This is a genomic window from Micromonospora sp. LOL_025 (assembly GCF_048060285.1).
GTDB lineage: Bacteria > Actinomycetota > Actinomycetes > Mycobacteriales > Micromonosporaceae > Micromonospora.
Genome location: NZ_JBHMIR010000024.1, coordinates 1 through 56,774 on the forward strand (window position 1 = coordinate 1; position 56,774 = coordinate 56,774).

Sequence of the window (56,774 nt, forward strand, 5' to 3'; positions counted from 1 at the left end):
GAAGCTAAGCCCTCCAGCGCCGATGGTACTGCACTCGGGAGGGTGTGGGAGAGTAGGACACCGCCGGACAATCATTCGGTTCAGGGTCACCCTTCGGGGTGGCCCTGAACTGCGTTACGGACCTTTCGTCGCCTCGGTCGGCGGCGCCGGACGTCTCACGTCCGGCTGCCGGCCCGCCCGCAGCGGAAACGGCGCGGGCGGGCCCGGCGGAAGCGTCAGCCGCGGGTCTGGATCTCCTCGCGCATGGTGCGGAACAGCCCGCCGGCGTCGTCGACGGAGCGGCCGGGGAACATCGCCATCACCACGCTGCCGTGGTCCGCCCACCCGCAGACCGCGAAGTCGCCGCCGTCGCCGCTGGTGGTGCCGCACTTCATCACGCCGCCGAAGCGCCCGGCGGGCACCTCGCGCAGGCCCGTCACCCTGCCGGTCTCGTCGGTCAGCAGGCGGAAGAGGCTGTCCAGGTCCCGCTCCGGCTGCCAGAGCAGGGTCGTGCCGCCGAAGACGAGCACCGAGCGCTTGTCGTCCGCGGGATCCCGGTAGACGGTGCCGAAGCTGCTGTCCAGGTCGATGTCGGCGGCGAACCCGCTGCGCAGGTAGTCGGAGGTGCTGCGGGCCCGGTCGCTGTCGTCGCGTACGAGGCCCGCCACCCGGTCCGGGGTGGCCAGGTCGGCGTCCTTCTGCTGGGCGACCCGCCAGCCGGCCGTGCCCAGCACCGCGGCCCCCGCGAGCCCGACCACCGCCGCCACGGCCCACGCCACCCGCCGGCGCCCCGACCGCGCGGCCCGCTGCTCCGGGGCGTTCTCCGGGTCCCGGTTGCTGAGCTGGATGGGCTCGTCGGTCAGGTCGATCGGTTCGGGCCCGTCGGCGACCGGGCGACCGGTGAGATGTGCGTCGGACATAGCCGACACCGTACGCGAACGGCAGGTGGCGCACGTCGGGTCCCGGGAAGCGCTCCGTAGACTTTCAGGGTGACCGAGAGACTGGATGCCCGACGCCCCGACGCCCCGACCCTTGCCGGCCAGTACCAGCCCGGCGAGGTGGAGCAGCGACGGTACGAGCAGTGGGTAGCCGCCGGCCACTTCCGGGCGTCGGCGGACAGCGACAAGCCCCCCTTCACCATCGTCATCCCGCCGCCCAACGTCACCGGCTCCCTGCACATGGGCCACGCGTTGGACCACACCGTCCAGGACGCGCTGGTGCGGCGCAAGAGGATGCAGGGCCACGAGGCGCTGTGGCTGCCGGGCATGGACCACGCCGGGATCGCCACCCAGAACGTGGTCGAGCGGCAGCTCGCCGGCCAGGGCCTGTCCCGGCACGACCTGGGCCGGGAGAAGTTCGTCGAGCGGGTGTGGCAGTGGAAGGCCGAATCCGGCGGGGCGATCCTCGGGCAGATGCGCCGCCTCGGCGACTCCGTCGACTGGGACCGCGAGCGCTTCACCATGGACGAGGGCCTGTCCCGGGCCGTCCAGACCATGTTCAAGAAGCTCTACGACGACGGGCTGATCTACCGGGCCAACCGGATCATCAACTGGTGTCCGCGCTGCCTGACCGCGCTGTCGGACATCGAGGTGGAGCACACCGACGACGACGGCGAGCTGATCTCGATCCGCTACAGCGACGACGTCGTGGTCGCCACCACCCGGGCCGAGACGATGCTCGGTGACACGGCGGTCGCCGTCCACCCGGACGACGAGCGCTACCGGCACCTGATCGGCACCGAGGTGGCCGTGCCGTTGACCGACCGGCGGATCCCGATCGTGGCCGACGAGCACGTCGACCCGAGCTTCGGCACCGGCATGGTCAAGGTGACCCCCGCGCACGACCCGAACGACTTCGAGATCGGCCAGCGGCACGACCTGCCGTCGCTGACGATCATGGACGAGCGGGGCGTCATCACCGCGCACGGCCCGTTCCAGGGCCTGGACCGGTACGAGGCGCGTCCCGCGATCGTCGCCGCGCTGCGCGAGCAGGGCCGGATCGTCGCCGAGAAGCGGCCGTACGTGCACGCGGTGGGGCACTGCTCCCGGTGCAGGACGACCGTCGAGCCGCGGCTGTCGCTCCAGTGGTTCGTCAACACCACCCCGCTGGCCGAGGCGGCCGGCGACGCGGTGCGTGACGGCCGGGTGAAGATCGAGCCCGCGGAGCTGGCCAAGCGGTACTTCGCCTGGGTCGACAACATGCACGACTGGTGTATCTCCCGGCAGCTCTGGTGGGGCCACCGCATCCCCGTCTGGTACGGCCCGGAGGGCGAGATCGTCTGCGTCGGCCCGGACGAGGAGCCGCCGACCGGCGAGGGCTGGCACCAGGACGAGGACGTGCTGGACACCTGGTTCTCCAGCGGCCTGTGGCCGTTCTCCACGCTCGGCTGGCCGGAGCAGACCCCCGACCTGGCGAAGTTCTACCCGACGAGCGTGCTGGTCACCGGCTACGACATCCTCTTCTTCTGGGTCGCCCGGATGATGATGTTCGGCCTGTACGCGATGGACGGCCGGCCGCCGTTCGAGACGGTGGCCCTGCACGGCATGGTCCGCGACCAGCACGGCAAGAAGATGTCGAAGTCGTTCGGCAACGTGGTCGACCCGCTGGACTGGATCGACCGGTACGGCGCCGACGCCACCCGGTTCACCCTCGCCCGGGGCGCCAACCCGGGCGGGGACGTGCCGGTCAGCGAGGACTGGTGCCAGGGCTCCCGCAACTTCTGCAACAAGCTGTGGAACGCCACCCGCTTCGCGTTGCTCAACGGCGCGCACACCGAGGGGCCGCTGCCGGCGGCCGACACGCTGTCGACGGTCGACCGGTGGATCCTGTCCCGGCTGGCGCACGTCACCGCCGCGGTGGACGAGCAGTTCGAGGCGTACGAGTTCGCGAAGGTCTGCGACCTGCTCTACCACTTCGCCTGGGACGACGTCTGCGACTGGTACGTGGAGCTGACCAAGCCGGTGCTCGCCGAGGACGGCCCGGCCGCCGAGGCCAGCCGCCGGGTGCTCGGGCACGTGCTGGACCAACTGCTGCGGCTGCTGCACCCGGTGATCCCGTTCGTCACCGAGGAGCTGTGGACCGCGCTCACCGGGGGCGAGACGGTGATGACGGCCGCCTGGCCGGTGGCCGACCGTACCGGAGTCGACGACGCCGCGGAGGTCGAGGTCGGCACCCTCCAGCGGGTGGTGACCGAGATCCGGCGGTTCCGTTCGGACCAGGGGCTGCGCCCGACGCAGCGGGTCGCCGCGCGACTCGACGGCCTCGCCGCCGCCGGCATCGCCGCGCACGAGCCGCTCATCCGTTCGCTGGTGCGGCTGGACCCGGCCGGCGACGGTTTCCAGGCCAGCGCGAGGCTCGCCATGCCCGGCGAGGTGAGCGTGGCCCTGGACACCCGCGGGTCGATCGACGTGGCCGCCGAGCGGGCCCGGCTGACCAAGGACCGGGCCGCCGCCGAGAAGGAGGCCGCGCAGGCCCGGGCGAAGCTCGGCAACCCGGCGTTCGTCGGCAAGGCGCCGGAGCCGGTGGTCGCCAAGATCCGCGACCGGCTCGCCGTCGCCGAGGCCGACCTCGTCCGCATCGACGCTGCTCTGGAGGCGCTGCCCTCGTGACCGACCGCACCGATTTCGCCGCCGTCGAGGCCGAACTGGCCGGCCGTGGGTTCACCCGCATGGCCTTCGAGCTGGACAAGATCGAGTCGCTGCTGGACCTGCTCGGCAGCCCGCAGCGGGCGTACCCGTCGATCCACCTGACCGGCACCAACGGCAAGACCTCGACGGCCCGGATGATCGACTCGCTGCTGCGGGCGTTCGGGCTGCACACCGGCCGATACACCAGCCCGCACCTGGAGAGCGTCCGCGAGCGGATCAGCCTGGACGGCGAGCCGGTGGACGAGGGGCGGTTCGTCGCCACGTACCGGGAGATCGAGCCGCTGGCCCGGCTGGTCGACGAGCGCTCGGCGGAGCCGCTGACGTACTTCGACATGACCACCGCCCTGGCCTTCGCCACCTTCGCCGACGCCCCGGTTGACGTGGCGGTGGTCGAGGTGGGCCTGGGTGGCGCCGAGGACGCCACCAACGTGATCCAGGCCGGGGTGTGCGTGCTCACCCCGGTCGGGCTGGACCACACCGAGTGGCTCGGCGACACCATCCAGGACATCGCGCTGGCCAAGGCGGGCATCATCCACAAGGGCTCGACGGTGATCTCCGCGGCGCAGGAGGAGGAGGCCGCCGGGCCGATCCTGGAGCGCTGCGCCGAGGTCGGCGCGACCATCGCCCGGGAGGGCGCCGAGTTCGGGGTGCTGCGGCGGGCGGTCGCCGTCGGCGGGCAGGTGCTCACCCTCCAGGGCCTCGGCGGCGTCTACGAGGAGGTGTTCATCCCGCTGCACGGCGCCCACCAGGCGCAGAACGCGGCGATGGCGCTGGCGGCGGTCGAGGCGTTCCTCGGCGCCGGGGCGAAGCGGCAGCTCGACGTCGAGGCGGTCCGGGAGGGCTTCGCCACCGCCAGTTCGCCCGGCCGGCTGGAGCGCGTACGCAGCGCGCCGACCATCCTGCTGGACGGGGCGCACAACCCGCACGGGATGGCCGCCACGGTCGCGGCCCTCCAGGAGGAGTTCGCCTTCAGCAAGCTCGTCGCCGTGGTCGGCGTCCTCGCGGACAAGGACGCGGCCAGCCTGCTGGAGCTGCTGGAGCCGGTGGTCGACCAGGTGGTGGTGACCCGCAACAGCTCGCCCCGGGCGCTGCCGGCCCGGGAGCTGGCCGCGCTGGCGGCCGAGGTCTTCGGACCCGACCGGGTGGAGGTGGCCGAGGAGATGCCGGACGCGATCGAGGCGGCGGTGGCGATGGCCGAGGAGGACGTACCGGGGGAGCTGAGCGGGGTCGGGGTGCTGGTCACCGGGTCGGTGGTGACGGTGGCCGACGCCCGTCGGCTGCTGAAGCGATGACCGGGCCGGAGCGGGTCACCGCGGGCGACGACCGCCCTGCCGGCGCGGCCGACGGCACCCCCGACGGGCGACCGCCGCGCCGTTCCGGGCTGCGCAACCCGGAGCGGGCGGTCCGTGGCCTCGGTGCCGGCACGCTCAGCCTGGAGGCGCTGGTGCTGGTGCTGGCCATCCAACCCATCCGGGTGGTCGGCGGCGACCTCGGCGGCGCGGCGATCGGAGCGGTGGTGGCGCTGGCCGTGGCGGCGGTGCTGCTGGCCGGCATGATGCGCCGGCCGTGGGCCTGGCACGCCGGCACCGCCCTGCAGGGGCTGCTGATGCTGGCCGGCCTGCTGCACTGGTCGCTGCTGGTGCTGGGCGTCGTCTTCGCCCTGGTGTGGGCCTACGCCCTGCACGTGCGCCGGGTCATCCTGGGCTGACGGGTCAGGCCTCGGCGCGTTCCCGCCACTGGGTGAGGGCGATGCCGTGGCCGTCCGGGTCGCGGAACGCCGCCGCCCACACCTCCAGCTTCGTGCCCCGGTTGACCACCCGGGGGGCGTACGTGAACCGGACGCCCGTCCCGCGCAGCCGCTCGTACGCGGAGCCGATGTCGTCGACCTCGAGGTTGACGTGCACCAGCCGGCGGCTGATCGGCGCCGCCTCGGTCACCTCGCGCAGTACCAGGCGGGTCGTGCCGGAGGCGAGGACCGCGTTGCCGGAGCCCCGGTCGACCTCGGTGAAGCCCAGGTCGCGGTAGAAGTTGAGCGAGCGGGGCAGGTCGGTGACCAGCAGGGTCAGCCCCACCCCGGCGATCGGCGCCCCGAACTCGTCGCCGGCCGCCGCGGTCTCCCCGGCCTCCTCGTCGACGTCGGTCGCCGGGCCCGGACCGAAGATCGCCTCGTCCAGTTCCTCCGGGCTGATCCGCTCGTCGCGGATCCGCTCGCGCGGCGGGGCGGGATCGTCCAGGGGCAGGTCGAGCGGATCCGCCGGCGCGGGCGGGTCGAGGCGCTCGCCGGGCGCGTCGAACCGCTCCTCGGCGGGCGGCCGGGGCGTCGGGGTGGCCCGGCGCGGCAGGGTGCCGGTGGCGGGCTGCTCGACGAGCGTGCCCTCCAGCACGACCGGCCCACCCGGGCGCTGGTGCATCACGACGGGCTCGCGCTCCTCGGGCCGCCCGACCCGGTCCCCACCGAGCGGATCGCCCAGCGGATCCCCGACGGGGTCGCCCAGCGGATCGCCCACCGGCGCCCGGAAGTCGTCCCGGAAGTCGTCCCGGAAGTCGTCCCGGTAGTCGTCGCGGAAGTCCTCCCGGAAGTCGTCGTCCGGCGCCCGGTCCGCCCACGGCGGGGCCTCCTGCTGGATCAGCACGTCGTCCAGGGGCTCGGCGCCCGCGTACTCGGGCGGCAGGTCGGTCGCGACGGCGGCGGCGGTCTCCGCGTGGGTGGGCACGTCGTCCCAGAGCACCCGCACGTGGCGCTGGTCGTCCAGGGCCACCCGGATCGGCAGCGTCTGACCCAGCGACGGCCACTTCGCCACCGGCACCCTCGGCTCGATGATCTTCTTGGACCGGGGTGGCAGGCCCGGGGCGTCGATCACCAACTGGAGCTCGCAGCGGCCGAAGGCGTACTGGGTGGGCGGCTCGGAGGCGCTGTGCACGTGCCCGACGCCGACGACCCAGGTGCGACCGCCCCCGCGCACCGTGGCCAGCGCGATGGCCAGCACCAGCAGGGCGACCCCGAGCGCCACGATCGCCCAGCTGGTCATGCCGAGGCCGAAGAGGACGACGAAGGTGGCCACGGTGCCCAGCACCGCGGCGATCAGCTTGCGTACCGGTGCGATGGGCCGGTTCCCGCCATTCGCCACAGTGGACCTCCCGAGGGTCAAGGGCCAGGCTAGGCCGGATCGGCCGCCGGAGGAAGGACCGGCCGCCGCGCCGGTGCCGGGACCGGGTCGCTAGGCTGACCGTACCCAGCCCGGCCGTCTTCCGCGCACAGGAGGAACCCAGCGTGTCCAGCAGCAGCCCCGATGAGCGCACCCTCGTACTGATCAAGCCCGACGCGGTCCGCCGCGGGCTGGTCGGCGAGGTGATCTCCCGCTTCGAGCGCAAGGGGCTGCGGATCGACGCGATGGTGTCCCGGACGATGGACGCCGCGCTGGCCGACGAGCACTACGCCGAGCACGTCGACAAGCCGTTCTACCCGCCGCTGAAGGACTTCATGACCGGCGGCCCGCTGGTGGCGCTGGTGCTCTCCGGCGACCAGGTCATCGACGTGGTGCGCGGGCTCGTCGGCGCGACCGACGGGCGGCGGGCGGCCGCCGGCACGATCCGCGGCGACCTCTCCCTGTCCAACCGCGAGAACCTGGTGCACGCCTCCGACTCCCCGGACAGCGCGAAGCGCGAGATCGCGCTCTGGTTCCCTGAGCTGGTCTGACCCACCCGCCGCCGCGGGCCGGTGCGCGTCGAGCGCACCGGCCGCCTGCGTCGCGTCGCGGACCGTCACACGTCCGTGGGGAGATCGGTGCGGCAGGTCACGGCGATCCGGTTCCACACGTTGATGGTGGCGATCGCCACCAGCAGGTCGGCGAGTTCCTTCTCGGACCACACCTTCGCCGCCGCGTCCCAGACGTCGTCGGGCACGCCGTGCTCGCCGAGCCGGGTGACCGCGTCGGTGAGCGCCAGCGCGGTCCGCTCCCGCTCGTCGAAGAACGGCGCCTCCCGCCAGGCGGCGACGGCGAAGAGCCGCCGGTCCGACTCGCCCGCCGCCAGCGCGTCGCGGCTGTGCATGTCGACGCAGAACGCGCAGCCGTTCAGCATCGACGCCCGCAGCTTCACCAGCGCCAGCACGGTGTGCCCGACGTTCGCCCGGACGTACTTCTCCAGCCCCAGCACGGCCTGGTACGCCTGCGGTGCCACCTCGGCCACGTTGATCCGTTGCATGACGGCCCTCCTCGGTCCGGTCGGTGTTGACATCCACACGACGGTGCGCGGAGGCGCGGCGTGACACCGGCGGACGTGAGCCCGGTCACGCCGCCAAGGCGGCCCGGCGGGGCGGGTGCGGAGTGTCCGGCGTCGGTCGTCGCGGTTACTCGGCGGCGGTCCCCGTGGGTGGTCGGGTAGCCTTGACGGTCGTAAGGCGATGACCCGGCCATCACCGGTGAGCCTCCGGAAGAACAGCCGGTTCGCCCGGCCCAGTAGAACCGGACGGGTCCGGCCCGTCACAGCCGGCCAACGAGCGGGCGGTCGATCCTGGCCGCCAAGCGGGGTGGTACCGCGGGCCTGCCCGGGGGCGCCGTCGAGGCGTACCCGAGAAGGCTCGTCCTCGCAGACCCACACGAACAGTGAGCTGCGCGAGGAGAGCGACCCCCGATGGTCTATCCGTTGCACGACCCGACCGCCGCCGGCGTCCCGGCAAGCCCGGACCTGCCCGCGGTCGAGCGCCGGGTCCTGGAGCACTGGACGGCCGACAAGACCTTCGAGACCTCCGTCGAGGCCAGGCCGGCCGGCGACCAGGGCAAGAACGAGTACGTCTTCTACGACGGCCCGCCGTTCGCCAACGGCCTGCCGCACTACGGCCACCTCTTCACCGGCTACGTCAAGGACGTGGTGCCGCGCTACCAGACGATGCGCGGTCGCCGGGTGGAGCGGCGCTTCGGCTGGGACTGCCACGGCCTGCCCGCCGAGGTGGTCGCCGAGAAGCAGCTCGGCATCACCAGCAAGGCGGAGATCCTCGACCTCGGCGTGGCCCGGTTCAACGAGGCGTGCCGCTCCTCGGTGCTGGAGTTCACCCACGACTGGGAGCGCTACGTCACCCGGCAGGCCCGGTGGGTCGACTTCGCCGACGACTACAAGACCCTCGACCTGGACTACATGGAAAGCGTCATGTGGGCCTTCAAGACCCTGCACGACAAGGGCCTGGTCTACGAGGGCTTCCGGGTGCTGGCGTACTGCTGGCGCTGCGAGACGCCGCTGTCGAACACCGAGACCCGGATGGACGACGTCTACCGGGACCGGCACGACCCGACGCTGTCGGTCTGGTTCGCGCTGACCCCCGACGAGAGCGCACCGGAGCTGGTGCGCGGGCCGGTGCGGCTCGGCGTCTGGACCACCACGCCGTGGACCCTGCCGTCCAACCTGGCGCTCGCCGTCGGCCCCGACATCGAGTACGCGGTGCTGGAGCGCGACGGCCAGCGGTACGTCGTCGGGGCGGCGCGGCTGGCCGCGTACGCCAAGGAGCTGGAGGGGTACGAGCAAATCGGCACCGTCTCCGGCCGCGACCTGGCCGGGCGCCGCTACACCCCGCTGTTCGACTTCCTCGTCGAGCAGGCCGGCCCGAACGCCTACCAGGTGCTCGGCGCGGACTTCGTCACCACCGAGGACGGCACCGGGATCGTCCACCTGGCCCCGGCCTTCGGCGAGGACGACCAGAACGTCTGCAACGCGGCCGGCATCCCCACGATCGTCACGGTGGACGACCACACCCGGTTCACCGGGCTGGTGCCGCCGTACCAGGGCGAGCAGGTCTTCGACGTCAACAAGCCGGTGATCCGGGAGCTCAAGGAGCGGGGGGTCGTTCTCCGGCAGGACACCTACACCCACTCCTACCCGCACTGCTGGCGCTGCGACACCCCCCTGGTCTACAAGGCGGTGTCGTCGTGGTTCGTCGCGGTGACGAAGTTCAAGGACCGGATGGTCGAGCTGAACCAGCAGATCAACTGGACGCCGGGGCACATCAAGGACGGCTCGTTCGGCAAGTGGCTGGCGAACGCCCGGGACTGGTCGATCAGCCGGAACCGGTTCTGGGGCTCGCCGATCCCGGTGTGGAAGTCCGACGACCCGAACCACCCCCGGGTCGACGTCTACGGCTCGCTCGAGGAGATCGAGCGCGACTTCGGCGTACGCCTGGGCGACCTGCACCGGCCGGCGGTGGACGACCTGGTCCGCCCCAACCCGGACGACCCGACGGGCAAATCCATGATGCGCCGGGTGCCGGAGGTGCTGGACTGCTGGTTCGAGTCGGGCTCGATGCCGTTCGCCCAGGTGCACTACCCGTTCGAGAACCGCGACTGGTTCGAGCACCACTACCCGGGCGACTTCATCGTCGAGTACATCGGCCAGACCCGCGGCTGGTTCTACACCATGCACGTGCTGGCCACCGCGCTGTTCGACCGGCCGGCGTTCCGCAACTGCCTCAGCCACGGCATCCTGCTCGGCTCCGACGGGCGCAAGATGTCCAAGAGCCTGCGCAACTACCCGGACGTCTACCACGTGTTCGACGCCTACGGCTCGGACGCGATGCGCTGGATGCTGATGTCCTCGCCGGTGCTGCGCGGCGGCGACATGGCGGTTACCGAGCCGGGCATCCGCGACGCCGTCCGGCAGGTGCTGCTGCCCCTGTGGAACGTCTGGTACTTCTTCTCGCTCTACGCCAACGCCGACGGGCACACCGCGACGAGAAGGACCGACAGCACCCACCTGCTGGACCGGTACGTGCTGGCGAAGACCAACGAGCTGGTGTCGACGGTCCAGGAGCAGATGGACGCGTACGACATCTCCGGCGCCTGCGCCACCGTGCGGTCCTACCTGGACGCACTGACCAACTGGTACGTGCGCCGCTCCCGGGACCGGTTCTGGTCCGGCGACGCCGACGCCTTCGACACCCTGTGGACGGTGCTGGAGACGCTGTGCCGGGTGGTGGCGCCGCTGGCGCCGCTGACCGCCGAGGAGATCTGGCGCGGCCTCACCGGGGAGCGGTCCGTGCACCTGACCGACTGGCCGTCCGCCGGGGAGTTCCCGGCCGACCACGACCTGGTCGCCGCGATGGACGCCACCCGGGAGGTCTGCTCGGCGGCGCTGTCGCTGCGCAAGGCCAAGGGCCTGCGGGTGCGCCTGCCGCTGTCGACGCTCACCGTGGCCTCGCCCGTCGCGGCGCAGCTGCGGCCCTTCGGCGACCTGGTCGCCGACGAGGTCAACGTGAAGGCGGTGGAGTTCACCGACGAGGTGGCGGCGTACTGCCAGCAGGTGCTGACCGTGGTGCCGCGCGCGCTCGGCCCCCGGGTCGGCAAGCAGGTGCAGCAGGTCATCAAGGCGGTCAAGGCGGGGGAGTGGGAGCTGGTCGACGGCGCCCCGGTCGCCGCGGGCGTCACCCTCGCCGAGGGCGAGTACGAGCTGCGCCTGGTCGCCGCCGACGCCGAGCACTCCGCGCCGCTGCCCGGCGGCGAGGGCGTGGTCGTGCTGGACACCGAGGTCACCCCCGAGCTGGCCGCCGAAGGGCTGGCCCGGGACGTCGTGCGGGTGGTGCAGCAGGCCCGCCGCGACGCCGACCTGGACGTGTCGGACCGGATCGTGGTGGCGGTGTCGGCAGCCGAGGAGGTGCGCGCGGCGGTGGCCGCGTACACCGACTTCGTGGCCCGGGAGGTGCTGGCCGACTCCGTCGACTTCGCCGACGGGGTGGACGGCTTCACCGGGGAGGTCGGCGAGGGCGAACGGGTGACCGTGGCCGTCCGCAGGGTATGAGTCAGTGAGACAGGGGTGGTCCGGCGGTGCGCCGCCGGACCACCCCGCCGGCCCTGACACGCCCGCTCACCAGGCGGTCGACCCGCCACCCCGACAACGCCCCGTGGACCCGTCGGTTACCGTGACACCGCCTGTTCGCACACACTCCGCGGAGGACCAGTGCCCCTGCTCTACACCATCGGCAAGCTCACCGTGGCGCCCGCGCTCCGGCTGGCCTTCCGTCCGACCGTGGAGGGGCTGGAGCACATTCCGGACACGGGGGGCGCGATCTTCGCGGGCAACCACCTCTCGGTCGCCGACGAGTTGTTCCTCGGCACGGTGGTCCCCCGGCACCTGGCGTTCTGGGCCAAGTCGGAGTACTTCAAGGGCACCGGCCCGAAGGGCGCCCTCTCCAAGTACGTGCTCACCGGCCTGGGCGCCATCCCCGTCGAGCGGGCCGGCGGTCGCGCGGCGCTGTCCGCGTTCGACGCCGCCATCCCGGTGCTCAAGGCCGGCGACCTGGTCGCGGTCTATCCGGAGGGGACCCGGTCGCCGGACGGCCGGCTCTACCGGGGGCGCACCGGCGCGGCCCGGCTGGCCGTGGCGGCCGGCGTGCCGATCATTCCGGTCGGCATGACCGGCACCGACAAGGCCCAGCCCATCGGCACCCGGGTGCCCCGTCCCGGCCGCGCCAAGATCACCATCCGCTTCGGCAAGCCGCTGGACTTCACCGGCCGGCCGGACGACCGCACCTCGCTGCGCGAGATGACCGACGAGGTCATGGCCGAGATCCAGAAGCTCACCGGCCAGGAGTACGTGCCCCGCTACGCCCCGCCGCGCGCGCACTCCGCCACCCCGGGCGACGCCCCGGCCTGATCCGGTCACGGGCCGGCCGGAGCCGCGCACGCCGCGGTTGACGCTACAGCCCGAGGCCCCGGCCAATGATCTCCTGCTGCCGCTGCTCCGGTGTCGACGGCGTGGAGCCGGCCGGGCCGCGAGGTCCCTACTTCTGGTTGGTCGTGACCATCTGCTCCCGCAGGGTGCCGAGCAGGGTGGCGCTGTCGTCGAGGGAGAGCCGGGTGAAGACCGCGGTGGCGATGCTGCCGTGGTCGACGGAGGTGCACACCACCACGTCCTGGCCGTCGGCGCGGCCCACCGCGCAGCGCTGGTGCCGGCCGCGTACGCCGGTGTCGACCACCTGGGCCTCGCCGAGGGAGTACTGCCCGGTGAGCCGGGTGATCTCGTCCTCCGCGTCGGACTCCGGGGTGAACCGGAAGCCGGTGCCGCCGAAGATCGTCACCCGCTTGCCGGCGGGCGTGGCGTAGACGCCGGCGAAGGTGTCCTCGGCCAGCCAGTGCGCCTTGCGTACGTCCGCCTCCAACTGCTTGGCGGTCGCCTTGCTGGAGTTGTCGTCGCGCAGCCGCAGGTCGGCCATCTCGGCCGGCAGGCTGGCCTCGGCCGGGTACTGCGACGCCATCGGCACCCCGTAGTAGGCCGGGCAGCCACAGCAGCAGGCCAGCATGAGCAGCAGGACCCACGGCCAGCGGCGACGCCTGCGGACGGGCGTGGGAGCGTACCCCCTGGGGGCCTGCTGGCCGGGCGGCGGCCCGGCCGGCGGCGCCGTCGCCCGACGCTGCCTCGGCGGCGCGGGCGGCGGAGGCGGGGGTGGCGCCGGCCGGGCCGGGGCGGGCGCCCGGGAGGCCGGCGACGGGGAGACGGGGTACGACGCCGGCGGCGGGGAGACGGGGTACGCCGCCGGCGGCGGGGCGGCCGGGTACGCGACCCGGGGCGGCGTGGGACGCGGTGGCTCCGGCGGCGCGGGGGAGTGCACGGGTGGCGCCGGCGGCCCGGAGTACGGCCGGGTCGACGGCGCGGCGGGGTAGGGCAGCGTCGGCGGGGGCGGCGGGGGCGGCGGCAGGTCCCACCCGCCGGTGTCCGCGTCCGCCCACGGGTCGACGGGGGTGAGGTGCTCGGGCTGCTCGGGCGGAGGCGCCGGCACCGGGGGGATCTCGGCCGACTCGCCCCAGGTCCGCTTGCGCGGCTTCGGCGGGGGAACCGCCGCCGAGCCGCTCCACCGGGGCGCGGACGGCTCGGCCGGTCGCTCGTCGGCGGGGAACATTCGCGTGCCCTGCGGCCCCACGGCCGGTGGCTCGTCGCCGGGGAACATCCGGGTGCCCTGCGGCCCCACGGCCGGCGGGCCGTCGTCGGGCAGCAGGCGGGTGCCCTCCGGGCCGGTGCCGGCCGGCCGCCCGGGCCCGGTGCCCCGGGTGCTCTCCGTCCCGGCGTCGCCGGCGTCCTGCGGCGCGGAGTCGCCCGTGGCCGGCTGTGCGGGGGCGTCGCCCGAGCCCTGCGGCGCGGTGGCGTCGCCCGTGTCCGGACGTGCGGTGGCCTCACCGGCGCCGTGCGGCCCGGCGTCGTCGGTGTCCTGCGCGACGTCGGTCGTCGCGGTCGGCCCGGGATCGTCGGTGGGCAGCTCACGGGTGCCCTCCGGGCCCGTGCCGCCGGCGGGGGCGGGTGCTGCGGGGGAGGTCGGGGGCTCCTCGGTGACCGCCGGATCCGGACCCTGGTCCTGACCCGGGGGGCTCCCGTCGGCCGGCCGGTCCGTGCCCGGCTGCGGCTGCGGCATCGCGGCAATCTCCTCTCGCGCCGGTCCGAGGTTAGTACCGACGCGCCAGCGGGGCGATTCCGGCCACCGTCGTCGCCGGCGCCGGGAGGGGCCGGACGGGCCTCGCGCGCGGCGCCGCGACGTGCCCGCGACGGCGGTGGCCGGCATGCCCGGGGCGCGGCGACCGGCGACCCGGGGGCGCGGTGACCGGCGTGCGCGCGGTGGCCGCCGCCGGGCCGCGTACCCTTGGGCATCATGAGCGTCCCGTCCACCACGCCGCGCCCCGCCGCGGCCAATTCGGTCTGGCCCCGGCTGGAGCCGCTGCTGCCCCAGGTGACCAAGCCCATCCAGTACGTCGGTGGCGAGCTGGGCGCGGTGGTCAAGGACTGGGACGCGGCGGCCGTGCGCTGGGCGCTGATGTACCCCGACGCCTACGAGGTCGGCCTGCCCAACCAGGGCGTGCAGATCCTCTACGAGGTGCTCAACGAGCTGCCCGACGTGCTCGCCGAGCGGACCTACGCGGTCTGGCCGGACCTGGAGAAGCTGATGCGCGCGCACGGCGTGCCGCAGTTCACCGTCGACGCGCACCGCTCGGTGCGCGACTTCGACGTCTTCGGCGTCTCCTTCTCCACCGAGCTGGGCTACACCAACCTGCTCACGGCGATCGACCTGGCCGGCATCCCGCTGCTCGCCGCCGACCGCACCGACGCCGACCCGGTGATCGTGGCCGGCGGCCACGCCGCGTTCAACCCGGAGCCGATCGCCGACTTCGTCGACGCCGCCGTGCTCGGCGACGGCGAGGAGGCGGTCCTGGAGATCACCGGGATCGTGCGGGAGTGGAAGGCCGAGGGCTCCCCGGGCGGGCGCGACGAGCTGCTGCTGCGCCTGGCCCGCACCGAGAGCGTCTACGTGCCGCGCTTCTACGACGTCGACTACCTGCCCGACGGCCGCATCCAGCGGGTCGTGCCGAACCGGCCGGACGTGCCGTTCCGGGTGCACAAGCGCACGACCATGGACCTGGACGCCTGGCCGTACCCGAAGAAGCCCCTGGTGCCGCTCGCGGAGACCGTGCACGAGCGGTACGCGGTGGAGATCTTCCGGGGCTGCACCCGGGGCTGCCGGTTCTGCCAGGCCGGCATGATCACCCGCCCGGTACGCGAGCGCTCCATCACCACCGTCGGGCAGATGGTGCGGGAGGGGCTGGAGTTCTCCGGCTTCCACGAGGTGGGCCTGCTGTCGCTGTCGTCGGCGGACCACTCCGAGATCGGCGACATGTGCTCCGGCCTGGCCCAGCAGTACGAGGGCACCAACGTCTCGCTCTCGCTGCCGTCGACCCGGGTCGACGCGTTCAACATCGACCTCGCGCAGGAGCTGTCCCGCAACGGTCGGCGCACCGGCCTGACCTTCGCCCCCGAGGGCGGGTCGGAGCGGATCCGCAAGGTCATCAACAAGATGGTGTCGAAGAAAGACCTGATCCGCACCGTCGTCACCGCCTACACGAACGGCTGGCGGCAGGTGAAGCTGTACTTCATGTGCGGCCTGCCCACCGAGACCGATGAGGACGTCCTCGAGATCGCGGACATGGCCCACGAGGTCATCAGGGCCGGCCGGGCCGCCACCGGCTCGAAGGACATCCGCTGCACGGTCTCCATCGGCGGGTTCGTGCCGAAGCCGCACACCCCGTTCCAGTGGGCGCCGATGGAGCGGCCGGAGGTCATCGACGGCCGGCTCAAGATGCTCAAGCAGGCGATCAACGCGGACCGGTCGCTCGGCCGGGCGATCGGCTTCCGCTACCACGACGGCGAGCCGTCGCTGATCGAGGGCCTGCTCAGCCGGGGCGACCGGCGGGTCGGCGCGGTGATCCGCCGGGTGTGGGAGAACGGCGGCCGGTTCGACGGCTGGAGCGAGCACTTCTCCTACCAGCGCTGGGTGGAGGCGGCGACCGAGGTGCTGCCGACCTTCGGGGTCGACCTCGACTGGTACACCACCCGCCAGCGCGACGAGCTGGAGGTCCTGCCCTGGGACCACCTGGACTCGGGCCTGGACAAGGACTGGCTCTGGCAGGACTGGCAGGACGCGCTCAGCGAGTACGAGCAGGACGACTGCCGGTGGACCCCGTGCTTCGACTGCGGCGTCTGCCCGTCGATGGACACCGAGATCCAGATCGGCCCGACCGGGAAGAAGCTCCTCCCGCTCACCCCGATCAACGGTCTGAAGCTCCCCACCGGCGCCGAGCAGTAGCCCTCGGCGCACGGCGGGCGCCGCCCGCCGTGCGCCGGGTCGATCATGTGGTCATCGTCAGCGGCACGCGAGTCGCGAGCAGTGCCGTCACGATCAACCGGTTCCGACACGAGGAGCACGACGATCAGTAGGAAACCACAGCCAGAGGGCGGCCAGGCACCCGTCGTGCAGCGGGTCCGGATCCGGTACGCCAAGCGCGGCCCGCTGCGTTTCACCTCGCACCGGGACTTCGCCCGGGCCTTCGAGCGGGCGCTGCGCCGGGCGGGCGTGCCGATCGCCTTCTCCCAGGGCTTCACCCCGCACCCCAAGATCTCGTACGCCAGCGCGGCCCCGACGGGCGTGGCGAGCGAGGCCGAGTACCTGGAGATCGGCCTCCGCGAGCAGGTGGACCCGGCGGAGCTGCGCGCCGCGCTGGACGCCGCCCTCTCGCCGGGTCTCGACGTGCTCGACGCCGTCGTGGCCGCCGGCGGGAGCCTTGCCGACCGGATCGAGGCGTCGCACTGGCGCATCGAGCTGCCCGAGGTCGACCCGGCCGTCCTGCAACGGGCGGTTTCCGCCTTCACGGCCGCCGAGGAGGTGCTGGTCGAGCGGATGACCAAGCAGGGCCGGCGCACCTTCGACGCCCGGGCCGCGGTGATCCGCATCGATGTGATCGCGTCGCCGGAGACGCCTTCCGGGGCGCCGGCCGTACCGTGTGCGATACTCGAACTGGTCGTGCGGCAGGTCACCCCCTCCGTGCGGCCCGATGACGTCCTTTCCGGCCTCCGCGTGGTGGCCGACCTGGAGCCGCCGGTCTCGCCGAGGGTGATCCGGCTGGCACAGGGCACGCTGACCGCGCAGGATGCGATCGCGGATCCGTTGGACGCGGACCGCGACGGGGCAACCATCGGTGAACGCTGACCGTCGGTCGACGTTCAGGTAGGCAGACTTCGGCGGTCGCGCACCCTGCGCGCCCGGCGGAAACACTTTTGCGGCGACCCTGCGTGGCAGCGCTCACCCGCGCCCGGGGCAGCCAGAACTGGAGAACGTCCATGCTCGAGAACGAGCCCGAGGGCGGCGAACGGACCGGTTCACAGCCGGCCGACGAAACCGCCGACAACAGCACCGTCGAGAACGCCGCCGGGGCGGAGAACGCCGCCGGGGCGGAGAACGCCGCCGGGGCGGAGAACGCCGCCGGCACCGCCGACGGCGGGGCCGAGCAGGCCCCGGCCGCGCCGGTCCGACGGCGTACGACCCGGCGGCGGGCCACGCCGCTGAACCAGCCGGAGCAGACCGAGGTGCCGGTCGAGGCGTCGACGGCGCCCGTGCCGGGCAGCGGCGAGGCACCCCAGGCCGAGGTGTTCGCCCCCGTCTCCGGCGACCTCGACGCCGCCCCGAAGGCGACGCGCCGCCGCCGCAAGGCCACCACCGCGAAGGCCGCCGAGGACACCACCGCGACGTCCGACGAGGCCGCCGGGCAGGCCCCCGAGGTCACCGCGCCGCCCGCCGCGCAGGCGCCGGTCGCGGCGGACCAGGCACCCGCCGAGCCGGCCGCGCCGCCGGCCAAGGCGACGCGTACCCGCCGGAAGAAGGCCGCCCCCGCCGCGGCCGAGCCGGCCGCGGAGACCCCGACCGACGTCGCCGGGCCGACCGTCGGGGCCGCGGAGCAGCCGCCGGCCGCCGCCGGCATCGAGCCGGAGGCCGGCACCGGGTTCGGCGCCGCCGCCCCGCCCGCCGCCGTCAGCGGCGCCGAGAGCCGTTCCGGCGAGGTCCCGCCGGGCGTGGCGGTCACCCCGCCCGCCGAGGAGGAGCCGACCGAGGCGGTCGAGCCGGCCGTCGAGCCCGAGCCCGAACCGGCCGTCGAGCCCGAACCGCGCACCCGCCGTCGGCGGGCCGCGCTCTCCGCGCCCACCGTGCTGTTCATGGCCCCGCAGCCGGAGGACGTCCCGGTCGCCCGGGTCGTGGCGCCGGCCCCGGAGCCGGAGCCGGAGGAGCCCGCCGCCGAGGAGCCGGCCGAGCCGGCGCGCCGCCGCCGGCGCGGCCGCCGTGACGTCGAGGCGGTCGAGGCCGTCGAGCCCGAGGAGCCGACCGAGGAGGCCGAGGAGGCCGCCGAGGACGAGGACGAGGACGAGGACGAGAGCGCCGCGGCCCGCCGCCGGCGTCGCCGTGGTCGCCGCGGCCGTGGCCGGGGCAAGGGCGGCGCCGAGGACGCCGAGGACGAGGAGTCCGAGGAGGCCGCGCAGGCCGAGGCGGAGGAGCCCGAGGGCGACGAGGACGAGGAGGCCGAGGGCGATGCCCTGACCCGTCGCCGCCGTCGTCGCCGCCGCCGGGGCGCCGGCGACGTCGAGGCGGGCGCCGACGACGGCGTGCCGACCGTCGTCAAGATCCGCGAGCCGCGCAAGACCGTGGACGAGGTGCAGGGCGTCTCCGGCTCCACCCGGCTGGAGGCCAAGCGGCAGCGCCGCCGCGACGGCCGCGAGCAGCGCCGGACCCGGCCGCCGATCCTCAGCGAGTCGGAGTTCCTGGCCCGCCGCGAGGCCGTCGACCGGGTGATGGCGGTACGCCAGCGCGGCGACCGGACCCAGATCGCCGTCCTGGAGGACGGGGTGCTCGTCGAGCACTACGTCACCCGCAACTCCTCCGGCACCATGGCCGGCAACGTCTACCTCGGCAAGGTGCAGAACGTCCTGCCCAGCATGGAGGCGGCGTTCGTCGACATCGGGCGCGGCCGCAACGCCGTCCTGTACGCCGGCGAGGTCAACTGGGACACCACCGGCCTGGAGGGGCGGGCCCGCTCGATCGAGCAGGCGCTGCGCTCCGGCGACTCGGTGCTGGTGCAGGTCACCAAGGACCCGATCGGCCACAAGGGCGCCCGGCTGACCAGCCACATCGCGCTCTCCGGCCGGCACCTGGTCTACGTGCCCCACGGCAACGCCTCCGGCATCAGCCGCAAGCTGCCCGACACCGAGCGCAAGCGGCTGCGGGACGTGCTGAAGAAGCTGGTGCCGGACGGCGCGGGCGTGATCGTCCGGACCGCCGCCGAGGGCGCCAGCGAGGACGAGCTGGCGCGCGACGTCAAGCGACTCCAGGCGCAGTGGGAGGACATCCAGGCCAAGGCGGCCGAGGGCGGCGCCCCGGTGCTGCTCTACGAGGAGCCGGACCTGGTCATCCGGGTCGTCCGGGACCTGTTCAACGAGGACTTCCGCGAGCTCGTGATCGAGGGCGAGCAGTCGTACGACATGGTCGAGTCGTACCTGTCGCACGTCTCGCCGGACCTGGTCGCCCGGCTGCGCCGGCACGTCGGTGCGGCCGACGTCTTCGCCGAGTACCGGATCGACGAGCAGATCATCAAGGGGCTGGACCGCAAGGTCTTCCTCCCCTCGGGCGGGTCGCTGGTGATCGACCGGACCGAGGCGATGACGGTCATCGACGTCAACACCGGCAAGTACACCGGCTCCGGGGGCAACCTGGAGGAGACGGTCACCCGGAACAACCTGGAGGCGGCGGAGGAGATCGTCCGCCAGCTCCGGCTGCGCGACCTCGGCGGCATCGTCGTCATCGACTTCATCGACATGGTGCTGGAGTCCAACCGCGAGCTGGTGCTGCGCCGGTTGACCGAGTGCCTGGGCCGGGACCGCACCAAGCACCAGGTCACCGAGATCACCTCGCTCGGCCTGGTGCAGATGACCCGCAAGCGGATCGGCGCGGGCCTGCTGGAGGCGTTCAGCGAGACCTGCGAGTGCTGCAAGGGCCGGGGCCTGATCATCCACACCGAGCCGGTGCCGGAGAAGCCGCGCTCCGGCGGTGGCGCGGGGGAGAAGGTCAAGGCGGTCGCCTCGGCCGTGGCCGCCCCGGCGGTGGCCGAGCAGGGCACCGGCCCGTCCCGGCGGCGGGCGCGCAAGAGCGCGCCGGCCGAGCGCACCGTGGCGGAGGTCACCGAGACCGACGCCGCCGCGGACACCGACGCCGACTACCACGACACGATGGGCTACGACCTGTCCCGCTTCGAGGCGGACACCGCCGCCGCGCCCGAGGTCGCCGACAGCCAGACGGGCGAGTCGGCCCGGCTGGCCGCCCCGGACGATCCGGACGCGCTCTCCGACGCCGACGGCGACGAGTCGGAGGGCGGCTCCGGCCGGCGCCGCTCCCGCCGCAGCGGCGCGCGGCGGCGTACCCGGCCGTGAGCGGCTGACCGACCCGGCGTGTGACAGGGCCCCTTCCCGGTGATGTCCGGCGGGAGGGGCCCTGTCGTATGGTCGATCCCCGGCCACGATCGGCCGCCTGCGGTCAGGAGAAGAACGATGCGCCGTCTGCTCGCCGTCACCGCGCTCACCGCTGCCCTGCTCGCCGGCGCCGGGTGCGCGGCCGAGCGCCCGGAGCGGGCCGGCCCATCCGCCGGCGCGCCGACCGGTGGCGCCACGCCGGGCGGGCCCACCGGCGCCGGGCCGGGGGCCGGCAGCGGGGCGGCCGGCGGCAACGCGCCCGAGGTGTGTGCCGCGGCACAGCGGGCCGGCGAGACGGCCGTGCGGACGTACGTCGAGGAACTCGGCAAGATGGTCGCGGCGGTCGGAGCGGACGACGCCACGGCGGCCCGGACCGCCCGGGACCGCATCTCCACCGCGCTGACCGACTGGCGCAGCACGCTGCGGCGCGAGTCGACCCGGGCCGAGGACGCGCAGCTCAAGACCCTTCTCGCGGACATGGCGGCGGAGGTCGGCACGCTGGGCACCGACGTCGACTCGATCGACGAGACCGAGCTGGACCGGCTCCGGCAGCGCCTCGACCAGCTCTGCGCCCGCTGACCGGCGGGGCCCGGTTTGGGCGTCGGCCCTCCGATGGCGTACGCTGGCCTGCGGTGCACTTTGGTGTACCGAGTTCTCGCGTGCCCGCGCCGCCGTGCCTCTGCTACCCGGCGAGCCGCCGCGGGAACACCCGCCAGCAGCCTCAACGACAGGGAGTCCGCCTCCGATGTACGCGATCGTCAAGACCGGCGGCAAGCAGTACAAGGTCGCCGAGGGCGACGTGATCGAGGTCGAGAAGCTCGTCGGTGCCCCCGGCGACGCGGTGAAGCTCACCGCGGTGCTCCTCGTCGACGGTGACGACCTGGTGACCGACGCGGCGAAGCTTGCCAAGGTCGCGGTGTCCGGCGAGATCGCCGCGCACACCAAGGGCCCGAAGATCCGGATCCACAAGTTCAAGAACAAGACCGGCTACCACAAGCGCCAGGGTCACCGCCAGCCGTTGACCCAGGTCAAGGTGACCGGCATCTCCAGCGGGAAGTAGGTCGTCCTCAGATGGCTCACAAAAAGGGTGCGTCCAGCTCGCGCAACGGTCGTGACTCCGCGGCCCAGCGGCTCGGCGTGAAGCGCTTCGGTGGTCAGGTCGTCAGCGCGGGTGAGATCCTCATCCGTCAGCGTGGCACCAAGTTCCACCCCGGTGACCTGGTCGGCCGCGGCGGAGACGACACGCTCTTCGCGCTGGCCGCCGGTGCGGTCCAGTTCGGCACCAAGCGCGGTCGCAAGACCGTCAGCATCGTGCCGCAGCAGTAGTCTTCCGGCGAAGCGGGCCGCGGACCTCGTGTCCCGGCCCGCTTCGCCTTTTCTCGTGCGGGGCGTGGACCTCGCTGGAAGGATTGACGCCCGTGGCGACGTTCGTTGACCGGGTCGTCCTGCACCTGCAGGCCGGCGATGGCGGGCACGGTTGTGCCTCGATCCACCGGGAGAAGTTCAAGCCGTTCGGTGGCCCCGACGGCGGCAACGGCGGGCACGGCGGCAGCGTGTCCCTGGTGGTCGACCCGCAGGTGACGACGCTGCTCGACTTCCACTTCCGCCCGCACGTGAAGGCCGAGAACGGCAAGGGTGGCGCCGGCTCGAACCGGGACGGCGCGAACGGGCGCAACCTCGTGCTCAAGGTGCCGAACGGCACCGTGGTGCAGGCCCCCGACGGCACGGTCCTGGCCGACATGGTCGGTGAGGGTACGACCTTCGAGGTGGCCCGGGGCGGGCGCGGCGGCCGGGGCAACGCGTCGCTGGCCAACGCCCGGCGCAAGGCCCCCGGCTTCGCGGAGCTGGGCGAGCCCGGCGAGCAGCTCGACGTGGTGCTGGAGCTGAAGAGCGTCGCCGACGTCGGGCTGGTGGGCTTCCCGTCGGCCGGCAAGTCGTCGCTGATCTCGGTGATCTCCGCCGCCAAGCCGAAGATCGCCGACTACCCGTTCACCACCCTGGTGCCCAACCTGGGCGTGGTGCGGCTGGACAACCACACCTTCACCGTCGCCGACGTGCCCGGCCTGATCCCCGGGGCGGCCACCGGCAAGGGCCTCGGCCTGGAGTTCCTGCGGCACATCGAGCGCTGCGCGGTGCTGGTGCACGTCATCGACACCGCCACCCTGGAGCCCGGCCGGGACCCGGTCGCCGACATCGACACCATCGAGGCCGAGCTGGCCGAGTACGGCGGCCTGGCCGATCGTCCCCGGCTGGTGGCGCTCAACAAGGTCGACGTGCCGGATGGCCGGGACCTTGCCGAGATCGTCCGCCCCGACCTGGAGGAGCGCGGTTTCCGGGTGTTCGAGGTCTCCGCGGCGACCCGGGAGGGGCTCAAGGAGCTCATGTACGCCATGGCGGAGCTGGTGGAGCAGGGCCGCAGGGCCGCACCGCCGGCCGAGGCGACCCGGATCGTGATCCGCCCCCGGGCGGTCGACGACGCCGGCTTCACCATCGAGGCCGCCCCGGACGGCGCCTGGGTCGTGCGCGGCGTCCGTCCCGAGCGGTGGGTGCGGCAGACGAACTTCGACAACGACGAGGCCGTCGGCTACCTGGCCGACCGGCTGGCCCGCCTGGGCGTCGAGGAGAAGCTGGGCAAGGCCGGCGCGGAACCGGGCGACCTGGTCCGGATCGGCGAGCGGGAGTTCGACTGGCAGCCGACCCTCTACGCCGGGGCCGACTTCATCCCCGGCAACCGGGGCACCGACGTCCGGCTGGAGGAGAAGTCCACCCGGGCGTCCGCCGCGGAGCGGCTGGCGGCCCGCAAGGCCCGTCGGCAGCGCCCGGAGGACGACGTCGAGGGCACCGACGCCGACGTCTCGGACGACGTCGACCCGTCGGCCGGGGGCGGCTTCGACGAGGCCGGCCCGGCCCGGGACGCCGGCCCGTCCGGCGGGGCGGGCCCGTCCCACGGGCTCGGCGTCTCCCGCGCCGCCACTGAGGACGACGCCGAATAGCTGGTCGCGCTCCGTGAGCGGGTCGACTGCCGGAAACCTGTCCGAAATCCCCGCCGCCTAGCGTGGCCTGATGCTGATCGAGTCCCGCCCCGCCACCGATCCGGAGATCGACGTCCTGGTCACCGCCCAGCAGCGCGAGCTGCGGGCGGCAGACGGCGGGCTGGACGGCCAGGCGACCGTCACCCACGACGACATCCGCTACCTGGTGGTGGTCGCCGACGGGCGGGCGGTCGCCTGCGGCGGGATCCAGGCGCTCGACGCCGGCACCGGCGAGGTGAAGCGGATGTACGTCCGCCCGGCGTACCGGGGGCGGGGCATCGCCCGGCAGTTGCTGACCGCGCTGGAGGAGCTGGCCTTCCAGCAGGGGTACGCGGTCCTCCGCCTGGAGACCGGCACGTACCTGCCGGCCGCGATCGGGCTCTACACCTCCAGCGGCTACGAGCCGACCCCGGTCTACGGCGAGTACGTCCGCAACCCGTACAGCGTCTGCTTCGCCAAGCGGCTGCGGGTGCCGGCCTGACGGCGGCCGGACGGTCAGTCGCCGGTGTGCGCGTGCGCGGCGGTGACCGGCTTCGACTCCGGCGACGCGTGCTGACGCAGGAAGATGCTCAGCACGATCAGCGTGCCGACGGCGAGGAACTCGCTCTGCCAGTTCTGCATCGACTGGAACCAGAACTCGCTCGTGCCGAGGAACGCCCACACGCCGATCGGCGGCGCGCCGCTCTGCAACGCCTGCTGCTCGTTGTAGTCGGCGGTCCCGCCGAGCAGGTGGCCGACGAACGAGCCGGCGAAGATCAGCAGGAGCGCGATGGAGAGGCTGTTGCGGTAGACCGCCAGGGGCAGCCCGCCGGCGCGTACCGGCCAGGGGGAGTCCGGGGTGGCCCGCCGCTCGTCGTCCTCGGGCCGGTCGGTCTGCCCCACCGGCTTCGACTCCGCCGAGCCGCGCTGCACCAGGTAGGCGGTGAGCAGGACGTAGCCGCCCATCTGGAGGAACTCCGACTCCCAGTTCTCGAAGACCGACTCGATGAAGTGCCCGCTGCCCAGGTACGCCAGCCAGCTGGTCGGGGCGACCCCGAACTCGGCCAGCTCCTCGTTGCGCGTCTGCCAACCGAACACGCTCTGCAGCACCAGGAAGACGAGGAACGCGCCGAACATCGCCACGGTCAGGGCGTTGTCGCGCAGCCACTTCGGCATGAGGACCTCCTCGTCGACGCACCTCCGACCTCCCTGCCCGGAGTGCGCGCCGGACAAACGCCGCGACGTGGGGCCGGTCAGGGGCGGTCGAAGGGGTCGTCCAGCCGGGTGCCCGTGCCCACCTGGTTGGAGAGCAGCAGCCCGAGGGCGAGCATGCCGAAGCCGAGGACCAGGTGCAGCCAGTTGTCGGCGTCGTTGACCGGGATGAAGTTCGCGGCGCTCTCCCGGTCGATCGCGAAGCCGTACAGCCACAGGCCGAGGTAGAGGGCGCCGCCGCCGGCGAGGAAGATCCGGGCCCCGGCGACGCTGCGGGCCAGCACCAGGCCGGCCAGTCCGAAGCCCAGGTGCAGCGCGTTGTGCAGGATCGACACCTGGAACAGGCCGAGCAGCCGGGCCTCGGAGTGGTGGCCGGCGAACGTCATGTCGTCGTAGCCGGTGGTGATGCCGGGGATGAATCCGAGCACCCCGATCAGGGCGAAGACCCCCGCCGCGGCCACGGCGGCGAGCTGCACCTTCGGCTTCGGGCCCGGCGGGCCGCCGCGTGCGTTCCGTGCCATCGATTCACCTCCGTGGACCCGCGGAACGCCCTGCCCGCGGCGCCGGCCCGGAGAACCGGCGTCACTGCGTGCGACGACGCCGTCACCCTGACCCGACGATCCTCCATTTTGTAGACCCGCGGCGGCGGGGCGCAGGAGAAGTCACGAACGAGGTATGGAACCGGCGACGCAGGGTAGGTCAAGAGATGCGATGGCAGGAACGGCCGACGCATCCCCCCAGCACAGAACCGCGGAGACTTTCCGAGCGGAAGGGAAATCATGACCTACGATCTGTCACCCACGACTTCCACGTACGGGCAGGAGTCGAGCAACGGCGGCGGCGTTCGCGAGCAGGCCCGTCAGGTCGGCTCGGAGGCCAAGCAGGCCGGCGGCGCCGTCGCCGAGACGGCCAAGGAGCAGGGCCGGGAGGTCGTCGGCGAGGCGAAGCTCCAGGCGCGCAACCTCTACGGCGAGGCCCGCAGCCAGCTCGCCAGCCAGGCCGGCGACCAGCAGCGGCGCGCCGCCGGTGGGCTCCGCTCGCTGGCCGACGAGATGCGCTCGATGGCCGAGCAGGGCGGCCAGGCCGGCCCGGTGAGCGAGATCGCCCGCCAGGCCGCCGACCGGGTGCACGGCGTGGCCGGCTGGCTGGAGCAGCGCGAGCCCGGCGACCTCATCGCCGAGGTGCGCGACTACGCGCGTCGCAACCCGGGCACCTTCCTGGTCGGCGCCGCCGTGCTGGGTGTGCTCGCCGGCCGGCTGACCAAGAACATTTCGGCCGCCGGCGACGGCCAGGGCGGCAACGGCTACCCCGCGTACGACTCGGGCGCCGGCTACGACCCGGAGCGGACCGCTGTCATCCCGACCCCGCCGGCCCCGCGTGCGGTGCCGGACGCCGTACCGCCGGGCGGCTACCTCGACCCGACCCCGGGCGCGTACGCCGACCCGCAGACCACCACCAGCTACGCCGACCCCGCCGGTGGCGTCGGTCAGCCGCTGCCGCCGGTGAGCCAGACCGACCCGCTGCCGGGCGTGCCGTCGACCGGGACCACCCGTCCGTGAGCCCACGAATCACCCGAAGGGAGGCGGCGGCATGAGCATGCCGACGCAGGGGGCGGGGCTCGACTCCGGTTACCACCCCCACGACGCGGACGAGGTCAGGGGCAGCTCGATCGGTGAGCTGATGCGCCAGGTCACCAGCGACCTGTCCACCCTGATGCGGCAGGAGGTCGAGCTGGCCAAGGCCGAGATCCGCCAGGAGGGCAAGAAGGCGGGCAAGACCGCCGGCTTCTTCGGCGGCGCCGGCTTCGGCGGCTACATGGTGGCCCTCTTCCTCTCGCTGGCCCTCTGGGCCGGGCTGTCCAACGTGATGGACGCCGGCTGGGCGGCGCTGATCGTGGCCGTCATCTGGGGCGCGATCGCCGCGGTCCTCTACTCGAAGGCCAAGAAGAGCGCGGAGCACATCCGCGGCCTCAAGCAGACCAACGACAGCGTGCAGCGGATCCCCGACGCGCTCAAGCCCCACCCGCAGGAGGTCACCCGATGAGCACCGACCCGGACCAGATCCGCCGGGAGATCGAAGCCACCCGGAACAACCTGAGTTCCGACGTGGACGCGCTGGCGTACAAGGTCAGCCCCGCCCGCATCGTGGACGACCGCAAGCAGCGGGCCCGCAACGCACTGCAGAATGTGAGGGACAAGGTGATGGGAAGCGCTTCCGACCTGGGTCACAGCACCAAGCACGGCGCCCACGCGGTGGGCGACCACGCCTCCTCGGCGGCATCGACCGTGAGCGACAAGGCCCACTCGGCGGCCTCGACGGTCAGCGACGCCGCCCAGCGGGCGCCGCACGTGATCCGGCAGAAGTCCGAGGGCAACCCCCTGGCCGCCGGCCTGATCGCCTTCGGTGTCGGCTGGCTCGCCTCCTCGCTGATCCCGGCGACCCGCCGCGAGCAGCAGGTGGCGTCGCAGGTCAAGGAGAAGGCCGGCGAGCACGCCGGGGTGGTGAAGGAGAAGCTGGGCGAGGTCGCCAGCGAGCTGAAGGAGGAGCTGCGCGAGCCGGCGCAGCACGCCACCCAGTCGGTGCGCTCCACCGCCCAGGACGCGGTGCACGCCGTCAAGGACGACAGCCGGTCGGCCGCGCACGACGTGAAGGACCACGCGCAGCAGTCCCGCGAACAGGTGCGGTACTGACCAGCCCGATCACCGTACGCCGCAGCTCGTGGCCACTCCCGGAGCATCCTCCGGTCAGTGGCCGCGAGCTGTCGTGTGCGTCCCGGGCGCGTCCCGTCGTGGGCGCGGGGGCGGGTCGTCAGCGCAGGTGGCGGCGGAGGGTGCGTTCGAAGTGGGCGGCGCGCCGCACCCGGCCGCCGGCGTAGCGGACCCCGCCGAAGAGCAGGCGCCGGCCGACGGCGAGCCAACCGCACACGCCGCGCTCCAGCACCCAGAACGGGGCCGCCAGGGCGGTGCCCGGCGGGAAGACCGCGGTGCCCCCGCCCCGGCGCCGGCCCACCTCGGCCAGCGTCACCGTGGTCACGGCCGCCCCGAGCAGCAGCCCCGGTCGCCGGGCCGCGACCGCCGCCGCCAGCGCCGGCAGGACCGCGAGCGAGGCCACCAGGCGGGCCGGCTGGGCCAGGTCGTCGTACGCCTGGCGGACCCGCTGGCCCAGGAAGTGGGCGGTGTCCGGCGGCAGCCGGCGTACGTGCAGCCAGGGGGGTGCCGCCTCGGTCCCGCCGTACGCGCGCACGGTGCGGATCAGCTCCAGGTTCTCGAAGAGCACGTCCGGGTCGTACCCGCCCATGGCGAGGAAGGTGCTCCGGCGTACCGCCAGGGTGCCGGGGTAGTCGGCGCCGAGCGCCCGGTTGAGCAGGGTGCGCCCGGTGTCCCACCACGCGTGCCAGGGCAACGGGTCGAAGTAGTTCTGCGGCCGGACCAGGTCCACCCGGTCGAGCAGCCGGTGCACGGCGAGCAGCGCCGCGCCGTCGTAGCGGACGTCGTCGTCGGCGATCACCACGTGCTCGTGCCGGGCCGCGCCGACGCCGGTGAGCACCCCGGTCACCTTGCCGTTGACGCCGCGCAGGGCGGGATCCGGCCGCAGGTGCCGGACCAGGCCGCGCCAGACCCGCGCGTGCCGGGCGAACACCTCCGGGGGCGACCCGTCGACCACGGTCACGTCGACCCGGGTGCTCAGCCGGCGCAGGTACCCGGTCAGCTCGGCCAGGCCGGCGTCGTCGGTCCAGCGCAGCGGCAGCACGTACGCGACGGGAAGCCGGCGGTCGTCGGCGTTCCCGGCCGTCGGCGCGCCGGTGCCGCGCTCCTCGCCGCCGGGAGCGGCACCGGCCGGGCGGGCCGGGGCGCTCACGCCTGCTCCGGGCGGCGGTAGACGGACACGTGCTCGCGGCTGTGGTCGGTGAACGGCCGGCCGCCCCAGTCCTCCCACCGGTGCTCGCGGCGCAGCCCGGCCAGCTCGGCCATCAGATCCAGCTCCGCCGGCCAGGCGTAGCGGTGGTTGGCGGGCAGCAGGTGCACCCCGCCGTTGGTGAAGCGGACCTTCGTGGTGGTCATCCGCTGCTCGGCGGGGTGCAGCAGGGCCGCCTCCAGCAGCACCACGTCCTCCGCGACGCGCACCGGCCGCAGCGCGCCGCCCGCGCGGAAGGCACCCGGGTCGGGCACCCACGCCTCGACGACGAACCGGCCGCCGGGGCGCAGGTGGGCGGCGGCGTTGCGGAAGACGGCCACCTGGGCGGCCTGGTCCGGCAGCGCGAAGATCGTGTTGAACGCGAGCACCACCAGGGCGAACTCGCCGGGCACCCGGGTCTCGGCGAAGTCGCCGACGGCCACCTCGACGGCGTCCCCGCCGGGCTTGGCGCGCAGCCCGGCGGCCATCTCCGGGGAGCCCTCGATGCCGGCGACGGTCAGTCCCCGCGCGACCAGCGGCAGGGCGAGCCGGCCGGTGCCGATGCCGAACTCGCACACCGGGCCGCCGTCGGCGAGCGCGGCGAGGCGGTGCACCGCCGCGTCCGGTGTCAGGTGCGCGTACGTCTCGTCGTAGACGTCCGCGGCGTGCCGGCCGTACTCGCTGGCGTCGAAGGACACGGTGCCTCCCGGTGGTGGTGGGTGCCCGCAGCAGGTGCCCGGTTATCGGCCGGGCAAACCGGTACGTCGTTTCGGTCGGGCGGTCCCGGGTAGCGCAACTGGTGCGGGTGGTCCATCCCCGGGCACCCGGGTGGAGGAGACGTGATGACCAGCAACGGAACGAGGTGGGCGCTGCTCGGTGCCACCACCGTGACCGTGGTCGGCGTCGGCCGGGCGGTGGCCCGTCGACGACGCCGGCGCCAGCCCGAACGCCGCGACGGCTGGTACGTGGTGCGGCGCGGGGTGACGATCGACCGGCCGGCGGAGGCGGTGATCGGCTTCTGGACCGACCGGGAGCGGATGGACCGGGCGTTGGCCGAGTGGGCGACGCTGGAGCAGCTCGGCGACGACCGGTGGCGCTGCGTGGCGCGGGATCCGGCCGGTGGGGGCACCGAGTGGCGGGCCGAGATCACCGTCGAGGGCCCCGGGCGGCTGCGCTGGCGGGTCACCGACGGGCCCGAGCAGGAGGGCACGGTCCACCTGACACCGGCGCCGCAGGACCGGGGCACCGAGGTCCGCGCCGAGCTGCGGTGGCGCTCCGGGCCGCTGCGCCGGGCGTTCGGACTCCTCGGCGGCGACGACCCGGACCTGGCTCTGCGGGACGCGCTGCGTCGGGTGAAGGCGCTGGTGGAGTGCGGCCAGGTCATCGACACCCGGCGGGACCCGTCCGGGCGCGGGCCGGCCCAGGAGAAGGCGACCGACAAGGTGCGGGAGAAGCTGAGGACGGGAGGACGGGCGTGAGGGCGCTCTGCTGGGAAGGCGTCGGCAAGCTGGCCGTACGCGACGTGCCGGAGCCGCGGATCCGCGCCGAGGGCGACGTCATCGTCAAGGTCGGCGCCAGCAGCGTCTGCGGCTCCGACCTGCACCTGATCAACGGCTTCCTGCCGGCGATGCGGGAGGGCGACGTCCTCGGCCACGAGTTCATGGGCGAGGTCGTGGAGACCGGCCCCGGCGTACGGCGGCTGCGCGTCGGCGACCGCGTCGTGGTCGGCTCGGTGGTGGCGTGCGGCGGCTGCTGGTACTGCCGCACCGAGCAGTACTCGCTCTGCGACAACTCCAACCCGCAGCCGGTCTTCACCGAGAAGCTCTGGGGGCACTCGCCGGCCGGCATCCTCGGCTACTCGCACGCCGCCGGGGGCTACTCCGGCAGCCACGCCGAGTACGTGCGGGTGCCCTTCGGCGACATCGGGGCGTTCACGGTTCCCGACGGGGTGCCCGACGACTCGGTGGTGTTCGCCTCCGACGCGATGCCCACCGGCTGGATGGCCGCCGACTTCTGCGCGCTGAAGGGCGGCGAGGTGGTCGCCGTCTGGGGCGCCGGCGGGGTCGGCCAGATGGCGGCCCGGTCCGCGCAGCTCCTCGGCGCCGAGCGGGTGATCGTGATCGACCGGCTGCCGGAGCGGCTCGCCACCGCCGCCGACCGGCTCGGCGTGGAGACGGTCAACTACGCCGAGACCGACGTGCTGGAGGCGCTGCGGGAGATGACCGCCGGCCGGGGCCCGGACGCGTGCATCGAGGCCGTCGGCATGGAGTCGCACGACGTCGGGCCGGTGTACGCGTACGACAAGGCGAAGCAGACCGCCCGGATGCAGACCGACCGCCCCACGTCGGTCCGGCAGGCGATCATGGCCTGCCGCAAGGGCGGCACGGTGAGCATCGTCGGCGTCTACGCCGGCCTGGTGGACAAGTTCCCGCTCGGCGCGGCGATGAACAAGGCGCTGGTGCTGCGGATGGGGCAGATGCACGCCCAGCGCTACATCCCGATGCTGCTGGACCGGATCGCGGCCGGCGAGATCGATCCCGGCTACCTGGCCACCCACCCGATGCCGCTGGAGCAGGGCGCGCGGGGCTACGAGATGTTCGAGAAGAAGGAGGACGGCTGCCTGCGCAGCGTCCTGCACCCGGCCTGAGCGCGCCACGACCGCACCGCCCCGGGAGCCGGCGAGGTCCCCGGGGCGGTGCCGTGTTCAGGCCGTGCGGCGGACGTTGGTGATCAGGAACCGGCTCGGCGGCAGCGCCGGCATCCGGTGCAGGCTCACCGCCAGGTCCTGCGGCGGCACGTCGTACCGCATCGTCGTGGTCAGGTTCGTGACCGCCCGCTTCATCAGCTCGATCGTGATCCACTCGCCGGCGCAGCGGTGACCGGTCAGGTGCTCGCCGCCGCCCTGCGGCACGAGGGCGAACGGGTCGCCCCGCCAACCGGTGAAGCGCTCCGGCCGGAACCGCTCCGGCTCCGGCCAGAGCGCCGGGTGGTGGTTGGTGCCGTACAGGTCGAGCAGCACCCGCCGGCCGCGCGGGAAGTGGTAGCCCTGCCAGTCGAACGCGCGCCGGACCCGGGCGGCGGCCACCGGGAAGAAGGGGTAGTAGCGGCGTACCTCCTGCACGAAGTTCTCGGTGGCCTCGTCGCTCTCCCGGACCCGTTCCCGCCAGGCCGGGTGGTCGTGCAGGGCCAGCGCGGCGAAGACGACGAAGCGGTCGACGGCGACCGTGGGACGCAGCACGTTGAGCAGCTCGACGGCCGCGATCCGCCGGGGGAGCAGCCGACCGTGGGCGTCGCGGTGCTCGGCGATCACCCGCAGGGCGCTGCCCTCGGGGGCGGGGAGGCTGCCGGCGCGCTCCCGGTCGACGATCTGGCCGATCCAGCGTTCGCCCCGGCGGCGGCCCCACAGGCCACGCCAGTGCTGAGGGCCGAGGGCCGCCGGCCCCTCGATCATGGCGTGCAGTTCGGCGGTACGCCGGTCCACCTCGGAGTCCGCGAGCGGTACGCCGGCCCAGGCGCAGACCGCGCGGGTCAGCATCCGGCCGACCTCGTCGTAGAGCACCACCGGCCCGCCCGACTCCCAGGACGGGACGCGGGCCCGCCACTCGTCGTCGAAGTGCTGCGCGAGCTGCCGGACCGCGGTCGGCGTCATGATCGACATGAACATGGCCTTGCGGTCGGCGTGCTCCGCCCCGTCGAGGCCCTGCACGCCACCGCGGCCGGTGAGGGTGCGCTGCGCCCGCTTCGGCATGGCGCCCGCCCGGACGAAGCGCTCGGTGTCGTAGAAGAGCTCCGCCGCCGGCCGGCCGCGCAGGCAGATGGTGGGCTCCAGCAGCAGTCGGGCCTGGAAGATGTCGGTGCCGTGGCGGTCGCAGCGTCGGCCGACGAAGCGGTAGCCGTCGCGCAGGAACGCCACGGAGCTGTCCGGGCTGCGCTCCGTCGGGATGGTCGCCATCGGGCCTCCTGACCGGGGTGGCGGCCGTTTGCCGGCCGGGTCCTGTCCGTACCTCTGCGTCTACCCAGGCCGGCGTGGCTGAACCCCGTGCCCGCGTCGGGCGGGCGGCGCCGAGGGGTGCGGGGAGGGGCCAGCGGACGACGCGTCCGCTGGCCCCTCCCAGGGACGCGGAGAGCTGGTTTTCTCGGGGGAGCGGTCCGCCGGTCCGCCGCCGGCAGGACACCGGCGGCGGCCGGGACGGAACGCGGGCGGTCCACCCGAGGACGCGGCCGCCCACGATCGCCACGGGGAGGACACATGCGTGACAACAGGCCGGCGTACTGGCGGCAACGGCAGGCGCGGGAGGCGCTCGGCGCGGCCGGGGAGGTCGCCGGCGCGTCGTTGATCGCGCCGCCCCGCCGCTCGGCCCGGCCGGACCGGTTCTTCACGGTGCATCTCGGCTTCACCGCCGCCGACCTGGCGTCGGCCCGGGAGTTGGCCGTCGGGTACGCGGAGGCGCTGAGTCTGTTGCGGCCCGAGGTGGCCCTGGGCGCGTCGGCGCTGTCGCCGGCCGAGGCGTGGCAGCAGGCCGAGCGGTTGTTCTGCGGCGCGTCCGGCCCGGACGGCGAGCGCTGCGCCGACGTCGCCGGCCATCCCGGCTTCCATCACGCCCCCGGGCCGGGCGGGCTGGGCTGGGGCGACGGCGATCAGCCCGCCATTCGCGATCATTGATGCGGCAGCCGCGCGTACGGGCGACCGGGCCACCTCACCCGTACGCGCGGCTGTCGGATATGCGTCGGGAATCTGGATCCGGGACCGGCCATCGCATTTGCCGTCACCGAAAAAGCGCTGTGCTGGGAATCCCGCGTGCGGCTAGTTCGGACAACAAGATCCCCTGCTGAGGAATTGATCTCAATCCCGCGCGGGAGCAACCCGTTCGTCGTTCGTCCGTTTTGTTGTCATTCAAGGGCCCAATTCGCGCCGCCTCCAGTGCCGAAAGGTCAGACCCGATCACCAATGCCGGGAGTGCTTCGTTTGTTCACCGAGGCAACCGCGCCAGGTGAACGGGGGGTTAACTCCCCACCAGGCGGAAACGACCGCTCCTGCGAGTTCGGGGGAATCGCACATGCACGTGATGCTGGCCTGGTTCGCCGACGACAATCTGTCGGAGAGCGCCCGGCGCGCCGCGAGACATCGCTTTGAAACGGCCGTCGCCGACGTGGTGCCCGACAGTTTCGTACGACACGAATTCGGGGCCGACGACTGGGGCGTGACGGTCCTGCACCGCAGCGACCAGGGCCCCTACCGATGGCCGGTGGTCGACACCGCCGGGCCGGTCACCGCCGTGTCGCTCGGGCTGCCCGTGGGTGTCGACGTGACCGGCGGCCCGGCGGCGCTGGCCGGACGCCTGCTGGCCGGCGAGGAGGTGCACCGCGAGGTGGTGCCGCCGTTCGGCCTGCTGGCCCTCGACGCGGGCGGGAACTTCGCCCTGCAACAGGACTGGATCGGCATGTGCCGGGTCTTCACGGGCGGGTCGGGCGGCCTGACCGCCTTCTGCACCCGGCCCAGCCTGCTGGCCGCGTTCCTGCACGGCGACCTGCGGCCCGACCTGGACGGCTGGATGTCGTACACCCTCTGCGGGCACTTCGGCGGCGACAGTTCCCCGGTGCGGGGCGCCCGACTGCTCCGCCCCGGCGAGCGGGTGACCGGCCGCCGGCGCGACGGCGGCGGATGGCAGCTCAACACCACCACGAGGTACGCCACCGACGACGTGGTGCGGGACGGACTGGCGGCGCAGGGTCGACCGGTGACCGAGCTGCTGGACCGCGCCGCCGACGCCATCACGACCACCGCCGCCAGCATCCACGGCCTGTACGACGAGGACATCACCCTCGGGCTGTCGGGCGGGAAGGACTCCCGGCTCATCGCCGCGTCGCTGATCGCGGCCGGCCGGACCCCGAGGTTCCTGACCAACGAGGACACCCGCGCCGAGGGCGAGGTCGCCCGCGAGCTGGTGCGGATCCTGCGCGACAAGCGGGGACTGCATCCCGAGCACACGCTCCGGCTCGCCGGGGCGCGGGCCAACGTGCTCGGGACCGGCCTGCACGAGCGGGCCCGGCGACTGCAACGGCTGACCGATCACCAGTTCCCCTCCAGCTACCTGGTGCGCCCCGCCGGCCCCGGGCGCCTGGTCGACCAGGCCGGCCCGGCCACCTTCACCGGTGCCGCCGGCGAACTCGCCACCGAGTACTGGTATCCCCCGGAGGGCGACGACGGCGACCCCTCCCCGCAGGAGACCGCCCTGGCCCGGCTGCTGAACGCCGTGCCGACGGGCGTCGCCGACGCGGCCGTGGTCACCGCGGAGCGGGAGAGGATCGGCGGCCTGCTCGACCACGGCAGCGGGCTCGGCCTGCACGACCTGCGCCTGGTCGACTACATCTACCTGGTGGAGCGGGTCCGCCGCTGGTACACCTCCGCCTACGCGATCGGGATGGTCACGCCGTTCCTGTCGCCCGGCTTCGTCGCGGCCACCTTCGCGTTGACTCCGCGGCAGAAGCGCGAGCGGCTGATGCACACCGGGCTGATCGCCCGCCTGGTGCCCGAGTGGGCGCAGGTCCCGTTCGTCAGCGTCTCCACCGGCCCGTCCACCGCCACCCGGGTGTGGGAGGGCGACGGCCTCCAGGCCATGGCGGAGCTGCTGGACACCGCGCACGGCCCGCTGACCCGGCTCGTCCGCCGGCCCGCCGTGGAGAAGGCGCTCCGCACCGCGGCCCGCGGCGGCCGGCCCGACCAGCGGACGCTGCAACAGTTCACCTGGCTGGCGCTCGCCTCCGAGCAGCTCGAACCGGGCACCACCCGCCCCGCCACCGGTGCCGCGTACGCCCGGATCACCGCGCCCCCGCAGCAACGCCAGCCGGCCGGCGGCGTGGTCGCCCGACTGCGCTGGATCAAACGGGCCCCGCTCGGTGACCGGCTCTGGTCGGCGGTGGCCAGGCGGGTACGTCCACGGCGACCGGGCCGGTGAGCCGGCCCATCGACGGTGTCCTATTGCGAAGCCTGCGTGACCACGAGTAGCTTGGCACCGTTGCAGAGCCCGAGCCGGCCTCGCACCCGTACGTCGCACTCGTCACGAGCGCGCCGCGCACCGCCTTCCGCGTGCGCCTGGGCAGGCGTGCCTGTGCCCCGACCTGTCGGGGCCTCACCCTGAGGTAGGCCATGAAGAGAAGACTGCTCTCCGTCGGCGCCGCGTTGCTCGCCGTCGCCGCGTCCGTCCTGGTGTTCGTCAAGCCGGCGGACGCGGCCGTGGGACTGCACGTCGACGGACGCAACATCGTCGAGGCGAACGGCCAGCCGTTCGTCATGCGAGGTGTCAACCACCCCCACGTCTGGTACACGGGCGAGACCGACTCGTTCGCCGACATCAAGGCGCTCGGCGCCAACACCGTCCGGGTGGTGCTGGGCAGCGGCAAGCGCTGGGGTCCGTCCACCGACGTCGCCGACGTGATCTCCCTGTGCAAGCAGAACCGGCTGATCTGCGTGCTGGAGGTCCACGACACCACCGGCTACGGCGAGGAGGGCGCCGCCGCGTCGCTCGACGAGGCCGTCGACTACTGGATCAGCCAGAAGAGCGCGCTCGTCGGCCAGGAGAACTACGTCGTCATCAACATCGGCAACGAGCCGATCGGCAACGTCGACGCCGGCCAGTGGACCGCCGCGACCACCGCCGCGATCACGAAGATGCGCGCCAGCGGCTTCGAGCACCTGCTCATGGTCGACGCGCCCAACTGGGGTCAGGACTGGCAGTACGTCATGCGGGACAACGCGCAGACGGTCCTGGACGCCGACAGCCGGCAGAACACCGTGCTGTCCATCCACATGTACGCGGTGTTCAACACGGCCACGGCCATCACCGACTACCTGGACCGGTTCGAGGACAACGGGTGGCCACTGGTCATCGGCGAGTTCGGCTGGCGGTTCAACGCCAACGAGGTCGACCACGAGACGATCCTGGCCGAGTCGCAGGCCCGTGGTCTGGGCTACCTCGGCTGGTCCTGGAGCGGAAACACCGACCCGATCCTGGACATGGCCACCAGCTTCGACCCCGCGCGGCTCACCACCTGGGGCGAGCGGATCTTCAACGGCGCCAACGGCATCCGGGCCACCGCCAGGGAGGCCACGATCTTCGGCGGTGGGCCGAGCCCCACCGCGACGGTGACGCCCACGGTCAGCCCGACGGTCTCGCCGACCCCGACGGACCCGCCCACCCCCACCCCGACCAGCGGCGTCAAGTCCTGCACCGCCGCCTACCGGATCGTGGGCCAGTGGCCGGGCGGCTTCCAGGGGGAGATCCGGATCACCGCCGGGAGCGCGGCGATCAGCGGGTGGACCGTGACGTGGGCCCTCGCCTCCGGCCAGGCCGTCAACCAGGCCTGGAACGCGACGGTCACCACCAGCGGATCCGCCGTCGCCGCACGCAACGTGAGCTACAACGGCAGCCTCGGCCCGGGTGCCGACACGGTCATCGGCTTCCTCGGCTCGTGGAGCGGCACCAACCCCGTTCCGCCTCTGACCTGCACCGCCACCTGACGGCCGACGGTGCGGGCCGGGCGTGGTCAGCCCGGCCCGCACCGTCGGGCAGGCAGCGGCCAGCCCGGCCTCAGTCCAGGTCGAACTCGCCGTCCTGGGCGCCGGCGACGAAGGCGTCCCACTCGGCCTGGGTGAAGACCAGGACGGGGCCGTCCGGCTCGGCGGAGTTGCGCATGCCGATCAGGTCGTCGACGAAGGCGACCTCGACGGCGCTCTCGGAGGTGTCGCCCTCGGCCCGCTGCCAGACCGCCCGGGAGAGGTCGAAGTCGCCCTTGGGGTGCGAAGCCATCGTTCAGTCCTCCAGTGCCACGGGTCATGGGGGAGACACGTACGGTTCCCCATCGGGCAGGATAAGCGGATGCCGAGCCTGACCCGTGTAGAGGCGACCGCGCGTGGCGCGGCGATCACCGTCGAGTCCTATCAGGTGGACCTCGACCTGAGCGGCGACGGCGAGCGGTTCCGCTCCGACGTCACCATCCGCTTCCGGGCGACCCCCGGCGCGGAGACCTTCGTCGAGGTCCAACCCGCGAAACTGCTGGCGGTACGCCTCAACGACCGCGACGTCGACGCGTCCACGCTGGACGACAACCGGCTGCCGCTGACCGGGCTGGCCGAGACCAACACGCTCACCGTCGCCGCCGAGATGGCGTACTCGAACACCGGCGAGGGGATGCACCGCTTCGTCGACCCCGCCGACGGCGAGACCTACCTCTACGCGATGTCGTTCCTGGACAACGCGCAGCGCATCTTCGCCGCCTTCGACCAGCCCGATCTGAAGGCCCCGGTCGCCATGTCGGTCACCGCCCCGCCGCACTGGGTCGTCGCGGCCAACGGTCAGCTCGCCGCCACGCCGCGCCCCGGGCGCTGGGAGTTCGCCCCGACGGCACCGCTGGCCACGTACTTCGTCTCGCTGATCGCCGGCCCCTGGCACGTCCGGCGCGACGAGCACGACGGCATCCCGCTCGGCGTCTACTGCCGGCGCTCCCTCGCGGCGCACCTGGACGCCGACGCCGAGGAGATCCTCACCGTCACGAAGCAGTGCCTCGACCGGTTCCACCAGCTCTTCGCGGAGCGCTACCCGTTCGGCAAGTACGACCAGGCGTTCGTACCGGAGTTCAACGCCGGCGCGATGGAGAACCCGGGCCTCGTCACCTTCCGCGACGACTACGTCTTCCGTTCCGCGGTCACGGACACCGAGCGGGAGCAGCGCGCCACCACCATCGCCCACGAGATGGCGCACATGTGGTTCGGCGACCTGGTCACCATGCGCTGGTGGGACGACCTGTGGCTGAACGAGTCCTTCGCGGAGTACCTCGGCACCAGGGTGACCGCCGAGGCGACCCGCTTCGACCAGGCATGGACGACCTTCGCCCTGCGACGCAAGGCCTGGGGCTACGCGGCCGACCAGCGTCCCTCCACCCACCCCGTGGCGCCCGAGGAGGTCGCCGACGCCGCCGAGGGCCTGCTCAACTTCGACGGCATCTCGTACGCCAAGGGCGCCAGCGTGCTGCGGCAACTCGTCGCCTGGCTCGGCGACGACGCCTTCCTCGCCGGCCTCAACGCCCACTTCGCGAAGCACCGGTTCGGCAACGCCACCCTGACCGACCTGCTCGGCAGCCTCGCCGCAGCCGCCGGGCGGGACCTGTCCGGCTGGGCGGAGCGCTGGCTGCGCTCGGCGCAGGTCAACACGCTGCGCGCCGAGGCCACCGTCGACGCCGACGGCCGCTACACCGAGGTGGCCATCGGGCAGACCGCGCCCGAGTCGCACCCGGTGCTGCGCCCGCACCGCATCGGCGTCGGCCGGTACGCCGCCGACGGGACGGTCGTCCGTACGGAGGTCGACCTCGACCCGGACGCCGACGGTGGCCGTACGGTGCTCACCGGGTTGGCGGGCGAGCCGGCGGCCCGGCTGCTGCTGCCCAACGACGGCGACCTGACGTTCGCCAAGATCCGGCTCGACCCCGCGTCGGCGGACGCCGTGCCGCTGGTGCTGCCCGGCCTGGCCGACCCGCTGGCCCGGGCGCTGCTCTGGGGCGAGGCGCTGGACGCCGCCACCGACGGGGAGCGGCCGGTCGCCGGCCTGGTGGCCCTGATCGCCGCCGCCCTCCCCGTCGAGACCGAGGTGATCATCGTCGAGGACGTGCTCGCGCTCAGCCGCTCGCTGGTCGACCGCTACCTCGACCCGCTCGCCCGTGAGGCCGCCCTGGCGCAGGTCGCCGGCGCCTGCGGGAAACTGCTCGACGGCGCCCCGGCCGGCGGTTCGGTGCAGCTCGCGGCGGCCCGGGGCTGGATCGCCGCCAGCACCGACGCCGACCGGCTGGCCGGCTGGCTCGCCGGCCGGGACGTCCCGCCGGGGCTGGCGGTCGACGCCGAGCTGCGCTGGGCGTTGCTGCTCCGACTGGTGGTGCTCGGGGCGGCAGGCGCGGCGGAGATCGCCGCCGAGGCCACGGCCGACCCGAGCGCCGCCGGCGCCGAGCGGGCCGCCCGCTGCCGCGCGGCGCTGCCCGACGCGGAGGCCAAGCGGGCCGCGTGGGAGATCGTCGTGTCGAACACCGAGCTGTCGAACCGGCTCGTCGAGGCGACCGCGGAGGGGTTCTGGCAGCCCGAGCAGGCCGAGCTGACCGCCGGCTACGTGGCGCGCTACTTCGCCGACATGCCGGCCGCCGCGCGGTCGCGTACGCCCTGGGTGGGGGAACAGGTCGCGAAACTGGCCTTCCCCGGTTACGCCGTGGCGCAGCCCACCCGGGAGGCGGCCGCGGCGCTGCTGGCCCGCGACGACATCACCCCCGGCCTGCGCCGGGTGGTCACCGACGCCGACGACGACCTGCGCCGCGCCCTGGTCGCCCGGACGGCGGTCGCCGCGGCGGCGGCCTGACGCCGCCCGCCGGGCGGGACGGTCCGGCGGCCCCCCGGGGCCGCCGGTTGCGCCCGGCCTAGGATCGCGGGGTGGAGGAAGACATCCGGCGGGTCGGCATCATGGGCGGCACCTTCGACCCGATCCACCACGGGCACCTCGTCGCGGCAAGCGAGGTGGCGGACCGGTTCGGGCTGGACGAGGTGGTCTTCGTCCCCACCGGCCAGCCGTGGCAGAAGGCGGACGAGCCGGTCAGCCCGGCGGAGGACCGCTACCTGATGACGGTCATCGCCACCGCCTCCAACCCGCGCTTCCAGGTCAGCCGGGTGGACATCGACCGGGGCGGGCCCACCTACACCGTCGACACCCTGCGCGACCTGCACGCGGAGTACGGCCCGAAGGTGCAGCTGTTCTTCATCACGGGGGCGGACGCGCTGGAGCGGATCCTCTCCTGGAAGGACCTGGACGAGATCTTCGAGCTGGCCCACTTCATCGGCGTGACCCGGCCGGGCTTCGAGCTGACCGCCGCGCACCTGCCGGCCGACACGGTGAGCCTGGTACAGGTCCCGGCCATGGCCATCTCGTCCACGGACTGCCGGGCGCGGGTCGCCCGGGGGGAGCCGGTCTGGTATCTGGTGCCGGACGGTGTGGTGCAGTACATCGGCAAGCGACGCCTCTACCAGCCGTGATTAGGCCCGCTATGGGGTGGTTCGGGCGGGTAACGGGCCAGAACTGACGAGTCGGGATTCCGTCGGGTGTGAGACGCTTGGAGGATCGCACGGTTGATCGAAGGAGAACGGTGACAATTTCCGAACGCGCCCACGAGTTGGCCATCGCCGCCGCCCAGGCCGCGGCCGACAAGAAGGCGCAGGACATCGTCATCATCGACGTGGGCGACCAACTCGCCATCACCGACGCGTTCCTGCTCGCCGCGGCTCCCAACGAGCGTCAGGTGCTCGCCATCGTCGATGCCATCGAGGAGCGGCTGCTCGAGCTGCCGGAGAAGGCCAAGCCGGTCCGGCGCGAGGGCGAGCGGGGCGGCCGGTGGGTGCTGCTCGACTACGTCGACATCGTGGTGCACGTCCAGCACACCGAGGAGCGCGAGTTCTACGCCCTCGACCGGCTCTGGAAGGACTGCCCGACGATCCCGTTCGTCGACCGCGACCTCGTCGACGCGGAGTCCGGCACCGGCTCCACCACCGCGGAATGACCCGCCTGATCATCTGGCGGCACGGCAACACCGACTGGAACGCCGCCAGCCGGGTCCAGGGGCAGACCGACGTACCGCTGAACGACCTCGGCCGCGAGCAGGCCCGCACCGCGGCGCCCCTGCTGGCCGGGCTGAGTCCGGACGCCATCGTGGCCAGCGACCTGAGCCGCGCGGCGGACACCGCCGGCGCGCTGGCCGCGCTGACCGGGCTGCCGGTGCGCACCGACCCGCGGCTGCGCGAGCGGCACTTCGGGTCCTGGCAGGGGCTGGCCCTCACCGAGGCCGCCGAGCGCCACCCCGCCGAGTTCGCCCGCTGGCGGGCCGGCGACCCGGACCCCGGCGCCGGCATCGAGACCCTCGACGACCTCGGCAAGCGGGTCGGCGCGGCGCTGTCCGACGCCGCCGACGCCGTGCCCGGCGGCACCGTGGTGGTGGCCACCCACGGCGGCGCGGCCCGGCAGGGCTGCGGCCACCTGCTCGGCTGGGAGCACGCCGTCCTGCGCGCCATCGGCTCGCTGCAGAACTGCCACTGGACCGAGCTGCGCCACGACGCCGCCCGGGGCTGGCACCTGCGCGCCCACAACGTCGGCCTGATCACCGTCCCGGCCACCGAGGCCGTCTGACCCGGGCGCTCCCCGGCGACATCGGCTAGCGTGCCGGGCATGCCCGTCGCGGTCGTCACCGACTCCACCGCCTATCTCCCGCCCGAGCTGCTGCGCGTCCACCGGCTGACGGTGGTGCCGCTGGCCGTCGTGCTCAACGGCGCCGAGGGGCTGGAGGGGGTGGAGACCACCCCCGCCGACGCCACCCGGGCGCTCGGCGGCCGGCGCGTCTCGGTGAGCACCTCCCGCCCCGCGCCGGAGCAGTTCGCCCGGACGTACCGGGAGCTGTTCGACGCGGGCGCCGACGGGATCGTCTCGGCGCACCTGTCGGCCGAGCTCTCCGGCACGGTGGAGGCCGCCCGGCTGGCCGCCGCCGGGTTCGACGACCGGGTCGCCGTGGTCGACAGCCGTTCGACCGGCATGGGCCTCGGCTTCCCCGCCGTCGCCGCCGCCACGGCCGCCGAGCGGGGCGGGGACCTGTCGGCGGTACGCGACGCCGCGGTCGCGGCCATCGCCCGTACCAGCATCTGGTTCTACGTCGACACGCTGGAGTTCCTCCGCCGGGGCGGCCGGATCGGCGCCGCCGAGGCGCTGCTCGGCACCGCCCTGTCGGTCAAGCCGATCATGCACATGCCGGACGGCGCGATCGTTCTCAGGGACAAGGTGCGTACGGCCAGCCGGGGCGTGGCGCGGCTGGTCGACCTGGCCGTCGAGGCCGCCGGCGACGCCGAGGTCGACCTGGCCGTGCACCACCTCGCCGCGCCGCAGCGGGCCGACGCGCTGCTGGAGGCGCTGAGGGTCCGGCTGGGTGACCGCCTGCACGACTCGTACGTCTCGGAGGCCGGCGCGGTGGTCGCCGCGCACGCCGGGCCCGGCCTGGCCTGCGTCGTCGTGCACCGCCGGTCCCCGAGCAACGGCTAGCGTCGACCCGGCAGGCCCCGCGCCCGTCCGGGTACGCCGGGGCCGCCTGCGACGATCCCGCGCCGACGGAGGCCTGTCGAGCTGCCCCGCCGGGCGGGGCGGTAGCGAAGCGGCGTCGGACCGGCGGGCAGGGGCGGTCCTGCCGCCAGGGAACGGGCCGGACCCGGAGGCGCGCTGACCTGCGGCTGTTCGGCGCTCTAGCACATCGGCCCCTTGATCAGGCGGTTGTCCACAGGCAGCCCCGCCGTCCACAGCCGGGCGCCGACCGGCCCCGCGTCCCGTCGTCGCGGACCTAGCCTCGCCTCGTGTCAGACGACGAGGAGACGGTGGTCCGGGAACGACTGCGCCGGCTGGTGGCGGGCCGGCCGTCGACCGCTCCGCGGGCGCACCCGGGAAGGTCGGCCGATCCCGTGGGATGGTCCGGCGAACCCGTCGGGCTGTCCGTCGACCATCCGGGCCTGACCGGGGTGTCGGAGCCGGTCCCGTCGCCACCCCGCACACCGGCGTCGTCCCCCGTCGGCGCGGCGGGGCCGCCGGAACCCGACCCGCCGGCCCGCGCCCCCGAGGCCGGTGTGGCGTCCCGGTTGCCGGGGCCCGGGGCGTTCGACCCCGGGCGGCGAGGGGTGCGCGCGCTGGCCGTCGTCGCCGTCGTGGTGGTGCTCGGGGCCGGCTTCTGGGCCTGGCGGTCCCGGCCGCAGGCCGAGCCGGTCCGCCCGGTGGCCACCGCCGGGGCGTCCGATGCGGCGGTGACCGGCCTCGCGGAACCGGCCGCCACGCCTGCCGGCGAGCTGGTCGTCGCGGTCGCCGGCAAGGTACGCCGCCCCGGGCTGGTCCGGGTGCCGGCCGGCGCGCGGGTCGCCGACGCCGTGGAGGCTGCCGGCGGAGCGCTGCCGGGGGTGGACGTGGCCCTGCTCAACCCGGCCCGGAAGGTCACCGACGGGGAGCTGATCCTGGTCGGCGTCGCGGCCCCACCGGGCGCGGCACCCCCGCCCGGGGCGGCTGCCGGCGGCGCGCCGGGGGCACCCGGCTCGGGTGGCCGACTCAACCTCAACACCGCGACCCTCGCGCAGCTCGACGCGCTGCCGGGCGTCGGCCCGGTGCTCGCCCAGCGCATCCTCGCCCACCGCGACCAGCAGGGCGGGTTCCGCTCGGTCGGAGACCTGCGCCAGGTCGACGGCATCGGCGACGCCCGCTACGAGCAGCTCAAGGACCTGGTGACGGTGTGACGGCGCGCGTCGTGCCCGGCCCGTCCGGCCCCGGGACCGCCGGCGTCGACGCCGGGGGCGAGCGGGTCGCGGCGGCCGTCGACCTGCGGCTGGCCGGCCTGGCGGTGGCGACCTGGCTCGCCGCGCTGGCCGGGCTGCACCTGACCGTCGGCGGGACCCTGCTGCTGGCGGCGGTGGCCGCCGGGGCGGCAGGGCTGGGCGGGCTGCACCTGGCCGGCGTCCTCGGGCGGCCGGCCGCCCCGACCCGGCGGTACGGCTGGATCGCCGTCGCCGTGCTGCTGGGCGTGGTCTGCGGTGCGACGGCCACGGCCGCGCGGCTGTCCGTCCGCGACGCCGGACCGGTGCGCGCCCTGGTCGAGGAACGGGCCCTCGTCACCGCCGAACTGGTCGTCCGCGACGATCCCCGCCCCGTACGCGGCGCCGCCGGGCGCCCGGCCACCCTGCTCGTGCCGGCCGAGCTGACCCGGTTCACCGGCCCGGACGGGCGGCGGATCGCGGCGCCGGCCCGCGTGCTGGTCCTGGCCACCGATCCCGGCTGGCGGGGGCTGCTGCCCGGGCAGCGGCTGACCGCCGAAGGGCGGCTCGCCGCCCCGCGCGGCGGCGACCTGACCGCGGCGGTACTGAGCGCGGCCGGACCGCCGGCGCCGCAGGGGGCGGCCCCGTCGTCGCAGCGGGCCGCCGGGTCGCTGCGTGCCGGTCTGCAACGCGCCTGTGCGCCGCTTCCCGACGAGCAGGGTGGGCTGCTGCCCGGTCTGGTGGTCGGGGACACGAGCCGGCTGCCGTCCGCCGTGGAGGAGGACTTCCTCGCCACCGGCATGACCCACCTGAACGCCGTCTCCGGCTCCAACGTGGCCATCGTCGTCGGCGCCGTGCTGCTGCTGGCCCGCTGGGCGCGGGCCGGGCCCTGGCTGGCCGCCGGGATCTGCGGGCTGGCCCTGGTCGGCTTCGTCATCCTGGTCCGTCCCTCGCCGAGCGTGGTACGCGCCGCCACCATGGGCGCCATCGGGCTGGCGGCGTTGGCTGCCGGGCGTCCCCGCGCGGCGCTGCCCGCCCTCTCCGCCGGGGTGGCCGTGCTGGTGCTGGTCGACCCGGAGCTGGCCGGCGACGCCGGCTTCGCGCTCTCCGTGCTGGCCACCGGCGGTCTGCTGCTGCTCGCCCCGAGGTGGCGCGACGGGCTGCGTCGTCGAGGGGTGCCGGCCGGGCTCGCCGAGGCGCTGGCCGTGCCGGCGGCCGCGCAGCTCGCCTGCGCCCCGGTGGTGGCCGGGATCTCGGGCACGGTGAGCCTGGTCGCCGTGCCGGCGAACCTGCTCGCGGTGCCGGCCATCGCGCCCGCCACGGTGCTCGGGGTGCTGGCGGCGGCGGTGTCGCCCGTCTGGCCGGCCGGGGCGGAGTTCGTCGCGTGGTTGGCCAGCTGGCCGGCCTGGTGGCTGGTCGTGGTGGCGCGGCAGGGCGCGCGGCTGCCGGCGGGCACGCTGCCGTGGCCGGGCGGGGTGACGGGGGCCCTGCTGCTGGCCGGTCTGACCGTCGCGCTGCTGGTGGCCACCCGGCACCCGGTGGTCCGCCGGCTGGTGGCGGTGGTCGTCGTCGCCGTGGTGGCCGGCACGCTGCCGGTGCGGCTGGCCGCCCCCGGCTGGCCCCCGGCGGGCTGGGTGGTCGCCGCCTGCGCGGTCGGCCAGGGCGACACCGTCGTGCTGCCGGTGGCGGCCGGCCGGGCGGTGGTGGTCGACGCCGGGCCGGACCCGGGGGCGGCGGACGGCTGCCTGCGCCGGCTGGGCGTACGGGAGGTCGCGCTGCTGGTGGTCAGCCACTTCCACGTCGACCACACGGGCGGCGTGGCGGGCGTGTTCCGGGGCCGACCGGTGGGCGCGGTGCTCACCCCGCAGTGGCCGGAGCCCGCCGCCGGGCGGGAGCTGGTCCTCGCCGAGGCCGCGGCGCACTCCGTCGAGGTGGTGGCGGGCGCGGCCGGCTGGCGGTACCGGGAGGGTGGCGTCGAGTTCACCGTCATCGGCCCGCCCCGTCCGCTGCGCGGCACCAGGTCGGATCCCAACAACAACTCGCTGATGCTGCTCGCCACCGTCTCCGGCGTACGGATCCTGCTCGCCGGGGACGCCGAGACCGAGGAGCAGCGGGCCCTGCTGGACGACACGGGGCCGGGCGGCGTGCGGGCCGAGGTGCTGAAGGTCGCGCACCACGGGTCGGCCTACCAGGACCCGGCCTTCCTGGACGCGGTGCGTCCCGTGGTCGCTCTGGTGCCGGTGGGGACGGGCAACACCTACGGGCATCCCAATCCGGCGGTGCTCGGGCGGCTGGCCCGGGGCGGGGCGCGGGTGCTGCGTACCGACACGGACGGGGACGTGGCGGCGGTGCTCGGCCGGGCCGGTCTCGGAGTGGTGACGCGCGGCACGCCGCCGGGCCGACAACGGTAGGAATCGACGCCGATTATCGGCTTTAGCGGTGGACTGAGATAAATGTCTGGATTTGCGCTGAGTGCGGGCTCCGCACCCGCAGTGCCGACGAGCAGACTGGATCCGGCCGCCGGCCGTGCGAATATGGGCGGCGTGACCGCCGCCAGCCTCGCTCCTATTCTGCTCGTCCTCGGCGACGAGGAGCTGCTCGCCACGCGCGCGGTCACCGAAGCCGTGGCGAAGGCCCGCAGCGTCGACCCCGACGTGGACGTCCGCGAATACCAGGCCGGTGCCCTCGTCGTCGGCGAGATCGCCGAGATGCTCAGCCCGTCCCTCTTCGGCGGGCGCCGGGTGCTGGTGCTGCGCGCCGGCCAGGACGCCCGCAAGGACCTGGTGGCGGCCCTGCTGGCGTACGCGAAGAACCCCGACCCGGACGTGCAGCTGATCGTGCTGCACCTCGGCGGGACCAAGGGCAAGGCGTTCGCCGACGGGCTGAAGGCGGCCGGCGCGACGGTGGTGCCGGCGGCCAAGCTCAAGGGGCACCGCGACCGGGTGGCCTTCGTCCGCGACGAGATCCGCCGGGCCGGCGGGAAGTGCACCGACGACGCGGCCGAGGCGCTCATCGCGGCGGTCGGCAACGACCTGCGCGAGCTGGCCGCCGCGTGCTCCCAGCTGATGGCCGACACCGACGGGCGCATCGACGCCGACACGGTCTCCCGCTACTACCGGGGCCGGGTCGAGGTGACCGGCTTCACCGTGGCCGACGCCGCCATGGTGGGCGACGTGCCGGGGGCGCTGGAGGCGCTGCGCTGGGCGCTGCACGTGGGGGTCGACCCGGTACCGATCGCCGACGCGATCGCCGACGGCGTCCGCACCGTGGCCCGGGTCGCCGCCGCCGGTCGGGGCGACCCCTTCCAGTTGGCGAGCACCCTCGGCATGCCGGCGTGGAAGATCAGGTCCGCTCAGCAGCGGGCCCGTGGCTGGACGCCGGAGGGGCTGGTCCGGGCGATGCGGGCCGCGGCCGAGTGCAACGCGGCCGTCAAGGGCGGCTCGGACGACCGCGCGTACGCGCTGGAGCGGGCCGTGTTCTCGGTCGCCGCCGCCCGGCAGGGTGGCGCCCGGTGAGCGGAGCACCCCGCGGCTCGTGGGCCACGATCCCCGCCGACGAGGAGCGGTACCGGCCGCTCTACGCGCGCCTGCTCCGGCTGCGCTTCGTCAACCCGGGCGGGGTGCTCTGCTTCCTCTTCTTCGAGGGCGCCGTCGCGCTCGCCGCGCTGCTCGCCCTCGCCGAGCTGGTCACCTGGTGGGCGGTGCTCATCCTGCCCGCCACGGTGGCCGCGATGGTGAAGCTCAACGACATGGTCGCCGCGATGGTGGTCCGGTCCGCCGCCCTCGTGCCCGAGCAGGAACGGGACCGCTTCCGCCGACAGATGGAGCCGGTGGTCGGGCGGGCCAGGGTCGACTGGGTAGCGCCCACCGTGCCGGGCGTCGTCGTCACGGCGTCGCCGATGCCGCGCGCCGCGCGGGTCGTACGCGACCGGCAGGCGCACCTGGACCCGCAGCACGGCACGGGGGAACGGGGCGCCGCTCGCGCCGACACCGAGTTCGGCCCGCAGCGTGCCCACCCCGATCCGCTGGGCTGACGATCAGTCGCCAACCGCCAGCCGCTTTCTGCGGGTCGCCCGGTTCAGCCGTTGAAAGGGGAAACGGCAGGCGTTGCTCGTGCCCCTGGGAGCCGGCGACGACGAGAACCCGGCGGAGGGGGCCCCGGCCGGGTGGTGGTGCGGAACGTGGTACGGCAGACAGCCGGAAGCCCCGGGACGTGCCCCGGGGCTTCCGGTCAGGTCTGAGGTCGCCTCGTCAGGCGGAGAGCGACACCACGCGCTTGGCGATCGCGGACTTGCGGTTCGCGGCCTGGTTCGAGTGGATCACGCCCTTGCTGACCGCCTTGTCCAGCTTGCGCGAGGCGTCACGCATGAGGATGGTGGCCTTCTCGACGTCACCGGCCTCAGCAGCCTCGTTGAACTTCCGGACGGCGGTCTTCAGCGACGACTTGACCGACTTGTTACGCAGCCGGCGCTTCTCGTTCTGCCGGTTGCGCTTGATCTGGGACTTGATGTTCGCCACGCGACAGCCTCGTCTTGATAGCTCGGGTTGGTCTGCTTCCGCGCGCGACGAGCATGCGTCATCGCTGCGCGAAGAGCCAGGTTACCAGGTCGCCCGGGACGAGCCAAAACGGCTCGGTCCCCGCCCCGGTCCGGTCAGGTCCAGCCCTGCCGGCGGGCGAGCCAGCCGAGTGCCTGCTCGCCGCTCCACCGCTGGTGCGCCGGGAGGTGCGGCGACGCGGTCCCGGGCGTCGCGGCGGCGGTGGTGAGGAAGTAGCCGGACAGGGCGGCGAGGGCGGCGTCCAGCGCGTCGGGAGGCGCGCCCGCCGATGCCGGGTGCCGGGCGAAGAGCGCGTCGGCGTCCAGGCCGTCGGCGTACGCGGTGAGCAGCAGGGTCACCAGGTCGAACCAGGCCGGGCCCTGGCAGAGCCACGTCCAGTCGCAGAACCAGGCCCGCCCCGCCCCGTCGATCAGCACGTTGTCCAGCCGCAGGTCGCCGTGGATCAGACCGGTCGCGCCGGCGGCGTACGCCGGGAGAAGGGACTCCAGCGCGACGAGGTCGGGCAGGCGGTCCCGGACCGGCGCGGGCAGCGGCGGTGCCGGCTCCCGGCCGGCGGCCACCTCGCCCCACCAGAGGATGTCGTCCCGGGCCAGGTCGGCGAGGTGGGGCAGCCCGAGTTCGCACAGCCCGGCCGGGGCGTCGGCCAGCGCGGCGACGACGTCGGCGTACCCGGTCAGGGTCGCGGTCAGCTCGGCGGGATCCCAGGGCAGCCGGGGGGTGTGCCCGTCGACGGCGTCCAGGCAGAGCGCGAACCAGCCGGCCTCGTACAGCGTCCACCGGGGGCGGGGCGCCGGCAGCCCGTCCGGCAGCCGGTCGAGGATGGCGGCCTCCCGGGCGTACCAGTCGACCAGTCGCGGTTGCTCGGCGGTGGCGGCGGCCTTGACGAAGGCCCGGCCCCCGGCGGCGGTGCGGAGCACGGCGGCGAAGCCGCGGGTGAAGCCGGCGCCGGCGACCCGGGCCGCGACCACGGGCGCGCCGAGCCGGTCGCCGACGGCGGCACGCAGCGCCGCCGGCAGCGTCGCCCACTCCGGCCGGCGGGCGGTCGCGTGGTAGGGCACGGGCGGCGGGGACGTCGGGGTCACGCCACCATGCTGCCGGGCGGCGGGTCGGGCCGCACCGCCACCGCCTCCGAGGGCCGCGACCCGCCGGGCCTGCCGTGGCGGGGCGGGGGCGGGGGCGCGGTCTGCCAGACTGCCAGGCCATGAGGACCGACGACTTCTGGCAGTTGATCGACCGGGCCCGGGCCGGCGGCGGGGGAGAGCCGCACGCGGTCGCCGCGCGGGCCGTCGCCCTGCTCGCCGAGCGCGACCCGGAGGACATCGTCGGGTACGCCCGCCACCAGGCACGGGTGCTGTCCGCCTCGCACAGGGTCGACCTCTGGGGCGCCGCCTACCTGATCAACGGTGGCGTGTCCGACGAGGGCTTCCACCACTTCCGGGGCTGGCTGATGACCCAGGGCCGCGAGGTGTTCGCACGCGCCGTCGCCGACCCGGACTCGCTGGCCGGGCTGCCGCAGGTCAGGGCGGCCTCGCTCAGCGGCGAGGAGTTCTCGGCCGCCGAGATGCTGGCCGCCCCGTGGGACGCGTACCGCCGGGTCACCGCCGCCGAGCTGCCGGCGGACCCGGAGCCGGCGCCGGTGCCCGACCTCAACGACTTCTGGGACTTCGACGACGAGGAGGAGGCGAAGCGGCGGCTGCCGAAGCTCGCCGCCCTCTTCGTCGAGCCGCCCGCCGAGTGACCCCGCTCGCCCCTCCGCCGCCGGGCGCGGGGTGGGATGGGGCGGCCCTCGCGGGGTGGTCCCGGCGGTGGGGATCGCCCGCACAGCGGACGCGCGGCGGCGACGTGGGAGCATAGAGGGGGTCGGCGTCGTGCCGGCCCGCTCACGTCAGCCGACCAGAACGGACCGCTGTGCCACCGACGCTCGATTCCGGCGCGAACGCTCCTGGTTCCACCGACCCGGCGCGCATCCGGAACTTCTGCATCATCGCCCACATCGACCACGGGAAGTCGACCCTGGCCGACCGGATGTTGCAGCTCACCGGCGTGGTCGACCCCCGGCAGATGCGTGCGCAGTACCTCGACCGCATGGACATCGAGCGCGAGCGCGGCATCACGATCAAGAGCCAGGCCGTCCGGATGCCCTGGACCATCCGGGAGGGCGACCGGGCCGGCGAGACCGCCGTGCTCAACATGATCGACACCCCGGGCCACGTCGACTTCACCTACGAGGTGTCCCGGTCGCTGGCCGCCTGCGAGGGCGCGATCCTGCTGGTCGACGCCGCGCAGGGCATCGAGGCGCAGACCCTGGCGAACCTCTACCTGGCGCTCGAGAACGACCTGCACGTCATCCCGGTGCTCAACAAGATCGACCTGCCGGCCGCCCAGCCGGAGAAGTACGCCGAGGAGCTGGCGCACCTCATCGGTGGCGACCCGGCGGACTGCATCAGGGTCTCCGGCAAGACCGGCGACGGCGTGCCGTACCTGCTCGACGAGATCGTCCGGCAGTTCAAGCCCCCGGTCGGCGACGCGGCGGCGCCCGCCCGCGCCATGATCTTCGACTCGGTCTACGACGTCTACCGGGGCGTGGTCACCTACGTCCGGGTCATCGACGGGCGGATCAGCGCCCGCGACCGGATCAAGATGATGTCCACGGCCGCCGTGCACGAGCTGCTGGAGATCGGTGTCATCTCGCCCGAGATGGTGAAGGCCGACGCCCTCGGCGTCGGCGAGGTGGGTTACCTGATCACCGGCGTGAAGGACGTCCGCCAGTCCCGGGTCGGTGACACGATCACCATCAACTCCCGGCCGGCGACGGAGGCCCTGGGCGGCTACAAGGACCCGAAGCCGATGGTCTACTCGGGCCTCTACCCGATCGACGGCTCCGACTATCCCAACCTGCGCGAGGCGCTGGACAAGCTCAAGCTCAACGACGCCGCGCTCGACTACGAGCCGGAGACCTCGGGCGCGCTCGGCTTCGGCTTCCGCTGCGGCTTCCTCGGCCTGCTGCACCTGGAGATCATCCGGGAGCGGCTGGAACGCGAGTACAACCTCGACCTCATCTCCACCGCGCCGAACGTGGTCTACCGGGCCATCACCGAGGACGGCCAGGAGATCGTCGTGACGAACCCGAGCGAGTACCCCACGGGCAAGATCGCCGAGGTGTACGAGCCGGTCGTGCGCGCCACGGTGCTCACCCCGAACGACTACGTCGGCGCGGTGATGGAGCTCTGCCAGGGCCGCCGGGGCAGCCTGCTCGGCATGGACTACCTCTCCGCCGACCGGGTGGAACTGCGCTACACGCTGCCCCTCGCGGAGATCATCTTCGACTTCTTCGACCAGTTGAAGAGCCGCACCAAGGGCTACGCCTCGCTGGACTACGAGCCCTCCGGCGAGCAGGCGTCCGACCTGGTGAAGGTCGACATCCTGCTGCACGGCGAGCCGGTCGACGCGTTCAGCGCGATCGTGCACAAGGACAAGGCGTACAACTACGGCGTCACGATCGCGGCGAAGCTGCGCAACCTGATCCCGCGCCAGCAGTTCGAGGTGCCGATCCAGGCGGCGATCGGCAGCCGGGTGATCGCCCGGGAGACCATCCGGGCGATCCGCAAGGACGTGCTCGCCAAGTGCTACGGCGGTGACATCAGCCGCAAGCGCAAGCTGCTGGAGAAGCAGAAGGAGGGCAAGAAGCGGATGAAGATGGTGGGCCGGGTGGAGGTCCCCCAGGAGGCCTTCATCGCCGCGCTCTCCTCCGACTCCGGCGACGCCAAGGCCCCCGGCAAGAAGTGACCCGCCGCCGGTGCGTCCGGCGGATGACGACGTACGACGGCCGGCGCCCCGGCCGGGCTGCGGACCCTCGGTGGTCCCGCCCGGCCGGGGCGTCGGCCGTTCGCGTCGAAGGAATTTTTCGGCCCCGCAGCCCCCGCGCTCCGACCGCCGGACGGAAGGGCGCCACCTGCGCGGATGGTCGCGCGGGGGCAATCGCCGCGCGATGTGCCATTGACGTACGACGTCGTCCTCGCCGGTCGGACCGGTTTGGGTTTTCGGCGGGTCGGGAACTTAGCGGTCACGACAGGAACACCACGGACAGTGGGAACTGATTCTTTTAGAAGGAGGAGGGCGACGTGGAGCTCACCGTTTGGGGCATCGTCACCGCGCTCATCGTTGGTCTTATCGTCGGCGCTCTGGGTCGCCTGCTCGTGCCGGGCCGCCAGAACATGCCGATGTGGCTGCACATGCTGATCGGTGTCGGCGCCGCGCTGCTGGGCACCGTGCTGGCGCGGGCGATGGGTATCGCCACCGAGACTTCCGGCATCGACTGGGGCGAGCTGCTGGTCCAGGTCGTGCTGGCCGCGATCGCCGTGGCCCTGGTGGCCGGTGTGGGTCGTCGCCGCAGCGTCACCCACCGGTAATCCCCTACCGCTCGACGGGCGTCCGACCGAACAGGTCGGGCGCCCGTTTCGCGTCCGCCCGGGGCCCCTCGCGGCCACGCCCGGGCGTCCGTCCGCCCGGTCCCGGGCGGACGTGGCAGTGCTGCGGCGGCGCCGGAAGTCCGGTCTGGACATGTGTCGAACCGGTGCCCCGGAAAGTCGGTTTGGATTTTCGGCGGGTCGGGAACTTAGCGGTCACGACAGGAACACCACAGACAGTGGAACTGATTCTTTCTCAAGGAGGAGGGCGACATGGAGCTCACCGTTTGGGGCATCGTCACCGCGCTCATCGTTGGTCTCATTGTCGGCGCTCTGGGTCGCCTGCTCGTGCCGGGCCGCCAGAACATGCCGATGTGGCTGCACATGCTGATCGGTGTCGGCGCCGCGCTGCTGGGCACCGTGCTGGCGCGGGCGATGGGTATCGCCACCGAGACTTCCGGCATCGACTGGGGCGAGCTGCTGGTCCAGGTCGTGCTGGCCGCGATCGCCGTGGCGCTGGTCGCCGGTGTGGGTCGTCGCCGCAGCGTCACCCACCGGTAATCCCCGTACCGCTCGACGGGCGCCCGACCGAACAGGTCGGGCGCCCGTTCGCGTGCGCCCCGATCGTCTCGGTGCGCCCGGGTTCGTCCCCGCGCCCGGCCGTGCATGATCGATCCGCTGCGGTACCGTCGCCTCTCTTTCGCCGACCGCCCACTGTCGTAAAGGAATTTTTCCTACTAAGGTGCGGCGGAGAAGGTTAGTGCCAAGCGGCGCGAGGGAGATGTGGCGTGAACAGGTGGAAGCGGCTGGCCCCGGTCACCGCCGTCGTGGCCTCGGCCGCGATGGTCCTGGCCGGTTGCGGTGGCTCCGATGACGACAAGGCCGCCGACAACAGCAAGCTGACGGTCTGGATGATGGGCGAGGGCAGCGAGGCGCAGACCAAGTTCCTCGACGGCGTCGAGACCGAGTTCCGGCAGAAGCACCCGGACACGGACGTGGTGGTCCAGTACATCCCCTGGCTCGAGGCGCCGAAGAAGTTCCAGGCCGCGCTCGCCGGCGGCGAGGGGCCGGACGTCACCGAGCTCGGCAACACCGAGACCCAGGGCTGGGCGGCGCAGGAGGCGCTGGCCGACGTGACCGACCGGATGAACGGCTGGACCGAGGGCAAGGACATCCTCCCCGACCTGGTCAAGAACGCCCAGCTCGACGGCAAGCAGTACGGCGTCCCGTGGTACGCCGGCGTCCGGGGCATGTACTACCGCACCGACTGGTTCGCCGAGGCGGGCGTGAAGCCGCCGACCAACTGGGACGAACTGGTCTCCGCCGCCAAGACCGTGCAGGCCAAGAAGCCGGGCACCTACGGCATCGCGCTGCCGGGCAACTCCGAGCTGCCCTTCTACTCGTTCCTGTGGGGCGCCGGCGCGGAGATCGCGACGCAGCAGGGCGGCTCCTGGAAGTCCGGCTACAACACACCCGAGGCGCAGAAGGCCGTCAAGTTCTGGACCGACCTGGTGACCGTGCACAAGGTGGCCCCGCCGGCCGCCGCGGGCTGGAACGAGATCGACGCCCGGACGCAGTTCGCCACCGGCAAGGCGGCGATGGCCTTCGCCGGCAGTTGGCAGCAGGGCGCGATCAAGAAGGACAACCCGGAAATCGAGAAGGTCTGGGGTACGTTCCCGATCCCCGGCCCCGACGGCAAGGCGGCACCCGGCTTCGCCGGCGGCTCCGACGTCGCGATCTGGAAGGACAGCGAGCGGCAGGACCTCGCCTGGGACTACCTGACCGTGCTGCTGAACAAGAAGAACGACCAGGCCTTCGCCGACAGCCTCGGCTTCTTCCCGGTCTACAAGGACCTGGTCGGCGGCGACAAGTACGCCAACGACAAGATCATGTCGGCGTTCGCCACCACGATGCAGAACACCAAGCTCACGCCGCTCACCCCCAAGTGGGTCGAGGTCAGCCGGACCAAGACGGTGACCCAGGCGATGAACAGCTCGGTCATGAAGGGTCAGAAGACGGTCGAGAAGGCTACCGCCGACGCGGCCGCGGAGATGGAAAGCATCCTCAACGCCAAGTGACCACGCTGACCGAGGCGCCGGAGACGGCCGCCGCGCGGGAGACCCCCGCGCGGCGGCGTCGCCGGGTGGACCGCCTGCCCTACCTGCTGCTCCTGCCCTGCCTGGTGATCATCGGCGTGCTGCTGCTCTGGCCGCTCGGCCAGGTGGTGGTGATGTCCTTCCACCAGCTCAACAACGTCCGACAGCTGCGCGGCGACCGCGAGTGGCCGTGGGTGGGCCTCGGCAACTACGCCGAGATCCTCAGCGATCCGTTCTTCCTGACGGTGCTGCGCAACACGGTCCTCTTCGCCGTGGCCAACGTCGCGCTCACGATGGTCCTGGGCACCCTGGTCGGGCTGCTGCTCAACCGGCTCGGCAAACGGATGGCCGCCTTCGTGGCCAGCTGCGTGATGCTCGCCTGGGCCACCCCGGCGCTGACCGGCACGATCGTCTGGAAGTGGATCTTCGACGACACCAGCGGCCTGGTCACCTGGCTGTTCAACGCGCTGCCCGACGGGCTGTCGCAGAGCATCTTCGGGCGCAGCGACTGGACCGGCTACGGCTGGTTCAACTCGCCCCTGCTGTTCTTCTCGATCCTGACCCTGGTGGTGGTCTGGCACTCGTTCCCGTTCATCGCCGTCAGCGTGCTGGCGGGCCTGAAGAGCGTGCCGAGCGAGCTGCACGAGGCGGCCCGGGTCGACGGGGCCGGACCGTGGAAGGTGTTCTGGAAGATCACCTTCCCGCTGCTGCGGCCGGTCTTCGGGATCCTGGTCGTGCTCTCCACGATCTGGGACTTCAAGGTCTTCACCCAGCAGTTCGTGCTGGCCGGCGGCACGCAGGACCGGCCGACGTTCATGCTCTCCATCTACTCGTACGCGGAGGCGTTCTCGCCCCCGCCGAAGTACGGTCTCGGCGCCGCGATCGCGGTGATCCTCACCCTGATCCTGCTGGTGGTGACCGGCCTCTACGTCCGCATGGTGCTCAAGCAGGAGGAGGACGCGTGACGCGACGCGGAGGCGGCGGGGGCGCGAAGCGGCTCGCGCTCAACGGCGCGGGGCTGCTGGTGGCGCTCTTCGCCGCGTTCCCGGTCTACTGGATGATCGCGACCTCGCTGAAGCCGAGTTCGGAGATCTTCTCGTCCACCCCCCGGCCGGTGCCCACCGAGCCGACCCTGGAGCACTACCGGCAGATCCTCACCGGGAACCTGATCCCGGGCGTCACCTTCGCCGACTTCTTCCTCAACAGCGTGCTGGTCGCGGTCTCCACCGTGGTGCTCAGCGGCCTGGTGGCGCTGCTGGCCGCCACCGCGGTGGCCCGGTTCCGGTTCAAGCTGCGGACCACCTTCCTGATCATGCTGCTGGTGGTGCAGATGATCCCGCTGGAGGCGCTGGTCATCCCGCTGTTCCTGATGATCCAGCGGCTCGGGCTCTACAACACCCTGCCCAGCCTGATCCTCACCTACCTCGGCTTCTCGCTGCCGTTCGCGGTCTGGATGCTGCGCGGCTTCGTCGCCGCGGTGCCCAAGGAGTTGGAGGAGGCCGCCGCCATCGACGGGGCCAGCCGGGCGCAGACCTTCCGCAAGGTCCTCTTCCCGCTGGTGGCGCCCGGGCTGGTGGCCACGAGCATCTTCTCGTTCATCACCGCCTGGAACGAGCTGATCTTCGCGCTGACCTTCATCAACGACCAGGAGAGCTACACCCTGCCGGTCGCGATGACGTTCTTCTTCGGCCGCGACGACACCGCCTGGGGTCCGGTGATGGCCGCCTCCACGCTGTTCACCCTGCCGGTGATCGTCTTCTTCCTGCTGGTGCAGCGACGGATGGTCTCCGGGCTGGTGGCCGGAGCCGTCAAGGGCTGACG

Annotated in this window: 49 protein-coding genes and 1 pseudogene; 38 read left to right on the forward strand and 12 right to left on the reverse strand. The window is 73.6% G+C overall.

Going from position 1 to position 56,774, the window contains the following annotated elements; all coding sequences use genetic code 11:
• Positions 1–215: 215 nt before the first annotated feature.
• On the reverse strand, positions 216–899 hold the full coding sequence (locus tag ACFHW0_RS24005) for a hypothetical protein (protein WP_416611025.1): 684 nt from the start codon (positions 897–899) through the stop codon (positions 216–218).
• A 69-nt stretch (positions 900–968) separates the two neighbouring features.
• Here ACFHW0_RS24005 and ACFHW0_RS24010 point away from each other — a divergent pair, with 69 nt between their 5' ends.
• The 3 genes from ACFHW0_RS24010 to ACFHW0_RS24020 are packed head-to-tail and all read left to right on the forward strand — an operon-like array spanning position 969 to position 5,334.
• Positions 969–3,587, forward strand: coding sequence for a valine--tRNA ligase (locus ACFHW0_RS24010; RefSeq protein ID WP_416611027.1), 2,619 nt, complete (start codon positions 969–971; stop codon positions 3,585–3,587).
• Positions 3,584–4,918 (forward strand): bifunctional folylpolyglutamate synthase/dihydrofolate synthase, encoded by a 1,335-nt coding sequence (locus tag ACFHW0_RS24015; RefSeq protein WP_416611029.1) that lies wholly within the window; start codon positions 3,584–3,586, stop codon positions 4,916–4,918. The genes ACFHW0_RS24010 and ACFHW0_RS24015 overlap by 4 nt, the downstream gene beginning before the upstream one ends.
• A complete protein-coding gene (locus ACFHW0_RS24020; RefSeq protein WP_416611031.1) occupies positions 4,915–5,334 on the forward strand; it encodes a DUF4233 domain-containing protein in 420 nt (139 codons plus the stop codon). Before ACFHW0_RS24015 ends, ACFHW0_RS24020 begins: the two co-directional genes overlap by 4 nt.
• A 4-nt stretch (positions 5,335–5,338) precedes the next feature.
• Here the strand turns inward: ACFHW0_RS24020 and ACFHW0_RS24025 are convergent, their stop codons facing one another.
• A complete protein-coding gene (locus tag ACFHW0_RS24025; protein ID WP_416611033.1) occupies positions 5,339–6,754 on the reverse strand; it encodes a VOC family protein in 1,416 nt (471 codons plus the stop codon).
• Positions 6,755–6,897: 143 nt separating this feature from the next.
• Between ACFHW0_RS24025 and ndk the strand changes: the two genes are divergently transcribed.
• On the forward strand, positions 6,898–7,323 hold the full coding sequence (gene ndk, locus ACFHW0_RS24030) for a nucleoside-diphosphate kinase (protein WP_132240451.1): 426 nt from the start codon (positions 6,898–6,900) through the stop codon (positions 7,321–7,323).
• 65 nt (positions 7,324–7,388) lie between these two features.
• Here ndk and ACFHW0_RS24035 read toward each other — a convergent pair whose 3' ends face one another.
• Positions 7,389–7,829, reverse strand: coding sequence for a carboxymuconolactone decarboxylase family protein (locus ACFHW0_RS24035; protein ID WP_416611035.1), 441 nt, complete (start codon positions 7,827–7,829; stop codon positions 7,389–7,391).
• Positions 7,830–8,258: 429 nt separating this feature from the next.
• Between ACFHW0_RS24035 and ileS the strand changes: the two genes are divergently transcribed.
• Both ileS and ACFHW0_RS24045 read left to right on the forward strand, forming a co-directional pair.
• Positions 8,259–11,405, forward strand: a complete 3,147-nt coding sequence (gene ileS / locus ACFHW0_RS24040) for an isoleucine--tRNA ligase (RefSeq protein ID WP_416611037.1) — start codon at positions 8,259–8,261, stop codon at positions 11,403–11,405.
• Positions 11,406–11,564: 159 nt separating this feature from the next.
• Positions 11,565–12,260, forward strand: a complete 696-nt coding sequence (locus ACFHW0_RS24045; protein ID WP_416611039.1) for a lysophospholipid acyltransferase family protein — start codon at positions 11,565–11,567, stop codon at positions 12,258–12,260.
• 127 nt (positions 12,261–12,387) lie between these two features.
• Here the strand turns inward: ACFHW0_RS24045 and ACFHW0_RS24050 are convergent, their stop codons facing one another.
• Positions 12,388–13,551, reverse strand: coding sequence for a hypothetical protein (locus tag ACFHW0_RS24050; RefSeq protein WP_416611149.1), 1,164 nt, complete (start codon positions 13,549–13,551; stop codon positions 12,388–12,390).
• Between the two features lie 693 nt (positions 13,552–14,244).
• Between ACFHW0_RS24050 and ACFHW0_RS24055 the strand changes: the two genes are divergently transcribed.
• The 8 genes and pseudogenes from ACFHW0_RS24055 to ACFHW0_RS24090 all read left to right on the forward strand — a co-directional run bounded on the left by ACFHW0_RS24055 (position 14,245) and on the right by ACFHW0_RS24090 (position 23,945).
• Positions 14,245–16,230, forward strand: coding sequence for a TIGR03960 family B12-binding radical SAM protein (locus ACFHW0_RS24055; protein WP_416611041.1), 1,986 nt, complete (start codon positions 14,245–14,247; stop codon positions 16,228–16,230).
• Between the two features lie 165 nt (positions 16,231–16,395).
• Positions 16,396–17,130: a TIGR03936 family radical SAM-associated protein gene (locus ACFHW0_RS24060; RefSeq protein WP_199729546.1), complete on the forward strand. Its 735-nt coding sequence runs from the start codon at positions 16,396–16,398 to the stop codon at positions 17,128–17,130.
• A 131-nt stretch (positions 17,131–17,261) separates the two neighbouring features.
• Entirely contained in the window at positions 17,262–20,393 is a 3,132-nt protein-coding gene (locus ACFHW0_RS24065; RefSeq protein ID WP_416611043.1) for an Rne/Rng family ribonuclease, read from the forward strand.
• A 117-nt stretch (positions 20,394–20,510) separates the two neighbouring features.
• Complete coding sequence (locus ACFHW0_RS24070) at positions 20,511–21,011, forward strand: hypothetical protein (RefSeq protein ID WP_416611045.1); 501 nt, start codon at positions 20,511–20,513, stop codon at positions 21,009–21,011.
• Between the two features lie 166 nt (positions 21,012–21,177).
• Complete coding sequence (gene rplU / locus ACFHW0_RS24075) at positions 21,178–21,492, forward strand: 50S ribosomal protein L21 (RefSeq protein ID WP_088975625.1); 315 nt, start codon at positions 21,178–21,180, stop codon at positions 21,490–21,492.
• An 11-nt stretch (positions 21,493–21,503) separates the two neighbouring features.
• A complete protein-coding gene (gene rpmA, locus ACFHW0_RS24080) occupies positions 21,504–21,758 on the forward strand; it encodes a 50S ribosomal protein L27 (RefSeq protein ID WP_088975624.1) in 255 nt (84 codons plus the stop codon).
• A gap of 92 nt (positions 21,759–21,850) precedes the next feature.
• Positions 21,851–23,293: pseudogene (gene obgE / locus ACFHW0_RS24085) on the forward strand (GTPase ObgE); the annotation flags it as partial.
• A gap of 202 nt (positions 23,294–23,495) precedes the next feature.
• Positions 23,496–23,945: a GNAT family N-acetyltransferase gene (locus ACFHW0_RS24090; protein ID WP_416611047.1), complete on the forward strand. Its 450-nt coding sequence runs from the start codon at positions 23,496–23,498 to the stop codon at positions 23,943–23,945.
• 14 nt (positions 23,946–23,959) lie between these two features.
• Here the strand turns inward: ACFHW0_RS24090 and ACFHW0_RS24095 are convergent, their stop codons facing one another.
• Positions 23,960–24,619 (reverse strand): DUF6766 family protein, encoded by a 660-nt coding sequence (locus ACFHW0_RS24095; RefSeq protein ID WP_416611049.1) that lies wholly within the window; start codon positions 24,617–24,619, stop codon positions 23,960–23,962.
• A gap of 77 nt (positions 24,620–24,696) precedes the next feature.
• Positions 24,697–25,176, reverse strand: coding sequence for a DUF4383 domain-containing protein (locus tag ACFHW0_RS24100; RefSeq protein ID WP_416611051.1), 480 nt, complete (start codon positions 25,174–25,176; stop codon positions 24,697–24,699).
• 258 nt (positions 25,177–25,434) lie between these two features.
• Between ACFHW0_RS24100 and ACFHW0_RS24105 the strand changes: the two genes are divergently transcribed.
• From ACFHW0_RS24105 to ACFHW0_RS24115, 3 genes are read left to right on the forward strand one after another with little or no spacing between them, the layout of a single operon-like run.
• A complete protein-coding gene (locus ACFHW0_RS24105; protein ID WP_416611053.1) occupies positions 25,435–26,214 on the forward strand; it encodes a hypothetical protein in 780 nt (259 codons plus the stop codon).
• Positions 26,215–26,245: 31 nt separating this feature from the next.
• Positions 26,246–26,698, forward strand: coding sequence for a phage holin family protein (locus ACFHW0_RS24110; protein ID WP_088998863.1), 453 nt, complete (start codon positions 26,246–26,248; stop codon positions 26,696–26,698).
• Positions 26,695–27,345: a DUF3618 domain-containing protein gene (locus ACFHW0_RS24115; protein WP_416611055.1), complete on the forward strand. Its 651-nt coding sequence runs from the start codon at positions 26,695–26,697 to the stop codon at positions 27,343–27,345. The genes ACFHW0_RS24110 and ACFHW0_RS24115 overlap by 4 nt, the downstream gene beginning before the upstream one ends.
• A gap of 118 nt (positions 27,346–27,463) precedes the next feature.
• On the opposite strand, the gene ACFHW0_RS24120 is transcribed toward ACFHW0_RS24115, so the two are convergent.
• Together ACFHW0_RS24120 and ACFHW0_RS24125 are read right to left on the reverse strand one after the other, a co-directional pair.
• On the reverse strand, positions 27,464–28,513 hold the full coding sequence (locus ACFHW0_RS24120; RefSeq protein ID WP_416611057.1) for a glycosyltransferase: 1,050 nt from the start codon (positions 28,511–28,513) through the stop codon (positions 27,464–27,466).
• Positions 28,510–29,247, reverse strand: coding sequence for a class I SAM-dependent DNA methyltransferase (locus ACFHW0_RS24125; protein ID WP_416611059.1), 738 nt, complete (start codon positions 29,245–29,247; stop codon positions 28,510–28,512). Before ACFHW0_RS24125 ends, ACFHW0_RS24120 begins: the two co-directional genes overlap by 4 nt.
• A gap of 144 nt (positions 29,248–29,391) precedes the next feature.
• Between ACFHW0_RS24125 and ACFHW0_RS24130 the strand changes: the two genes are divergently transcribed.
• Together ACFHW0_RS24130 and ACFHW0_RS24135 are read left to right on the forward strand one after the other, a co-directional pair.
• The gene (locus ACFHW0_RS24130) at positions 29,392–30,027 is read left to right on the forward strand and encodes a cyclase (protein ID WP_416611061.1); all 636 of its coding nucleotides are present in this window, start codon (positions 29,392–29,394) and stop codon (positions 30,025–30,027) included.
• Positions 30,024–31,196, forward strand: coding sequence for a zinc-dependent alcohol dehydrogenase (locus tag ACFHW0_RS24135; protein WP_121400199.1), 1,173 nt, complete (start codon positions 30,024–30,026; stop codon positions 31,194–31,196). Before ACFHW0_RS24130 ends, ACFHW0_RS24135 begins: the two co-directional genes overlap by 4 nt.
• A 57-nt stretch (positions 31,197–31,253) precedes the next feature.
• On the opposite strand, the gene ACFHW0_RS24140 is transcribed toward ACFHW0_RS24135, so the two are convergent.
• Entirely contained in the window at positions 31,254–32,501 is a 1,248-nt protein-coding gene (locus tag ACFHW0_RS24140) for a cytochrome P450 (RefSeq protein WP_416611063.1), read from the reverse strand.
• A 297-nt stretch (positions 32,502–32,798) separates the two neighbouring features.
• Here ACFHW0_RS24140 and ACFHW0_RS24145 point away from each other — a divergent pair, with 297 nt between their 5' ends.
• The 3 genes from ACFHW0_RS24145 to ACFHW0_RS24155 all read left to right on the forward strand — a co-directional run bounded on the left by ACFHW0_RS24145 (position 32,799) and on the right by ACFHW0_RS24155 (position 37,067).
• Complete coding sequence (locus ACFHW0_RS24145) at positions 32,799–33,212, forward strand: hypothetical protein (RefSeq protein WP_416611065.1); 414 nt, start codon at positions 32,799–32,801, stop codon at positions 33,210–33,212.
• Positions 33,213–33,606: 394 nt separating this feature from the next.
• The gene (locus tag ACFHW0_RS24150) at positions 33,607–35,505 is read left to right on the forward strand and encodes a hypothetical protein (protein ID WP_416611067.1); all 1,899 of its coding nucleotides are present in this window, start codon (positions 33,607–33,609) and stop codon (positions 35,503–35,505) included.
• A gap of 191 nt (positions 35,506–35,696) precedes the next feature.
• Complete coding sequence (locus ACFHW0_RS24155) at positions 35,697–37,067, forward strand: cellulase family glycosylhydrolase (RefSeq protein ID WP_416611069.1); 1,371 nt, start codon at positions 35,697–35,699, stop codon at positions 37,065–37,067.
• Positions 37,068–37,137: 70 nt separating this feature from the next.
• On the opposite strand, the gene ACFHW0_RS24160 is transcribed toward ACFHW0_RS24155, so the two are convergent.
• Complete coding sequence (locus ACFHW0_RS24160; protein WP_088992395.1) at positions 37,138–37,356, reverse strand: DUF397 domain-containing protein; 219 nt, start codon at positions 37,354–37,356, stop codon at positions 37,138–37,140.
• A gap of 69 nt (positions 37,357–37,425) precedes the next feature.
• Between ACFHW0_RS24160 and pepN the strand changes: the two genes are divergently transcribed.
• From pepN to ACFHW0_RS24205, 9 genes are all read left to right on the forward strand, one after another.
• The gene (pepN, locus tag ACFHW0_RS24165) at positions 37,426–39,942 is read left to right on the forward strand and encodes an aminopeptidase N (RefSeq protein WP_416611071.1); all 2,517 of its coding nucleotides are present in this window, start codon (positions 37,426–37,428) and stop codon (positions 39,940–39,942) included.
• Between the two features lie 71 nt (positions 39,943–40,013).
• Positions 40,014–40,610, forward strand: coding sequence for a nicotinate-nucleotide adenylyltransferase (nadD, locus tag ACFHW0_RS24170; protein ID WP_121400205.1), 597 nt, complete (start codon positions 40,014–40,016; stop codon positions 40,608–40,610).
• Positions 40,611–40,720: 110 nt separating this feature from the next.
• Positions 40,721–41,131, forward strand: coding sequence for a ribosome silencing factor (gene rsfS / locus ACFHW0_RS24175; protein ID WP_121400206.1), 411 nt, complete (start codon positions 40,721–40,723; stop codon positions 41,129–41,131).
• On the forward strand, positions 41,128–41,754 hold the full coding sequence (locus tag ACFHW0_RS24180) for a histidine phosphatase family protein (RefSeq protein ID WP_416611073.1): 627 nt from the start codon (positions 41,128–41,130) through the stop codon (positions 41,752–41,754). The genes rsfS and ACFHW0_RS24180 overlap by 4 nt, the downstream gene beginning before the upstream one ends.
• 39 nt (positions 41,755–41,793) lie before the next feature.
• Positions 41,794–42,654 (forward strand): DegV family protein, encoded by an 861-nt coding sequence (locus ACFHW0_RS24185; RefSeq protein WP_416611075.1) that lies wholly within the window; start codon positions 41,794–41,796, stop codon positions 42,652–42,654.
• A 305-nt stretch (positions 42,655–42,959) separates the two neighbouring features.
• Complete coding sequence (locus ACFHW0_RS24190) at positions 42,960–43,880, forward strand: helix-hairpin-helix domain-containing protein (protein WP_416611077.1); 921 nt, start codon at positions 42,960–42,962, stop codon at positions 43,878–43,880.
• Positions 43,877–46,306 carry a ComEC/Rec2 family competence protein gene (locus ACFHW0_RS24195; protein ID WP_416611079.1) on the forward strand — a complete coding sequence of 810 codons (2,430 nt, stop codon included), beginning with the start codon at positions 43,877–43,879 and terminating at the stop codon, positions 46,304–46,306. Before ACFHW0_RS24190 ends, ACFHW0_RS24195 begins: the two co-directional genes overlap by 4 nt.
• 123 nt (positions 46,307–46,429) lie before the next feature.
• A complete protein-coding gene (holA, locus tag ACFHW0_RS24200; RefSeq protein WP_416611081.1) occupies positions 46,430–47,410 on the forward strand; it encodes a DNA polymerase III subunit delta in 981 nt (326 codons plus the stop codon).
• On the forward strand, positions 47,407–47,928 hold the full coding sequence (locus ACFHW0_RS24205; RefSeq protein WP_416611083.1) for a hypothetical protein: 522 nt from the start codon (positions 47,407–47,409) through the stop codon (positions 47,926–47,928). Before holA ends, ACFHW0_RS24205 begins: the two co-directional genes overlap by 4 nt.
• 217 nt (positions 47,929–48,145) lie before the next feature.
• Here ACFHW0_RS24205 and rpsT read toward each other — a convergent pair whose 3' ends face one another.
• On the reverse strand, positions 48,146–48,412 hold the full coding sequence (rpsT, locus tag ACFHW0_RS24210; RefSeq protein ID WP_088998874.1) for a 30S ribosomal protein S20: 267 nt from the start codon (positions 48,410–48,412) through the stop codon (positions 48,146–48,148).
• Positions 48,413–48,546: 134 nt separating this feature from the next.
• Positions 48,547–49,533: a phosphotransferase gene (locus tag ACFHW0_RS24215; protein WP_416611084.1), complete on the reverse strand. Its 987-nt coding sequence runs from the start codon at positions 49,531–49,533 to the stop codon at positions 48,547–48,549.
• Between the two features lie 119 nt (positions 49,534–49,652).
• On the opposite strand from ACFHW0_RS24215, the gene ACFHW0_RS24220 reads away from it, so the two are divergent.
• From ACFHW0_RS24220 to ACFHW0_RS24250, 7 genes are all read left to right on the forward strand, one after another.
• The gene (locus tag ACFHW0_RS24220) at positions 49,653–50,189 is read left to right on the forward strand and encodes a DUF4240 domain-containing protein (RefSeq protein WP_416611086.1); all 537 of its coding nucleotides are present in this window, start codon (positions 49,653–49,655) and stop codon (positions 50,187–50,189) included.
• Positions 50,190–50,359: 170 nt separating this feature from the next.
• Positions 50,360–52,237, forward strand: a complete 1,878-nt coding sequence (lepA, locus tag ACFHW0_RS24225) for a translation elongation factor 4 (RefSeq protein WP_416611088.1) — start codon at positions 50,360–50,362, stop codon at positions 52,235–52,237.
• A gap of 335 nt (positions 52,238–52,572) precedes the next feature.
• Complete coding sequence (locus tag ACFHW0_RS24230; RefSeq protein WP_393112222.1) at positions 52,573–52,860, forward strand: GlsB/YeaQ/YmgE family stress response membrane protein; 288 nt, start codon at positions 52,573–52,575, stop codon at positions 52,858–52,860.
• Positions 52,861–53,130: 270 nt separating this feature from the next.
• Positions 53,131–53,418 carry a GlsB/YeaQ/YmgE family stress response membrane protein gene (locus tag ACFHW0_RS24235; protein WP_393112222.1) on the forward strand — a complete coding sequence of 96 codons (288 nt, stop codon included), beginning with the start codon at positions 53,131–53,133 and terminating at the stop codon, positions 53,416–53,418.
• A 227-nt stretch (positions 53,419–53,645) separates the two neighbouring features.
• The gene (locus ACFHW0_RS24240; protein ID WP_416611090.1) at positions 53,646–54,935 is read left to right on the forward strand and encodes a sugar ABC transporter substrate-binding protein; all 1,290 of its coding nucleotides are present in this window, start codon (positions 53,646–53,648) and stop codon (positions 54,933–54,935) included.
• Positions 54,932–55,918 carry a carbohydrate ABC transporter permease gene (locus tag ACFHW0_RS24245; protein ID WP_416611092.1) on the forward strand — a complete coding sequence of 329 codons (987 nt, stop codon included), beginning with the start codon at positions 54,932–54,934 and terminating at the stop codon, positions 55,916–55,918. Before ACFHW0_RS24240 ends, ACFHW0_RS24245 begins: the two co-directional genes overlap by 4 nt.
• Entirely contained in the window at positions 55,915–56,772 is an 858-nt protein-coding gene (locus ACFHW0_RS24250; protein WP_121400218.1) for a carbohydrate ABC transporter permease, read from the forward strand. Before ACFHW0_RS24245 ends, ACFHW0_RS24250 begins: the two co-directional genes overlap by 4 nt.
• Positions 56,773–56,774: the final 2 nt, after the last annotated feature.

Excerpts from the sequence above, each read along its gene's own strand:
- ACFHW0_RS24070 (WP_416611045.1), top strand. The coding sequence starts at position 20,511 with ATGCGCCGTCTGCTCGCCGTCACCGCGCTCACCGCTGCCCTGCTCGCC.
- ACFHW0_RS24020 (WP_416611031.1), top strand. The coding sequence starts at position 4,915 with ATGACCGGGCCGGAGCGGGTCACCGCGGGCGACGACCGCCCTGCCGGC.
- ACFHW0_RS24035 (WP_416611035.1), bottom strand. The coding sequence starts at position 7,829 with ATGCAACGGATCAACGTGGCCGAGGTGGCACCGCAGGCGTACCAGGCC.
- rpmA (WP_088975624.1), top strand. The coding sequence starts at position 21,504 with ATGGCTCACAAAAAGGGTGCGTCCAGCTCGCGCAACGGTCGTGACTCC.
- ACFHW0_RS24055 (WP_416611041.1), top strand. The coding sequence starts at position 14,245 with ATGAGCGTCCCGTCCACCACGCCGCGCCCCGCCGCGGCCAATTCGGTC.
- ACFHW0_RS24220 (WP_416611086.1), top strand. The coding sequence starts at position 49,653 with ATGAGGACCGACGACTTCTGGCAGTTGATCGACCGGGCCCGGGCCGGC.
- ACFHW0_RS24090 (WP_416611047.1), top strand. The coding sequence starts at position 23,496 with ATGCTGATCGAGTCCCGCCCCGCCACCGATCCGGAGATCGACGTCCTG.
- ACFHW0_RS24105 (WP_416611053.1), top strand. The coding sequence starts at position 25,435 with ATGACCTACGATCTGTCACCCACGACTTCCACGTACGGGCAGGAGTCG.
- ACFHW0_RS24145 (WP_416611065.1), top strand. The coding sequence starts at position 32,799 with ATGCGTGACAACAGGCCGGCGTACTGGCGGCAACGGCAGGCGCGGGAG.
- ACFHW0_RS24110 (WP_088998863.1), top strand. The coding sequence starts at position 26,246 with ATGAGCATGCCGACGCAGGGGGCGGGGCTCGACTCCGGTTACCACCCC.
- ileS (WP_416611037.1), top strand. The coding sequence starts at position 8,259 with ATGGTCTATCCGTTGCACGACCCGACCGCCGCCGGCGTCCCGGCAAGC.
- ACFHW0_RS24180 (WP_416611073.1), top strand. The coding sequence starts at position 41,128 with ATGACCCGCCTGATCATCTGGCGGCACGGCAACACCGACTGGAACGCC.
- ACFHW0_RS24065 (WP_416611043.1), top strand. The coding sequence starts at position 17,262 with ATGCTCGAGAACGAGCCCGAGGGCGGCGAACGGACCGGTTCACAGCCG.
- ACFHW0_RS24100 (WP_416611051.1), bottom strand. The coding sequence starts at position 25,176 with ATGGCACGGAACGCACGCGGCGGCCCGCCGGGCCCGAAGCCGAAGGTG.
- ACFHW0_RS24115 (WP_416611055.1), top strand. The coding sequence starts at position 26,695 with ATGAGCACCGACCCGGACCAGATCCGCCGGGAGATCGAAGCCACCCGG.
- ACFHW0_RS24140 (WP_416611063.1), bottom strand. The coding sequence starts at position 32,501 with ATGGCGACCATCCCGACGGAGCGCAGCCCGGACAGCTCCGTGGCGTTC.
- ACFHW0_RS24050 (WP_416611149.1), bottom strand. The coding sequence starts at position 13,551 with ATGTTCCCCGGCGACGAGCCACCGGCCGTGGGGCCGCAGGGCACGCGA.
- ACFHW0_RS24160 (WP_088992395.1), bottom strand. The coding sequence starts at position 37,356 with ATGGCTTCGCACCCCAAGGGCGACTTCGACCTCTCCCGGGCGGTCTGG.
- ACFHW0_RS24005 (WP_416611025.1), bottom strand. The coding sequence starts at position 899 with ATGTCCGACGCACATCTCACCGGTCGCCCGGTCGCCGACGGGCCCGAA.
- holA (WP_416611081.1), top strand. The coding sequence starts at position 46,430 with ATGGGCGGCGTGACCGCCGCCAGCCTCGCTCCTATTCTGCTCGTCCTC.
- ACFHW0_RS24130 (WP_416611061.1), top strand. The coding sequence starts at position 29,392 with ATGACCAGCAACGGAACGAGGTGGGCGCTGCTCGGTGCCACCACCGTG.
- ACFHW0_RS24150 (WP_416611067.1), top strand. The coding sequence starts at position 33,607 with ATGCACGTGATGCTGGCCTGGTTCGCCGACGACAATCTGTCGGAGAGC.
- ACFHW0_RS24155 (WP_416611069.1), top strand. The coding sequence starts at position 35,697 with ATGAAGAGAAGACTGCTCTCCGTCGGCGCCGCGTTGCTCGCCGTCGCC.
- rplU (WP_088975625.1), top strand. The coding sequence starts at position 21,178 with ATGTACGCGATCGTCAAGACCGGCGGCAAGCAGTACAAGGTCGCCGAG.
- ACFHW0_RS24185 (WP_416611075.1), top strand. The coding sequence starts at position 41,794 with ATGCCCGTCGCGGTCGTCACCGACTCCACCGCCTATCTCCCGCCCGAG.
- ACFHW0_RS24235 (WP_393112222.1), top strand. The coding sequence starts at position 53,131 with ATGGAGCTCACCGTTTGGGGCATCGTCACCGCGCTCATCGTTGGTCTC.
- ACFHW0_RS24095 (WP_416611049.1), bottom strand. The coding sequence starts at position 24,619 with ATGCCGAAGTGGCTGCGCGACAACGCCCTGACCGTGGCGATGTTCGGC.
- pepN (WP_416611071.1), top strand. The coding sequence starts at position 37,426 with ATGCCGAGCCTGACCCGTGTAGAGGCGACCGCGCGTGGCGCGGCGATC.